At 70.6% G+C, this 55720-nt stretch carries 53 protein-coding genes and 1 pseudogene (2 of these 54 cut by a window edge); 17 read left to right on the forward strand and 37 right to left on the reverse strand.

Translation table 11 applies throughout. The annotated features are described in order from the left end of the window. From ACFVYE_RS12685 to ACFVYE_RS12695, 3 genes are all read right to left on the reverse strand, one after another. On the reverse strand, positions 1–3256 hold the 5' portion of the coding sequence (locus ACFVYE_RS12685; RefSeq protein WP_389605392.1) for a DNA repair ATPase. 1718 nt of this gene lie to the left of the window's left edge; only the first 3256 of its 4974 coding nucleotides appear in the window; its start codon is at positions 3254–3256; the stop codon falls past the left edge of the window. Between the two features lie 114 nt (positions 3257–3370). Next, entirely contained in the window at positions 3371–5485 is a 2115-nt protein-coding gene (locus ACFVYE_RS12690) for a flotillin family protein (protein WP_389605394.1), read from the reverse strand. A 113-nt stretch (positions 5486–5598) separates the two neighbouring features. Next, on the reverse strand, positions 5599–6282 hold the full coding sequence (locus tag ACFVYE_RS12695; RefSeq protein ID WP_389605396.1) for a hypothetical protein: 684 nt from the start codon (positions 6280–6282) through the stop codon (positions 5599–5601). A 260-nt stretch (positions 6283–6542) separates the two neighbouring features. Here ACFVYE_RS12695 and ACFVYE_RS12700 point away from each other — a divergent pair, with 260 nt between their 5' ends. Beyond that, positions 6543–7613, forward strand: coding sequence for a PucR family transcriptional regulator (locus ACFVYE_RS12700; RefSeq protein ID WP_389605398.1), 1071 nt, complete (start codon positions 6543–6545; stop codon positions 7611–7613). Between the two features lie 75 nt (positions 7614–7688). Here ACFVYE_RS12700 and ACFVYE_RS12705 read toward each other — a convergent pair whose 3' ends face one another. Beyond that, positions 7689–8078 (reverse strand): SAV_915 family protein, encoded by a 390-nt coding sequence (locus ACFVYE_RS12705; RefSeq protein ID WP_383959410.1) that lies wholly within the window; start codon positions 8076–8078, stop codon positions 7689–7691. Positions 8079–8377: 299 nt separating this feature from the next. Then, positions 8378–8833, reverse strand: coding sequence for a tellurite resistance TerB family protein (locus tag ACFVYE_RS12710; RefSeq protein WP_383959408.1), 456 nt, complete (start codon positions 8831–8833; stop codon positions 8378–8380). A 163-nt stretch (positions 8834–8996) separates the two neighbouring features. Between ACFVYE_RS12710 and ACFVYE_RS12715 the strand changes: the two genes are divergently transcribed. From ACFVYE_RS12715 to ACFVYE_RS12725, 3 genes are all read left to right on the forward strand, one after another. Continuing rightward, on the forward strand, positions 8997–9494 hold the full coding sequence (locus ACFVYE_RS12715) for a BlaI/MecI/CopY family transcriptional regulator (protein WP_389605401.1): 498 nt from the start codon (positions 8997–8999) through the stop codon (positions 9492–9494). A gap of 7 nt (positions 9495–9501) precedes the next feature. Beyond that, positions 9502–10458, forward strand: a complete 957-nt coding sequence (locus tag ACFVYE_RS12720) for a M56 family metallopeptidase (protein ID WP_389605403.1) — start codon at positions 9502–9504, stop codon at positions 10456–10458. 188 nt (positions 10459–10646) lie between these two features. Next, entirely contained in the window at positions 10647–11201 is a 555-nt protein-coding gene (locus ACFVYE_RS12725; RefSeq protein ID WP_383959402.1) for a MarR family winged helix-turn-helix transcriptional regulator, read from the forward strand. Positions 11202–11203: 2 nt separating this feature from the next. Here ACFVYE_RS12725 and ACFVYE_RS12730 read toward each other — a convergent pair whose 3' ends face one another. Next, the gene (locus ACFVYE_RS12730; protein ID WP_389605406.1) at positions 11204–12451 is read right to left on the reverse strand and encodes a cation:proton antiporter; all 1248 of its coding nucleotides are present in this window, start codon (positions 12449–12451) and stop codon (positions 11204–11206) included. Between the two features lie 2 nt (positions 12452–12453). Beyond that, positions 12454–12924, reverse strand: coding sequence for a cation:proton antiporter regulatory subunit (locus tag ACFVYE_RS12735; RefSeq protein WP_073789085.1), 471 nt, complete (start codon positions 12922–12924; stop codon positions 12454–12456). Positions 12925–13118: 194 nt separating this feature from the next. Here ACFVYE_RS12735 and ACFVYE_RS12740 point away from each other — a divergent pair, with 194 nt between their 5' ends. Next, complete coding sequence (locus ACFVYE_RS12740) at positions 13119–13514, forward strand: nitroreductase/quinone reductase family protein (protein ID WP_383959398.1); 396 nt, start codon at positions 13119–13121, stop codon at positions 13512–13514. Positions 13515–13592: 78 nt separating this feature from the next. Here the strand turns inward: ACFVYE_RS12740 and ACFVYE_RS12745 are convergent, their stop codons facing one another. From ACFVYE_RS12745 to ACFVYE_RS12755, 3 genes are all read right to left on the reverse strand, one after another. Further along, positions 13593–15050 (reverse strand): flotillin family protein, encoded by a 1458-nt coding sequence (locus ACFVYE_RS12745; protein ID WP_383959396.1) that lies wholly within the window; start codon positions 15048–15050, stop codon positions 13593–13595. A 71-nt stretch (positions 15051–15121) separates the two neighbouring features. After that, a complete protein-coding gene (locus ACFVYE_RS12750) occupies positions 15122–15631 on the reverse strand; it encodes a hypothetical protein (RefSeq protein WP_383959394.1) in 510 nt (169 codons plus the stop codon). A gap of 121 nt (positions 15632–15752) precedes the next feature. Next, on the reverse strand, positions 15753–16238 hold the full coding sequence (locus ACFVYE_RS12755; protein WP_383959392.1) for a peroxiredoxin: 486 nt from the start codon (positions 16236–16238) through the stop codon (positions 15753–15755). Between the two features lie 98 nt (positions 16239–16336). On the opposite strand from ACFVYE_RS12755, the gene ACFVYE_RS12760 reads away from it, so the two are divergent. Continuing rightward, a complete protein-coding gene (locus tag ACFVYE_RS12760; protein ID WP_383959390.1) occupies positions 16337–17104 on the forward strand; it encodes a serine aminopeptidase domain-containing protein in 768 nt (255 codons plus the stop codon). On the opposite strand, the gene ACFVYE_RS12765 is transcribed toward ACFVYE_RS12760, so the two are convergent. After that, a complete protein-coding gene (locus tag ACFVYE_RS12765; protein WP_383959388.1) occupies positions 17056–17517 on the reverse strand; it encodes a GNAT family N-acetyltransferase in 462 nt (153 codons plus the stop codon). The genes ACFVYE_RS12760 and ACFVYE_RS12765 overlap by 49 nt on opposite strands. Positions 17518–17603: 86 nt before the next feature. Here ACFVYE_RS12765 and ACFVYE_RS12770 point away from each other — a divergent pair, with 86 nt between their 5' ends. Next, on the forward strand, positions 17604–17876 hold the full coding sequence (locus ACFVYE_RS12770; protein ID WP_327274261.1) for a DUF1876 domain-containing protein: 273 nt from the start codon (positions 17604–17606) through the stop codon (positions 17874–17876). On the opposite strand, the gene ACFVYE_RS12775 is transcribed toward ACFVYE_RS12770, so the two are convergent. Beyond that, a complete protein-coding gene (locus ACFVYE_RS12775; protein ID WP_383959386.1) occupies positions 17869–18531 on the reverse strand; it encodes a TetR/AcrR family transcriptional regulator in 663 nt (220 codons plus the stop codon). The two genes, ACFVYE_RS12770 and ACFVYE_RS12775, sit on opposite strands and share 8 nt — an antisense overlap. A gap of 69 nt (positions 18532–18600) precedes the next feature. Here ACFVYE_RS12775 and ACFVYE_RS12780 point away from each other — a divergent pair, with 69 nt between their 5' ends. Together ACFVYE_RS12780 and ACFVYE_RS12785 are read left to right on the forward strand one after the other, a co-directional pair. Then, positions 18601–20052, forward strand: a complete 1452-nt coding sequence (locus tag ACFVYE_RS12780) for an MFS transporter (RefSeq protein WP_383959385.1) — start codon at positions 18601–18603, stop codon at positions 20050–20052. Positions 20053–20180: 128 nt separating this feature from the next. Continuing rightward, positions 20181–21887, forward strand: a complete 1707-nt coding sequence (locus tag ACFVYE_RS12785; RefSeq protein ID WP_383959383.1) for a SpoIIE family protein phosphatase — start codon at positions 20181–20183, stop codon at positions 21885–21887. A gap of 29 nt (positions 21888–21916) precedes the next feature. On the opposite strand, the gene ACFVYE_RS12790 is transcribed toward ACFVYE_RS12785, so the two are convergent. The 5 genes from ACFVYE_RS12790 to ACFVYE_RS12810 form a co-directional block, all read right to left on the reverse strand. Further along, complete coding sequence (locus tag ACFVYE_RS12790) at positions 21917–22765, reverse strand: GNAT family N-acetyltransferase (protein ID WP_389605411.1); 849 nt, start codon at positions 22763–22765, stop codon at positions 21917–21919. A gap of 163 nt (positions 22766–22928) precedes the next feature. Beyond that, the gene (locus ACFVYE_RS12795; protein WP_389605413.1) at positions 22929–23543 is read right to left on the reverse strand and encodes a hypothetical protein; all 615 of its coding nucleotides are present in this window, start codon (positions 23541–23543) and stop codon (positions 22929–22931) included. Further along, positions 23540–24838, reverse strand: a complete 1299-nt coding sequence (locus ACFVYE_RS12800; protein WP_389605415.1) for an MAB_1171c family putative transporter — start codon at positions 24836–24838, stop codon at positions 23540–23542. The genes ACFVYE_RS12795 and ACFVYE_RS12800 overlap by 4 nt, the downstream gene beginning before the upstream one ends. 43 nt (positions 24839–24881) lie before the next feature. Then, positions 24882–25505: a toxin gene (locus tag ACFVYE_RS12805; RefSeq protein ID WP_383959375.1), complete on the reverse strand. Its 624-nt coding sequence runs from the start codon at positions 25503–25505 to the stop codon at positions 24882–24884. A gap of 6 nt (positions 25506–25511) precedes the next feature. Next, positions 25512–25973, reverse strand: coding sequence for a hypothetical protein (locus ACFVYE_RS12810; RefSeq protein ID WP_383959373.1), 462 nt, complete (start codon positions 25971–25973; stop codon positions 25512–25514). A 670-nt stretch (positions 25974–26643) separates the two neighbouring features. Between ACFVYE_RS12810 and ACFVYE_RS12815 the strand changes: the two genes are divergently transcribed. The 3 genes from ACFVYE_RS12815 to ACFVYE_RS12825 all read left to right on the forward strand — a co-directional run bounded on the left by ACFVYE_RS12815 (position 26644) and on the right by ACFVYE_RS12825 (position 29363). Beyond that, positions 26644–26991: a MerR family transcriptional regulator gene (locus tag ACFVYE_RS12815; protein ID WP_382949584.1), complete on the forward strand. Its 348-nt coding sequence runs from the start codon at positions 26644–26646 to the stop codon at positions 26989–26991. A 384-nt stretch (positions 26992–27375) separates the two neighbouring features. Beyond that, positions 27376–27579: a cold-shock protein gene (locus ACFVYE_RS12820; protein WP_073727988.1), complete on the forward strand. Its 204-nt coding sequence runs from the start codon at positions 27376–27378 to the stop codon at positions 27577–27579. Between the two features lie 221 nt (positions 27580–27800). After that, on the forward strand, positions 27801–29363 hold the full coding sequence (locus ACFVYE_RS12825) for a DEAD/DEAH box helicase (RefSeq protein ID WP_383959370.1): 1563 nt from the start codon (positions 27801–27803) through the stop codon (positions 29361–29363). 18 nt (positions 29364–29381) lie between these two features. On the opposite strand, the gene ACFVYE_RS12830 is transcribed toward ACFVYE_RS12825, so the two are convergent. The 6 genes from ACFVYE_RS12830 to ACFVYE_RS12855 form a co-directional block, all read right to left on the reverse strand. Next, positions 29382–31280: a LamG-like jellyroll fold domain-containing protein gene (locus tag ACFVYE_RS12830; protein WP_389605418.1), complete on the reverse strand. Its 1899-nt coding sequence runs from the start codon at positions 31278–31280 to the stop codon at positions 29382–29384. A 186-nt stretch (positions 31281–31466) separates the two neighbouring features. Continuing rightward, on the reverse strand, positions 31467–32231 hold the full coding sequence (locus ACFVYE_RS12835) for an SDR family oxidoreductase (protein WP_389605420.1): 765 nt from the start codon (positions 32229–32231) through the stop codon (positions 31467–31469). 374 nt (positions 32232–32605) lie between these two features. Continuing rightward, the gene (gene crcB, locus ACFVYE_RS12840; protein ID WP_383959364.1) at positions 32606–32980 is read right to left on the reverse strand and encodes a fluoride efflux transporter CrcB; all 375 of its coding nucleotides are present in this window, start codon (positions 32978–32980) and stop codon (positions 32606–32608) included. Then, complete coding sequence (locus ACFVYE_RS12845; RefSeq protein ID WP_389605422.1) at positions 32977–33333, reverse strand: DUF190 domain-containing protein; 357 nt, start codon at positions 33331–33333, stop codon at positions 32977–32979. Before ACFVYE_RS12845 ends, crcB begins: the two co-directional genes overlap by 4 nt. Continuing rightward, positions 33330–33740, reverse strand: coding sequence for a fluoride efflux transporter FluC (locus ACFVYE_RS12850; RefSeq protein WP_383959360.1), 411 nt, complete (start codon positions 33738–33740; stop codon positions 33330–33332). The genes ACFVYE_RS12845 and ACFVYE_RS12850 overlap by 4 nt, the downstream gene beginning before the upstream one ends. A gap of 176 nt (positions 33741–33916) precedes the next feature. Beyond that, entirely contained in the window at positions 33917–34372 is a 456-nt protein-coding gene (locus ACFVYE_RS12855; RefSeq protein WP_389605424.1) for a carboxymuconolactone decarboxylase family protein, read from the reverse strand. Positions 34373–34680: 308 nt separating this feature from the next. On the opposite strand from ACFVYE_RS12855, the gene ACFVYE_RS12860 reads away from it, so the two are divergent. Further along, on the forward strand, positions 34681–35424 hold the full coding sequence (locus ACFVYE_RS12860) for a polyprenol monophosphomannose synthase (protein WP_389605426.1): 744 nt from the start codon (positions 34681–34683) through the stop codon (positions 35422–35424). A 90-nt stretch (positions 35425–35514) separates the two neighbouring features. Next, entirely contained in the window at positions 35515–37047 is a 1533-nt protein-coding gene (locus tag ACFVYE_RS12865; RefSeq protein WP_389605428.1) for an alpha/beta hydrolase, read from the forward strand. 151 nt (positions 37048–37198) lie between these two features. Here ACFVYE_RS12865 and ACFVYE_RS12870 read toward each other — a convergent pair. Next, positions 37199–37825, reverse strand: a pseudogene (locus ACFVYE_RS12870) (phosphoribosyltransferase); the annotation flags it as partial. Positions 37826–37944: 119 nt separating this feature from the next. Here ACFVYE_RS12870 and ACFVYE_RS12875 point away from each other — a divergent pair. After that, positions 37945–38772 carry an HAD-IIA family hydrolase gene (locus ACFVYE_RS12875; RefSeq protein ID WP_389605430.1) on the forward strand — a complete coding sequence of 276 codons (828 nt, stop codon included), beginning with the start codon at positions 37945–37947 and terminating at the stop codon, positions 38770–38772. 162 nt (positions 38773–38934) lie between these two features. Here the strand turns inward: ACFVYE_RS12875 and ACFVYE_RS12880 are convergent, their stop codons facing one another. The 13 genes from ACFVYE_RS12880 to ACFVYE_RS12940 all read right to left on the reverse strand — a co-directional run bounded on the left by ACFVYE_RS12880 (position 38935) and on the right by ACFVYE_RS12940 (position 53567). Further along, a complete protein-coding gene (locus ACFVYE_RS12880) occupies positions 38935–39732 on the reverse strand; it encodes a VOC family protein (protein ID WP_389605432.1) in 798 nt (265 codons plus the stop codon). Positions 39733–40150: 418 nt separating this feature from the next. Further along, positions 40151–40837: a response regulator gene (locus ACFVYE_RS12885; RefSeq protein WP_383959348.1), complete on the reverse strand. Its 687-nt coding sequence runs from the start codon at positions 40835–40837 to the stop codon at positions 40151–40153. Further along, entirely contained in the window at positions 40834–42069 is a 1236-nt protein-coding gene (locus ACFVYE_RS12890) for a sensor histidine kinase (protein WP_389605434.1), read from the reverse strand. The genes ACFVYE_RS12885 and ACFVYE_RS12890 overlap by 4 nt, the downstream gene beginning before the upstream one ends. Positions 42070–42210: 141 nt before the next feature. Further along, positions 42211–44427 carry an MMPL family transporter gene (locus ACFVYE_RS12895; protein ID WP_389605437.1) on the reverse strand — a complete coding sequence of 739 codons (2217 nt, stop codon included), beginning with the start codon at positions 44425–44427 and terminating at the stop codon, positions 42211–42213. A 663-nt stretch (positions 44428–45090) separates the two neighbouring features. Further along, the gene (locus tag ACFVYE_RS12900) at positions 45091–45555 is read right to left on the reverse strand and encodes a CAP domain-containing protein (RefSeq protein WP_383959342.1); all 465 of its coding nucleotides are present in this window, start codon (positions 45553–45555) and stop codon (positions 45091–45093) included. Positions 45556–45981: 426 nt separating this feature from the next. Next, a complete protein-coding gene (locus tag ACFVYE_RS12905) occupies positions 45982–46605 on the reverse strand; it encodes a CAP domain-containing protein (RefSeq protein ID WP_389605439.1) in 624 nt (207 codons plus the stop codon). 634 nt (positions 46606–47239) lie between these two features. After that, on the reverse strand, positions 47240–48049 hold the full coding sequence (locus ACFVYE_RS12910; protein ID WP_383959338.1) for an enoyl-CoA hydratase/isomerase family protein: 810 nt from the start codon (positions 48047–48049) through the stop codon (positions 47240–47242). After that, positions 48046–49176 (reverse strand): cytochrome P450, encoded by a 1131-nt coding sequence (locus ACFVYE_RS12915; protein WP_389605503.1) that lies wholly within the window; start codon positions 49174–49176, stop codon positions 48046–48048. The genes ACFVYE_RS12910 and ACFVYE_RS12915 overlap by 4 nt, the downstream gene beginning before the upstream one ends. Positions 49177–49506: 330 nt before the next feature. Next, positions 49507–50895: a cytochrome P450 gene (locus ACFVYE_RS12920; RefSeq protein ID WP_383959336.1), complete on the reverse strand. Its 1389-nt coding sequence runs from the start codon at positions 50893–50895 to the stop codon at positions 49507–49509. 93 nt (positions 50896–50988) lie between these two features. Continuing rightward, positions 50989–51579 carry an ATP/GTP-binding protein gene (locus tag ACFVYE_RS12925; protein ID WP_383959334.1) on the reverse strand — a complete coding sequence of 197 codons (591 nt, stop codon included), beginning with the start codon at positions 51577–51579 and terminating at the stop codon, positions 50989–50991. Continuing rightward, the gene (locus ACFVYE_RS12930; protein ID WP_383959332.1) at positions 51554–51928 is read right to left on the reverse strand and encodes a DUF742 domain-containing protein; all 375 of its coding nucleotides are present in this window, start codon (positions 51926–51928) and stop codon (positions 51554–51556) included. The genes ACFVYE_RS12925 and ACFVYE_RS12930 overlap by 26 nt, the downstream gene beginning before the upstream one ends. Continuing rightward, complete coding sequence (locus tag ACFVYE_RS12935) at positions 51925–52329, reverse strand: roadblock/LC7 domain-containing protein (protein ID WP_383959330.1); 405 nt, start codon at positions 52327–52329, stop codon at positions 51925–51927. Before ACFVYE_RS12935 ends, ACFVYE_RS12930 begins: the two co-directional genes overlap by 4 nt. Next, complete coding sequence (locus ACFVYE_RS12940) at positions 52326–53567, reverse strand: ATP-binding protein (RefSeq protein WP_383959328.1); 1242 nt, start codon at positions 53565–53567, stop codon at positions 52326–52328. Before ACFVYE_RS12940 ends, ACFVYE_RS12935 begins: the two co-directional genes overlap by 4 nt. Positions 53568–54445: 878 nt before the next feature. Between ACFVYE_RS12940 and ACFVYE_RS12945 the strand changes: the two genes are divergently transcribed. Both ACFVYE_RS12945 and ACFVYE_RS12950 read left to right on the forward strand, forming a co-directional pair. Then, complete coding sequence (locus ACFVYE_RS12945; RefSeq protein WP_383959326.1) at positions 54446–55447, forward strand: GlxA family transcriptional regulator; 1002 nt, start codon at positions 54446–54448, stop codon at positions 55445–55447. A 109-nt stretch (positions 55448–55556) separates the two neighbouring features. Then, a protein-coding gene (locus ACFVYE_RS12950; RefSeq protein WP_389605443.1) for an MBL fold metallo-hydrolase crosses the window boundary here: on the forward strand, positions 55557–55720 show its start. It continues 589 nt past the right edge of the window; only the first 164 of its 753 coding nucleotides appear in the window; its start codon is at positions 55557–55559; its stop codon lies off the right edge, out of view.

Below are 55720 nucleotides of genomic sequence, written 5' to 3' on the forward strand. Positions count from 1 at the left end.
GGGCGGTGGCGCTCGTGACGAATCCGGCCGGGCCGCTCGTCAGCTCCTCGAAGAGATACGCGGCGACGGCCCGGGAATCGTCGCCCGGGATGACGTCCGACCACTCCTCCTGAAGGCCGGTGATGGCCGGGGCGAGGCCGAACGTCTCACGGGCGCGGGCCAGCGAGAGGGCCCGCCGGGTCCAGGAGGCGCGCCGGGGCTCGTCCGTCCCGTACGCCCAGAACAGCTGTGCCGCCGCTCGTACGGCGGGCGGGCAGCGCAGCAGTCCGGCCCCGGCGTGCAGCCTCAGCAGGGTGGTGAGGATGGCGGTGGCGTCCTCGTCGTGGACCCCGCGCTGGTAGCCCTCGTCGTACGCGGACGCCGCCGACTCCCGCACCAGTGATGTCAGTTCGGCAGGGTTCAGGGCGCCGAGGGTGTCGGCGCCCTGCTCGTCCAGGAGCCGGGCGGCCAGATGCTCGGCGCGGTAGACGTGCGGGGACTCCGAGGGCAGCGTCTGGTCCCAGTGCGGGCGGGCCGCCTCGAAGGCCGGGTCGGTGACCGGCGCCCGGTAGTCCGTGCCGGTGAGGGCGAACGCGAGCCGGTCCCCGTGCGGGACGAGCGTCAGGTCGAAGGGCTGGGTGTTCACGGCGAACCGGTGCCGGCCGAGACGGATCGTCGCGCCGCCGTCCGCGTACAGCTCACTGCGGTCGCGCAGGGCCCGCCCGGCCTCCTGACGGGCGGCCAGCAGCTGCCCGTCCAGCTCCTCGGCGCGCACCGGGTCGCCGAGTTCCCGCAGCTCGTCCGCGGTGCGGCGGACCTTGGCGACCATCGGGTCGGAGGCGAAGTAGGTGTGGACGGCGTCCAGGTCGGGCAGGGCGGCCAGCCGGCGGGACACCGTGTCCAGGACCCGGGCCGCCGAACCCGCCAGCCGCTCCGTACGCCGGGCGCGGGCGTCCTGCAACGTCTGCTTACGGGCCGAGAACGCCTCGTACACTTCTGTCCGCCGCCCGGCCAGCTCGGCGAGGAAGTCGTCGAACTCCGCGAACCGCGACTCGAGGTTCTCCAGCTGGAGGAGCAGCCTGGCCAGTTGCTCATCGCAGGCGTCCGGGGTGTCCGCGGCGGCCAGCGCCCCCGTGACGGCCTGCCCGAGCAGTGCGAACTCGGCGGCGAACTCGGCGCGGCCCTCGTGGTCCAGGAGCTCGCGGCGGCGCGCGTCGAGGGTGGCGCGGACCCGGTTCACCCCGCCGAGGACCTCCGCGATCCGCTCCAGGACCGACGTACGGACCGTCGCGTCACCGATGTCGAGCCCGGCGACGACATCCGTGACGGTGCTCAGGCCGGCCGTCATCTCCGTCAGCCGGTCGCCGAGCGCCGAGGCATCCACGACGGTGGTGAGCGCGGACGCCTCGGCGGCCAGGCGCGAGATATCCTCGTGGTAGCCGGCGAACGCGTCGTCCCGGCCGAGGAATGCGACGGCGCGCCGGTCGGCCGAGTCGATGTCGGCGGCGGTGTCGGCGGTCAGCGCGGCGATCCGCTCGGTGTCGGCGTACCGCATCTCGGCGAGCGTCGCCAAATGGCCCTGGGCGCGGCGTAGTTCGGTGAGCCGGGCGACCCAGGCGGCGGCCGAGCGGGGGGCCTCGCCACGGATGCGGCGGACGAGTGCGGTGAGCCGTTCGGCCGTCTCGGTGAGCGCCTCGGCGGCCTGCCGGGTCAGCTCCTGCACCGTGTCGAACTCGGTGAGGACCTGCCGGGCGGTGGTGAGCAGCTCCGCCAACGGGGCGGCCAGGTCGCCGAGTTCGGTGTCGGCCAGCCAGTGGTATCGGTCGGTGGCGCGGGTGCAGTCCGCGACCAGTTGCGCGTACACGGCGGCGGTCGTTGTCGTCTCGGCGGCGCTGTGCGCGAGTGCGAGACAGTCGGAGATGCCGCGTACCAGATCGGCGTTGCCGATCCGGGCGAGCGGACCGGTCCCGGCGGGCCGGGAGGCGGCGTAGGTGTCGGAGACGTACGGGGTCTGCCAGCGCTGCAACGGGTGGACCCGGGCCGGTTCGTCGCCCGTGGCGCCACCTCGCAGGAGGACGAGCGTGCCGTCGTCGAGCAGGGCGTGGCCGCGGCCCTGGAGGGGAGTGGCGACCTCCTGCCGGATCAGGTTGTAGGGCAGGAGCAGGCTGCGGCCGTCGTCGGGGGAGCGGAAGACATACAGGACGTCCTCGCCGTTCGGCGAGCGGACCGCGCGCTCGAAGACCGGGTCGGTGAGCGGTTCGGCGATGTCGAAGGTCTTGGCGGTGCCGGTGGTGAGGTAGTAGCCGCCGGGGAAGATGATCCCCTGGTCCTCCGGGAGCCGGTGGCAGGCGGGCCCGATGAGGTCCAGACGCAGGACCGTGCCGAGGAGTGTGTTGTAGACCAGATGCCGCCAGGACTCCTCGTTGTACGGGCGGACGCGGAGCAGGACCAGCGGGCCGATCGCGGCATGCTCGACATCCGCGTCGGCGAGTGACTGGAGGGGTTCGGTGACCGGTTCCTCGTAGATTCCGTCGGGGGTGTCGGTGTCGTTGACCGTCTTGACGGTGAGGGTGCCGCCGAGTGTGTCGACGAAGAGGACGGCGTCCGTGCCGACGCCGTCGCTGTCCTTGCCCACGGCGATGTGCGGGTGCCGGCCGAGGACGTGGGCCTCGCGGCCCGCGACGGTCCAGGTGAAGTCGTGCGACGGCGGGAAGACGTGATCGCGGTCGCCGCGCGCGTCGAGGAACGCGCCGGGTGAACCGTCCGGGGCGAGCGCCCAGCGCAGCACGCGGATGCCGTCGGCACTCTCGCCGGTACGGAAGACGGCGAGCAGCCTGCCGTCCACGCGGCGCAGCCGCAGGAGGCGGGCGTCGCGGTAGTAACGGTGCAGGGCGGTGAATTCGCGTACGAAGGCCTCGTCTTCGAGCAGACCGCCTCCGCCGTGGGGTGTCTCCACCAACTCGGGTCCGTACAGGGCGAGTACGTCGCCGACCCCGGCGGCTTTTGCCGCTCCCGGGCCCCGTTCGAACCCGAACAGCAGCCGGCCGCCGACGGCGACCAGGTCGCGGGGTACGGATGGCTGCTCGGTCCGGATCTGCTCGGTGCCGGTGAGCCGGAGCTCGGTCGACCCGAACTCCTTCGTGCGCCGCGTGTTGAGCACCTCGGCGCGGCTCGCGAGATCGGCGGCCCGGGCGGTCAGCCTGCGGCGCAGCACGTCGTACGTCCCCGCGTCCACGGGGCCGCCGGCGGGCGGTGCGGTCGTGGTGTCGGTTTCCATACGTACGGCTCTCCCTACGAGGTGTGTGGTGCGGCTGCGTCCCGCTGCCGGGCCGGGTCCTCGGCCGCCGGACGGGCGTGATCCGTCCTGCCCGTCCGGCGATCGAGGTTCGCGCTATGCGACCGGCGACCCGTTGTGCGAAGCGGGTACGTCGAACGCCCCCACCACCGCGGACACCGGCATATCCGCAAGGCCCAACTCCCTTGCCGCAGCCAGCAGCTGCTGCACCTGCCCCGGCGCAACCCCCGTCCCCGGCGCCCGCATCATGCGCATCAGCAGCGCCGACACCGTCAGGTTCTGCACGTCCCCCGTCGACACCGACCCCAGCACCCGCGTCAGATCGTCCGTGAACGACGACGTGCCGTTCAGCCACGGCCCCGCAAGCGCCTTCGCCGTGTCCGAGTTCTCGACGAACCCGTCGAAGCTCTTGCCCATCGAGATGGACGAGACGAGCCGGTCGAAGAAGACCGACTCCCCGCCGACGATGTCGATGTCGGCGTTCTCCAGACCGGTCGCCAGTACCGTCGCCTGCGCCTCGGCGACCTGCCGCTGCACATCGAGCCCGGCCAGCCGGATCTCCTTCTCCGCGGCGAGCCGCAGCCGGTACTCCTCGTGCCCGCGCGACGCGTCGTCCAGCGCCGCCATCGCGGCCGCCTTCTCGGTGAGCCCCGCCGCCTCGGCCTTCAGCTTCTCGCCGATCATCGCCGCGTCGGCCGTCGCCTGGGCCTGCGTGCCCTCCGCTGCCGCGAGCGCCTTGAGCCTGGACCCCTCCGCCTCGGCCTTGAGACGGGCGGACGCGGCCTCGGCCTCGGCGAGACCGGTCTTCTCGATGACGTCGGCCTCCGCGTCACGTACCTGGACCTCGGCGAGTCCGGGCGCCGCGGACTCCGCCTGGATGCCCTCGGCCAGCCGCAGCTTCGCCTGGGCGTCCAGGTCCGCGGTCTTCAGCCGGGCCTCGGCGAGCGTCAACTGCTCGGCGGCCAGGTGGGTGGCCGCCGCTTCCGCGGCCTCCGCGGCCTTGATGTCCTTGACCAGCTTCTCCTGGGCCTCCGCCTCGGCGGCGATGACGACCGACCTGCGGGTGCGCTCCGACTCCTCGACGGCCCGCAGCGTCTTGATGGACTCCTCCTGCTCGGCGACCGTACGGTCCACGGCGATCCGCTCCCGGATCACATCGGCGACCTCGCGGCGCTCGGTCTCGACCTCCTTCGTCGCGGCGATCCGGTTGAGTTCGGTCTGCCGCTCGCGTCCGATGACCTCGATCAGCCGGTCCTTCTCGATGCGCTCGTTCTCCACGGCGATGACACGCTCACGGTTCTTCTGCGCGACGGCGATCTCCCGGGCCTGGTTCTCGCGCTGGATGCCGAGCTGCTCCTCGGTACGGATGAACGCGGTCTGGGCGCCGAGCCGTTCCTCCTCCTGGACCCGGGCGGTCGCTGCCTCCTCACGGGCCCGCAACGTCTCGACCTCGCGGCGCTGCTTGATCTCGGCCTCGGCCTGCCGGCGCTCCAGCTCCAGAATGGTCTCGCGGGCGTCGACGTTCTGCCGGGTGATCTCCTTCTGCTCGGTGCGCTGGTACTCGTTGGTGCGTACGTGCTCGATCGCCGTCAGCTCGGTGATCTTGCGGATGCCCTGTGCGTCGAGGATGTTGGCGCCGTCGAGCTGGGACATCGGCGTCTGTTCCAGGTGGTCGATGGCCGCGTCGTCGAGGTGGTAGCCGTTCAGGTCCGTGCCGATGACCCGGATGATCCGGTCCCGGAACTCCTCGCGCTTGGTGTACAGATCGACGAAGTCCAGCTGCTTGCCCACGGTCTTGAGCGCCTCGGCGAACTTCGCGGCGAAGAAGTCCTGGATCGCGACCTTGTCGCTGGCGCGCTCGGTACCGATGGACTGGGCGACCTTGATGACGTCCTCGACGGTCTTGTTGACACGTACGAAGAAGTTGATGTGGATGTCGGCACGGATGTTGTCCTGGCAGATCAGGCCCTCGCGCCCGGTGCGCCGGATCTCGATGGTCTTCACCGAGATGTCCATGTACTCGGCCTTGTGCAGCACCGGCAGGACGACGGCCCCGGTGAAGGTGACATCGACCTTCTTGGTCTTGGAGATGATCAGTGCCTTGCCCTGTTCCACCTTGCGGAAGAGCCGGCTGATGACGAGAAGCAGGGCGACGGCGATGAGCAGGACAACGGCTACGAGCACACCGAAGCCCAGGGTGATGGCATCCATGACAGTCCTTGGCGGCTGGTGAGGAAGGTGGAGAGGTCAGAGGTTTTGCCCGGATGGCCGGACGGCCGGACGGCAGGGCGGATTCGGCGATGCGGTGGCGACGGGCGGGACGGTCAGCCGGAGCGACGCGGAGTCCGGCGCGCACCCGGGCGGGTACCCGGACTCCGGTTCGTGCGCGGCTTCGGTGGTCCCGGGTCCAGCGCCTTGTCGTACGGCGAGACCCAGAAGAACTCGCCCTCGTCGTCGTACGCGTACAGAAGCCCCGCACTGCCCGAGGTGAGAACCGCGTCATTCGCCGGGCCGAGCAGCCTGACCTGGACGATCGCGGTGGAACCGTCGGCCGCCGCGACCTCGGCCTGGCCGAAGTCGGAGCTGACGGAACCGGTACGGATCGTGCAGACCCGGCCGAGGAAGTCCTGGCGCGACGGAGGGGGTTCGTCCGGGAAACGCCGGCGCACCAGACGCACCAGCACCCGCATCACGGCCCAGGCGATCAGCAGCGCCCCGGCGAACACCGCACAGGCGAGCCACGCGCGGGTGATGCCGGTGACACCGCTGCGGTGCAGCAGGACCGTACCGGCCAGGCTCGTGAACCAGCCGACGACGACCATCACGGACACCGAGACGGTGACCGGCACCCCGCCGATCCCGGCCATGCCGGTGTCGAGGTCCCCGTCGAAGGAATGGTGGTCGGCCGCACCGGCCAGCACGAGGAGCCAGAAGAAGACGACGACGGCCAGGGCGGCGCCGAACAGGACGGCGGGAAAGGCGGTCGCCGCGCTCAGGAACTCCTGCATCCGTCCGCCCCCTGTTCCTTGCGGGCGGTCCGGTGGTGACCCCGGTGCTGCGGTACCGCACAGAGCGGTGCCGCAGCAGCCGGGTCTTCCCCCGTATCCCCCGTGTTCCCCCGGTTGGTGCTGATCGATCGTGTCACTCGGGGCCGTGCAACGCACTGCCGGAGTCCGGCAATCTTTGTACGTCCTTGGTGCCGGGCACCGGCACCGGCCGGTATGCGTTGGGTGAGTGTCAATGTCGCGTCAGGAATTGAGGAGTGCGCGTGCCGGAGCCGGAGATTCCCGACGAGTATCTGGGGGACTATGCCCGCATTCTGGTCGATGTAGCCGCCACCGGCCGCCGGCTGACCCGGGACGAGCTGGACACCCGCCGGCTCCTGGGCCGGGAGGCGGCCGAGGCCGGATTCCAGTTGCGCGCCCTGGTCGGCCTCCATCTCGCGGCGACCCGCACCGTCTGGCCGCGAGCAGCCTTTGCCGATGAGGCGTCCTCCGACTCCGTGCTGGCCGCGGTCGAGCAGGCCGTCGATGCCTTCGCCGCGGGCTTCGAGCGGGCCCAGCGGCTCACCGTTCGGCGCGAGGAGGCGGCGCGCCGCGAGTTCATCGACGATCTGCTGTACGGGCGCAGCGATCTGGGCAGGCTCGCCGAGCGGGCCACCCGGTTCGGGCTGCGCCTCTCGCGCGCCCACGCGGTCGCGGTGGCGACGGGCCCGGAGGCGTACACGGAGACCGACTCCGTGCCGCGAACGGTCGAGGCGGCGCTGCTCGGGCGCTTCGGCGGCCGGAAGATCCTGATCACGACGAAGGACGGTCGGCTGGTCTGTATCGCCCCCGGCGGCCAGCCCGATGTCCTGCGGTATTTCGCCAAGCAGTCGCACGCGGCGACGGACGGCGGCCGGGTCGCCGTCGGCCGCCCGCACCGGGGCCCCGGGGGCGTCGTGCAGTCGTACGACGAGGCGCTCGACGCACTCGATCTCGCGGAACGGATGGATCTGGACGATCCGGTGCTGTACGCCGCCGACCTGCTGGTCTATCCGGTGCTGACCCGGGACCGGCAGGCGATGGCCGATCTGGTGCGCAGTCAGCTGGGCCCGCTCAAGGAGGCGCGCGGTGGCGCGGAACCTCTCCTGAAGACGCTCACCGCCTACTTCGACGCGGGCTGTGTGTCCGCCGAGACGGCCCGTCGGCTGTCGCTGAGTGTGCGGGCGCTCACATACCGGCTGGAGCGGATACATCAGCTGACCGGTTCCGATCCGTCCGACCCGATGCACCGCTACACCCTGCAGACGGCGGTCATCGGCGCCCGGCTGCTGGACTGGCCGGCCAAGGAGCTGTGACCCGGTCCGCACCGATGCCCCACCTGCGGGGCCCGTGACCTCATCCGCGGGGTCCGTGGCCTTCCCGCCCCGTCGTCAACGCCCGCACCGGGTGGCGGCGGTGGGCCCGGACCTCGGATACGGGCTGCGTCGACGGGCCCCGGCCGCAGGGGTGGCGGACCGTCCGGGGGCCTGCGCGGTCAGCTGGGGATCGACGGTGAGGGCGGTGACACCGAGCGGCATGCCGAGCGCGCGCAGGGCCGGTTCGGAGAGCCTGATCCAGGGCTGACCGTCGCCCAGGGTGGCGGCGAGCCGGTGCGCGGAGGTGAAACCGACGGCTGTGCGGTCGCCCAGCGGCGTACAGAAGAACCGTGCCGTCCATCCGTTGGGGCAACCGGCCGGTCCCGGCCGGACGGGGACGAACAGGGGTCCGGCCGGGCCGGGTTCAAGAGGTTCGGGGTCGTCCGTTCCGCTGCGGTCGGACATGGTGTGCCTCCTCGACGGGCCCGGGTGCATGTGTGCTGCATCCATCACGTTATGCCCGTACGTGAGGGGAGACGGTACGGCCCTGACGCGCACTTGACGCGAGACCCCGCACCCGTGACGCGATGCTGATGCGTGCCACGGGGAGCGGGGTCTCGGAAGGGAGTGGCCGGAGGTGTGCATCGGGGGGAGTGGCACACCCCCGGCCTGCCGGGCGCGGGCCGGTGGTCGGTCGGTCCGCGGTCGATCCGGCGCTATGGGGGTGGGACCGGGCGTATCCGGTCCGTCGAGCAGCGGGAGGCTCAGAGGTCGAACTCGTGCGGCGGGAGGTCGAGTGCGAAGCACGCCTCCCGGACGACGGCCTGCTCCGTCTTGTCGAAGTCGCCGTCGGCGCCGCCGATGACGATGCCGATCTGGATGACGGCACGAGCCTCGGCAGGCTTCTTCTTCGCCTTGCCGATCTCCTGGAGCACGCTGACCTTGCCGAAGGCGAAGTCGGCGGTGAGCTTGTTCACGTAGTCGTTGAAGCGGCGCTGCAGATCGTCCGCCGGGAAGTTCTGCAGAACTTCGTTGGAGGCGATCAGCGAGGCGACACGCTGGCGCTCGGACGGGTCGATGGAACCGTCGGCCGCCGCGACCAGGGCGCACATGGCCATGCTCGCGTCACGGAACGCGCCGCTCTTCAGGTCGTTCTTCTTCGCTTCCAGCTGCGACTGCATCGACGAAGCGGATTCCTTGATCCGATCCCACAGTGCCATGACGTCTCCATACGTTGTGTTGCGTTGTGTTGCCGGAATGAATTCCAACTCTACAGACGTGTAGAAGTTAGCAGGACGGGCGCCCGCTGTGTCCCGGAAACATCGGTAAGTAGGATGCTGCGACGCCGCGGCCGACGCGGTATCGCAGAAGGGCGGACCCCAGATGGACTCGGCCAGGCCCGGCCGCCACCCGGACAACGAGCCGCCCCACGAGGAAGTGCCCGACGCCGTGAGCCCCGGTCCCGTGAGCCCCGACGGCCGGCGGCTCCGCAGACGCGGGCAGGGCGAACTGGAGGCCCAGGTCCTCGCCGTACTGCACTCGGCGAACGGCCCCGCGACGGCCGGCTGGGTGCAGGAACACCTCGACGGCGACCTCGCGTACACCACCGTCATCACGATCCTTTCCCGCCTCTACGCGAAGAACGCCGTGACCAGGTCCCGCGAGGGCCGCTCCTACGCCTGGACGTCCGCCTCCGACGAGGCCGGTCTCGCGGCCCTGCGGATGCGCCGCGTACTTGACGGCGAGCGGGACCGGGACGCCGTGCTCGCCCGCTTCATCTCGGCCCTGTCCCCCGGTGACGAGGAACGGCTGCGCGCGCTCCTGGCCCGCGCGGCTGCCCCGGACGACCCGGACAACCCCCCTGACACGGAAGGCCGATAGCGGTCCGATGGGTGTCTTCGTCTGTCTGCCGCTCGTGCTGCCGCTGACCGCACTGCCGATCGCGCGCCTCGCCGAACAGCATCTGCACCCCCGCAGCGCGACCAGGCTGCTCGCCGTCGTCGGCACGCTGCTCGCTCTGTGCAGCACGCTGTGTCTGGGCCTGCTGGTGGTGGTCGGCACGGCCCAGCTCCCGGGCAATCCACTGCCGGACAGCTGGTCGGACCCCCAGGTGCGGGACGCGGTGCCGTACGAGGTGAACGCGGGCATCGCCGCGATCGGCGTGCTGGCAGCGGTGATCGGGGCGTGCGGGTGGACGGTGTACCGCCATGTGCGGTTGCGCATCCGTGCCGGCCGCGCCCTGTCCGCCGCGCCTTCCGTCATCTCGGACGATGTCGCCGTGCTCCCGGACCCGGAGCCGTACGCCTATGCGTTGCCCGGCAATCCGGGCCGGGTCGTCGTCTCGACCGCGATGACCCGGTGTCTGGACGCCCGTGAGCGCCGGGCCCTGATCGCCCATGAGCGGGCCCATCTGGCCGCCCGGCACCACCGCTATCTGCTGGCCGCCCAACTCGCGGCGCGCGCCAACCCGTTCCTGCTGCCGTTGCGCACGGCGGTGGCGTTCAGCACCGAACGATGGGCGGACGAGGAGGCCGCACGTGCGGTCGGCGACCGGCGTGTGGTGGCGGTCGCGGTCGGCAAGGCGGCGCTCTTCACGCACCGGGCCCCGGACGCCTCGGTCGGCTTCGCCGCCTTCGCGAGCGCCGCTTCGGCGGCGGGCCCCATACCGCGCCGGGTGGCGGCGCTGCTCGCCCCGGTTCCGCAGGCCCGGCTGTGGCCCCCGTCGTCCGCCCATGCCGCCCTGGCGGCACTTGTCGCGACGGCGGGCACGGCGGTCTCGGCGCTTTCGTCGCTCAACGCGGCGGTGACGCTGGTGCGGATCCTGCGCGCGGCGACCCCGCTATGAGCCGTACGAAGGGGACCGGCTCGCCGTCGCGCCGGCCGGTCGAGGGGGGCGGGCGGTGCGGCTCGGAGGGACCGGAAGGCTGATATGTCACCATGCAAACGTTGCACAGTCCAAATGTTTGTGCCGGCGCCCGGCGCGCGGGTCGCGGACCGATTCGAGTACCAGCGGCCGGCACGGTACAAAGAGGCATGGCCGCGCACGAACAGACACGTGAGGACCGATCCCCGGACCGGGGCGGGGACGATGACGTCGACGAGGTGACGCGCGCCGTACTGACGGCTTCCAGGCTGCTCGTCGCCGTCTCCGCACGTTCACTTGCGGCGATGGAGGACAGGGTGACGCTGCCCCAGTTCCGGCTCCTTGTCGTGCTGTCCACGAACAGGAACGCCAAACTGGTGACGCTCGCCGAACGGCTCGGGGTGAACCCGTCGACCGCGATGCGCATGCTGGACCGGTTGATCGCCGCCGGTCTCGCGGAGCGGGAGGTGAACCCCGCCAACCGCCGCGAGACGGTGCTGCGGGTGACCTCCGAGGGCCGCGGGCTGGTCGAGGACGTCACGGCGGGCCGCCGCCGGGAGATCGCCGCGATCGTCGAACGCCTCGCCCCGGAACAGCGCACCGCCCTGATCGACGCGCTGACCGCGTTCGCCGTGGCGGGCGGCGAACCGCCCGTGCCGGGAGACGGCTCGGACGGGTACCCGCTGGGCTGGACGTCCGACCTCCCCGCCCACCACGACGTCTGACCTCAGTCGGCGGAGGAGACGAATTCCTCCTGCGCGGCGGGCGCCGGGCGGCCTGCGGGAACTTCACCGGCCCGTGTCCCGTCCTTGCCGTTCCGGTCCCGCCACGCCTGGATCCGGGCCACGGCCGGCTGGGTCCAGCGGGCGGTGAGCGGTCCGACGATGACGAGGATGAGGACGTACGCGGTGGCGATGGGCCCGATACGGGGCTCGGTCGCCACGGCCAGGCCTGCGATGACGATGGAGAACTCGCCGCGTGCGACGAGCGTTCCGCCGGCCCGCCACCGCCCGCGCGAACGGATCCCGGCCCGCCGGGCCGCGTACCACCCGGTGCCGATCTTGGTGAGGACGGTGACGACGGCCAGCAGCGCCGCCGGAAGCAGTACCGGCGGAATCTCGGCCGGATCGGTGGAGAGTCCGAAGAACACGAAGAAGACGGCGGCGAACAGATCCCGCAGCGGCGTCAGCAGCTTGCGCGCTCCCTCGGCGACCTCGCCCGAGAGCGCGATACCGACCAGGAACGCCCCGACGGCCGCGGAGACCTGCAACTCCTGTGCCACGCCGGCCACCAGGACGGTCAGCCCGAGCACGACCAGGAGCAGCATCTCCGGATTGTCGGAGGACACGGCCCGGCTGATCAGCCGCCCGTGCCGCAGTGCCAGATAGAGCACGAACCCGACGGTGCCGAGCGCGATGAGCAGCGCGATGCTGCCCCCGGCGAAGCCCACGCCCGCGAGCATCGCGGTGAGCAGCGGCAGATAGACGGCCATCGACAGGTCCTCGATGACCAGAACACCGAGGATGACGGGGGTCTCCCGGTTCCCCAGCCGCCCCAGATCGGTGAGCACCTTCGCGATGACCCCGGACGACGAGATCCAGGTGACACCGGCCAGTGCGACGGCCCCCACGGGCCCCCATCCGAGCAGCAGCGCCGCCACCGCCCCCGGGGTCGCGTTGAGTACGAAGTCCACGGCGCCGGACGGATATTGCGTCTTGAGACTCGTCACCAGCTCCGAGGCGCTGTACTCGAGACCGAGCAGGAGCAGCAGCAGAATGACGCCGATCTCGGCGCCGACGGCGGTGAATTCCTCACTGGCTCCGAGCGGCAGCAGCCCGCCCTCCCCGAAGGCGAGCCCCGCCAGCAGATAGAGCGGGATCGGCGAGAGCCCTATCCGCCCGGCGAGCCGCCCGATGATTCCGAGACCCAGGATGACGGAGCCGAGCTCCACCAGCAGCGCGGTCGTGTCGTGCACGGTCAGCCCTCCGCAATGATCTCGGAGAGCGCGTCGACGCCCTCACGCGTACCCACGACAACGAGCGTGTCCCCGATGGCCAGCCGGAAGTCCGGCCCGGGCGACGGATGCGCACTGTGCGTCCGCAGCACGGCCACGATCGAGGCCCCCGTCCGCGTCCGCGCCCGGGTGTCCCCGAGCAGCCGCCCGCCGTACGGAGAACGCGTCCCGAGCGGTATGTGCTCGGTGACGAGATCGATGCCCTCGGTCCGTACCGCGTCGATCGGCGCGGCGTCGATGAGGTGCGCGAGACCGGTGGCCTCCTGCGGTGTCAGGGGTACCGAGAGCCGGCACGAATCAGGATCGTCCTGGTCGTAGAAGCCGATGAACCGCCGCCCGTCGTGGTGGACGACGACGGAAATGTGCTGTCCCGACTCGGTCGTGTAGTCGTACTGCACACCGACTCCGGGCAGCGTGGTGCGGTGGGTTCCCATGGCTTCCTCCCGAGAGGTACGGCGGTTCATTGACGCACTTGGCAATCTCTTTAGCTGCGCATTACCTTATCCGGAGGCTCCCGCCGCCTCCGGCGTACGGGCGCGGGGCGGGGCCCACGGCTAAGCTCGCCCGGGCCGGAAGACGGCCTCGGCCGCCTTCCGGGCGACCGCAGCAACCGGCGGAAGGGCCGAGAATGTCGCGCAGCCGAGAGCTCAAATTCCGGGCGGTCACGTCGTTCCAGCGGCATGTGGTCAACCCGCTCGCCAGACAGTCGCGGTCGCAGACCCTCCTGGAGACGACGGGCCGCACCTCCGGCCTCCCGCGCCGCACCCCGGTCGGCGGCAGCCGTGTCGGCCAGGAGTTCTGGCTGGTCTCGGAGTACGGCGAGAAGTCGCAGTACGTACGCAACATCCAGGCCGACCCCCGGGTCCGGGTCCGCATCAAGGGCCAGTGGCACACCGGCACCGCCCACCCCCTGCCCGAGGACGACGCCCGCGCCCGGCTCAAGAGGCTGCCGCGCTACAACAGCGCCGTGGTGCGGGCCCTGGGCACGAACCTGCTGACGGTGCGGGTGGATCTGACGGACTGACGCCGGGCTCCACCGGTCCGGACATGCGCGTGCCCGGCCGGTGCGGTGCCGGCCGGGCACGGGCGGGGTGCGGCCGGATCAGTCGGTGATCTCGATCTTCCCGTTGGCGGATGCGGCGGGGGCCGAGTCCGGTGCCCGGTCGGGCAGATCGGCCGAAGCCGCGGCAGCCGCACCGCCCTTGAGGTTCTTCAGCAGGGCCGCCAGGTCGACTCCCGTGGTGGAGCTGAGGAGTTCCATGCCCTGGGCGACGTTGTCCGCGACCGTACGCGACAGTTGGCTCGCGCCGTCCGTCGAGATCACGGTCATCTTGTCGATGGCGCTCAGCGGCTCCGACGCCTTGGCGACGACGTGTGGCAGCACCTCGACCAGCATCTGGAGCACTGCCGCGTCGCCGTACCGGGCGAAGGCGTCCGCCTTCTTCTGCATGGCCTCGGCCTCGGCCGCGCCCTTTGCCGCGATGGCCGCGGCTTCCGCCTCGCCCTCGATGCGCACGGCGTCGGCGAGGGCCGAGCGGTGCAGCTTCTCGCCCTGACCGGTCAGCCGGGAGCGCTCGGCGTCCGCCTCGGCCTCCTTGACCTGGGCGATCCGGCGGGCCTCGGCCTCCTGCTCGGCCTGGTAACGGGCGGCGTCGGCGGGCTTGCGGACCTTGGTGTCGAGTTCGCGGTCGGTCAGTGCGGCCTGGCGCTGGGCGACCTTCTCCTGCTCCGCGAGGACTTCCTGCTGACGGGCCGCCTCGGCGAGCGGGCCCGCCGCGTTGGCCTTGGCCGCGGCGGCTTCCGTCTCGGCCTTGATCTCGGCCTGCTTGAGGTAGAAGGTCCGCTCGGCGATCGCGATCTCCTCGGCGGCCTTGAGCCGGGCCTGCTCGGAGGCGCGCCTGGCGATCGCCTCTGCGATGTCCGCCTCCTGCTTGGCGCGAGCGGCCTCGGGGCGGCCGAGGTCTTCGAGGTAGGAGCCCTCGGTGGTGATGTCCTGGATCTGGAAGGCGTCCAGGATCAGGCCCTGCCCGGAGAGGCTGGCCTCGGCCTCCTCCGCGACCTGGCCGGCGAAAGCGGCACGGTCGCGGATGATGTCCTCGACCGACATCCGGCCCACGATGGCGCGCAGTGCGCCGGAGAGCACCTCCTGGGTGAAGCCGACGATGCCGTCCTGCTGCTGCAGGAATCGCTGTGCCGCGGCCCGGATGGCTTCCTCGCTGCCGCCGACCTTGACGATCGCGACGCCTTCGAGGTGGGACTTCACACCGCGCAGGGTGACGGCTCCGCGGACGGCCACCGGGATGTGCCGGCTGGACAGGTCCAGGGTGAACTTCTGCTGGACGAACGGGACGACGAAGACTCCGCCGCCGACGACGACCTTCTGGCCGCTGTTGTCGATGCTGGTGCGGCCGGTCACCGGGTCGGTCGACTTCTTGCCGCGGCGTCCCGTGATGATGAACGCCTCGCTGGGCCCGGCGACCTTGTAGCGGGTGATGACGACGAGGGCGAGCAGTACCAGGAGTACGACGATTCCTATGACTGCGGTCACGACTGGGCTCATAAGGGTGTCCCCCCTGCCTCCCTGCGGGGACGGCAGCTTGATTTCGGGCGGTGTATCGGCTCGGGCTGTGGTCAGCGCTCGACGGGGCGGACCGCGACCGAGGTGGTCGACAGTGCGGCCTCCACCCAGATCTCGGTGCCGCGTTCGACCGGCACCGGGCTCTTCGCCGCCAGCTTCAGGGTCTGGCCGGCGAGTTGCAGCAGGACCTCGCCGTAACCGTCGGCCGGGATGGCCGTGACGACCGACCCGGACGTGCCGACGAGATCGTCGCCGCGCGGTGCGACGCTGGTCTGGTCCCGCATCAGGGCCCGGCTGAACTTCCAGGTCAGCCAGGCCGCGACGATCCCGGCCAGCACTCCGGCGGCGGTTGCGGCGACCGTGCCGGCACCGGTGGTGCCGAGCACGATCGCGCCGCCGAAGCCGAGCATCGAGAGGAATCCGGCGATGACGGGGAGGGACAGGAGGCCGTCGAAGAGGCCGTCCAGTACGCCTCCGAGGAGACCTTCGAGGATGCCGTCGAAGATCAGGGACAGGGCGAGCAGAACGATTCCCGCAATGCCGAGACCGAGGAACAAGGTCACGTGATCACCCTCCCTGGTCCACGAAATCCCCCGAACATGTCTCCCCCGAACATTTCCGTCGAACTGGCTGGATGATCCCATACACACCCGGCAACGAATACTGCCGGGTTCCGGCAATCTTTTACGCTTCTTTGATGCCGGACAGATGTTCGGTCAGTGTGTCCAGTGACTGGAACGTGGCTCCGAGCAGGGCGACATGCTTCCAGCGCAGTACGCCGTCCGGCCCGATGAGGAAGACCGCGCGGCGCACCCCGATCCCGGGCGCCGCGACGCCGTACGCCCGGGCGATCTCCCGTCCGGTGTCCGCGAGCAGCGGCATCCGCAGCCCGTGGGTGCGGGCGAACGACTCATGGCTGTCCACACCCTGTGGACTGATTCCCCAGACCTCCGCGTCGAGCTCGTCGAAGGTCTCCATGCCCGAGGAGTACGAGCAGAGCTGCTTGGTGCACACGGCCGTGTTGTCGCCCGGGTAGAACGCGAGGACCACGGCACGGCCGCGTGCGGCGGAGAGGGTGTAGTCGCGGCGCTGATACGTCTCGCCGGTGAGCGCACCGCCCGGCAGTGTGAAGTCCGGGGCTGTACTGCCGAGTTGTGGTGACGATCCCATGCCGTTTCCTCCGTGGTCCGGTGCTGCGGAAGTTTTCCGGTTCGTGTTCCGTACAGCATGCTCGTCAGCGGGTCCGGCTCCCGCACCAGGAGGCACGTATGACAGAACCGTCGTTCGCCGTCCGCCCGTCCGCGGCCGTGTACTTGCTGCACGGCGGTGCGGAAACGGGCCTGGGCCCGCCCCCGCCCGGCCCGTTGAACCTGCCCGCCGTGCGGATGCGCCCGTTCGCGCGGGCCATCGCCGCGGCGACGGGCGACGGCGCAACGGACGTTCTCGTACGCAGCGCCCGCTACACGCACCGCGGCTGGAACGGCTCCCGCGAGGACCCCTTCCACGACGTCGTACGCGCCCTCGACGCCCTGCACCGCGAGGCCGGCGAGATCCCGGTGGTTCTGGTCGGTCACTCGATGGGCGCCCGCGCGGCCCTCCGCGCCGCCGGTCATCCGCTGGTACGCGGGGTGGTCGGCCTCGCCCCGTGGTGTCCGGCCGACGATCCGGTCACCCAGCTCGGCGGCCGCGATGTCGTCCTGCTGCACAGCACCCGCGACCGCATCACGAGCCCCCGGGCATCCCAGTCCTTCACCGGCCGCGCCCGCCGCGCCGGTGCCCGCGCCTGTCTGGTCGCGATCCGGCGCAGCGACCACGCGATGCTCCGGCGCGCCCGGACCTGGCACGCGCTGACGACACGGATCGCCACCGGCCTGCTGGGTCTGGCCCCGCTCCCCGAGTCGGTCGCGACTGCACTCCGGCTCCCGTCGGACGCTCCGGCGACGCACGGAACCCTCGACCTCGACCGGCTGGACCTCGACCGGCCGGACTACGCCTGGACCGGGCGCGGCTCCGGGCCGTCCATCGGGAATCGGTAGACCGTCGACTCCCTCGCCCGGAAGCCCAGACGCTCGTACAGCCGGTTCGCGGCGGTGCGGTCCGGCCGGGAGGTGAGGTCGACGGTCCGCGCACCCGCCTCCCGGGCCAGCGCCAGTGCCTCCTGCGTCAGCAGGGCCGCGATTCCCTGCCCGCGTGCCTCGGCGTCGACGACGACGTCTTCGATACGGGCACGCAGCCCGGTCGGCACGGGAAGCAGAAGCAGCGTCAGCGTTCCGACGACACTGCCCGCGGCACGGGCGACGAGCACCGTGTTCGTCTCGCACCGCACCAGCCGATCGACCGCCTGATGATCCAGTGGCCGGGCGGTCGAGGACAGTTGGGGCAACAGCCGGCCGAAGGCGGCCACGATCTCCCCGGTCGCTTCGTGGACGATCTCTACCTCAACGCTCATGCTGCGGAGCCTATAGCGGGTGGTGGGGGTGGTGCCGTGGTGCAGCGGCGGGGGAACGGGCGCACCCTGGTAGGGAGGTGATCGTCATGACGAAGACGACTGTCGGGTGGCATGTGGACATGGAATTCGAGGAGGACTCCCACCGCACCCGTGCGGCTGCCCTGGTGCGGCTTCCGGACGGGAACGAGGTGCGGGCCCATGGATATGCGAGCCGTCACCCCTCCGACAAGGAACAGCCGAGGGTCGGCGAGGAGATCGCGGGAGCCAGAGCACTCAATGAGCTGGCGATGAAGATGCTGACGAAGGCGCACGACGAGATCGACGAGGCGTCCGGCCGGACATCGCACCCGCTCACCTGAGGCCCCCGCCTGCGAGCCGCCGGCCCCCGGGGGCGTAGTGGCCCAGGAACATGTCGACGCCGCTCGTGATCAGACGGTCCGTGGTGGCGTCGTCGATGGCTGTTCCGTACGAGCTGAAGACCATGTGAGGGAAGACCAGCAGCGCGTACAGCTGAATGATCGCCGTTTCGAGGTCGGGGATGTCCAGTCGGCCCCGCTCCGCCAGGCTGCTCAGGGCGTCGGCCACGGCCGGGTGGTGACCCGCGGGGCCGTGGTGCTGCCATGCCCCGGCGAGTTCCGGGAAGCGGTGCAGTTCGGCAGCTACGAGGTTGCGCAGGGCGATGACGTCGGCGTTGCCGCGTACGGCGGACACCCAGGCGCGGGCCGTGTCGAGGAGGGCCGCGCGGAGATCGGCGGCGTCGGGGAGATCGGCGAGCGCCTTGGTGGACGGGCCGCCGAGGGGCTCGTCGAGTGCGCCCGCGATGACGGCGGTGAACAGCGCCTCTTTGCTGCCGAAGTGGTTGTAGACGGTCACTTTCGACACGCCTGCCTCGGCGGCGATGGCGTCCATGCCGACGCCGAAACCCTCACGCAGGAAGGCCTCGCGGGCGGCCTTGACGATGGCCTGCCGCTTGGCCTCGGCGCGGGGACCGGCGGGCGGCGGTTTCGCGTTCATGGAGAGATGCTAACAGCGACCTGAACTGAACAGTTGAGTTCAAGTGAACTGAGCCGTACAGTTCAGTTCATGACTCAGGACGCCCTGCATCCGGCCCATCCCGCCGACCGTGCCCACGACCGTCCACCCGCTGATCCACGGCGGTGGATGATGCTCGCGCTCATCTGTGTCGCGCAGTTCATGCTCGTGCTCGACGTGACCGTCGTGAACGTTGCGCTGCCCGACATGTCCGTCGACCTGGACCTCGGCCGTACCGCGCTGACCTGGGTCGTCACCGCGTACACGCTGTGCTTCGCCGGACTGATGCTGCTCGGCGGACGGCTCGCGGACGTGCTGGGGGCCCGGCGCACCCTGCTTGCCGGGCTGGTCGTCTTCACCGCCGCCTCGCTGGTCTGTGGGCTGGCCGGCAGCGGGGCGACGCTGATCGGGGGACGTGTCGCCCAGGGTGTGGGGGCGGCGCTGCTGTCGCCCGCGGCGCTGTCGCTCGTCACTACGTCGTTCCATGGCAAGGAACGCAACAAGGCGCTGGGCGTGTGGGCCGCGATCGGCGGCACCGGATCGGCGATCGGCGTGCTGGTCGGGGGTGCGCTGACGAGCGGGCCCGGGTGGCAGTGGGTGTTCTACGTCAATGTGCCGGTCGGGATCGCGCTGTTGGCGGCGGTGCCTGCGTTCGTCCCCCCGAGGCCGGAGCGGCCGTCGGCCGCGCGGCTGGACGTGACCGGGGCGCTCCTCGTCACGGCCGGCACCGGATCGCTGATCTACGGGCTGGTCACGGCGGGGGACTCCGGGTGGGGTGCGGCCGGGACACTGGTTCCGGTCGTGGGCGCGGCGGCGTTGTACGCGGCGTTCGCGGCGGTCGAGCGGGTGGCCCGGCAGCCGTTGATGGACCTGCGGATGTTCACCCGGCGGCCGGTTCTCGCGGGGGCGTTCCTGATGCTGTTCGCCACCGCGTTGCTGATTGCGTTCTTCTTCCTCGGGTCGGTCTTCCTGCAGCACGGGCGCGGGTTCGGGCCGATGCGCACCGGGCTGGTGTTCCTGCCGGTGGCCGTGGCGGTCGGGATCGGTGCGCACATCGGGTCCCGGCTGGTCGGGACGGTCGGCAGCCGGGTGACGGCGGTGGGCGGAATGGTGATCGCGGCCGGGGGCTGTCTGCCGCTGACCCGGGTGGGTGCGGACAGCAGTGTGTACGGGGGGCTGCTGCCCGGTCTCGCGGTGGCCGCGTTCGGGCTCGGAGCGGTCTTCGTCACGGCCACGGCCACCGCGCTGGGGATGGTCGCGCACGAGGAGGCGGGGCTGGCCTCGGGGGTCGTCAACACGTTCCACGAGGTGGGCGGGTCGGTCGGGGTGGCGGTCGTGTCCACGGTGGCCGCGGCGGGCATCGAGGGGGCGGCGGGCTCGGTGAGCGGGTTCGCGGACGCGTTCACGGTGTGCGCGGCGGCGGCGGGGGCGTGCGCGGTCGTCGCCGGGCTGCTGGTGCCCCGGGGGAAGCCGGAGGGGACCGGAGGGCCGCACGTGCACTGAGGGGGAAACCCGGGCCCGCTCGGCGAATGAGGACATGACGGGCCCGGCTGCGGATGCGCGGTGGGGGCGGGCGGCCGACGATTGAAGGCCGGGCAGCGGGACGTCCGTGTCCGCCCCAGGAGGTTGACGTGCAGGCCGATGCGTACGCCGACAGCGCGGTGCCGTTCGACCCCACGGCCCTGGCGGCCCTGGTGGACGGCACCATGGCCGGTGTGGGCGTGCTCGACACGCGGCTGCGCTATCTGTACGTCAACCCGGCGCTCGAACGGCTCAACGGCATTCCGGCCGCCGAACACCTCGGACGCACCGTCTCCGAGGTCCTTCCGGGAGTCGACGCGGGCGAGGACATGATGCGAGCCGTGCTCGCCGACGGGAAGTCCCGCGAGATCACGTCCAGCGGAGTCACCGCCGCGGCGGCGGGCTCGGTCCGGCGGTACTGGCACGGGGCGTACCACCGGCTGGAGGTCGGCGGGCGGATCGTGGGCGTGGCCGGGATCGTGCTGGAGGTCATGGCCTCGGACAGGGGACGGCGCGAGCTGGAACAGGCCCGGCGGCATCTGACCATGCTCGACACCGCGGCCGCCCGGATCGGCACCACGCTCGACATGGACACCACCTGTGCGGAACTCGTCGACCTCGTCGTGCCGGGGCTGGCGGACCTCGCCACGGTCGAGGTGTTCCCGCCCGACATCGCCGCCCCGGTGCGCCCGGCACCCCACGGTGTGCTGCGGCTGCGCAGGGCGGCACTGACGGCGGTGGCCGGGCTGCGCGACGAGCTGCCGGGATTCGGACTGACCGGTGAGTACGTCGACTACCAGGAGGGCGCGGCCGTACAGCGCTGTCTGACGGCCAACCAGCCGGTCGTGGAGAACCACACGACCGACGAACAGCTCACCCGCTCCGCCCCCGCCCCCGAACGGGTCGCCGCCTACCGTGCCCTGGGGATGCATTCGGCGGTCGTCGTGCCCCTCGTCGTACGCGGCCGTCCGCTCGGCGTCCTCGGCCTCATCCGGGCGGGGGACTCACCGGTCTTCACGGACGAGGACGTGGTGGTCGCCCGGGAACTCGCCGGCCGTGCCGCCGTCGATCTCGACCACGCCCGCCGGTATTCCCACGAGCACACCATCGCCCTGGAGCTGCAGCGCTCCCTGCTGTCCGAGCCGCGCCCGCCGCACCCGCACATCGAGATCGCCACCCGCTATCTGCCGGCCGACCGGAGCGTGATGGTCGGTGGCGACTGGTTCGACGTCATCCCGCTGCGGGACGGGCGGCATCTGAAGGCGATGGGCGATGTGATGGGCCACGGGGTGGAGGCGGCGGTCGCCATGAGCCACTACCGCTCGCTGCTGCGGATGTTCGCCGACGACGATCTGCCGCCGCACCGCATCCTGGAACAGCTGGACCGGATGGTCGAACGGTCCGGGCTGGACCGGGCGGCGACCTGCCTGCTGGCCGTCGTCGACCGGTCCGGCGGGGCGTGCGATGTGGCGAGCGCCGGGCATCTGCCGCCGGTGCTCATCGACCCGGGGCAGGCGGGAACCAGGGTGTGCGACGAGGTACCGGTGGGCCCGCCGCTGGGCACCGGCCTCGGCGGGTACCGCACGACGCCGGTGAAGGTCGGGCCGGGCACGGTGCTGTTCATGTACACCGACGGTCTGGTGGAGCGGCGCGGCGAGGACATAGACATCTCGATCGACCGTCTCAGGGAACTGACCCTGCCCGTCGGCGGGAGCCTGGAGGACCTGCTGGACAGGGTCCTCGAACGGTTCGGACCGGGTACGGAGGACGACATAGCGGTACTGGCCTCGCGCACCCGCACCCGAGCCGCCTCCTGATCCGGGCAGCCGACGGAAGGGACGACAGGTCAGCCCAGCTCCAGGCTGGTGATGCCGAACAGTCCGGTGTGGTCGACGTCCGGAGTCGGGCCCGTGTACATGCGGGCGGTCTCGAACGACGGGGTGAGGCCCAGCTGTTCCGCGAGGTGCACGGCGACCGGGTTGATGTCGGGTACGTCGATCGCCACCGGGGTGCCGGGGTCGGTGGCCGCGAGAGCGCCGACCAGGGCGCCCGCCACCTCGGGCGACTCCGCGTACACGGGTCCGATGCGGGACGACGTGCGGCAGGGGCGCATCACGGCGAGGCCCCGCAGCTCCCCGTCGCGGACGGCGGCGAGCGAGGTGCGTGCGGGCCCGGCGATCCACGATGCGAGGAAGCTGTCGCGGTCGGCGGGGAAGAAGCGGCGGTCGTAGGACGCCAGTTGACCGAAGGGAAGGGTGCGGGCATCGACGAGAGCGATGCCGGGCGGGGCGGTCGGGGCGGCGGGGGGCAGGCCCTCGTATCGCATATTCGTCCATACGGAATGAAAGCCGGATTTACGGTAGTTGGGTTGCTGGTCCACCACGCCGTCCAGCCCGACGTTGCGCCCGTCCAGCCGTGCCATGCCGGCCCGCCACAGCTGGATGCCGTAGCCCCGGCCGCGCAGCTCGGGACGGGTGAGGTAGAAGCCGAGGAACCCGAAGCCGGAGCCGTAGCGGACCACGGAGACGCAGGAGACCGGTTCGCCGTCGAGCCGGCCGATCAGGAAGCCGCGCGGGTCGGCGGCGAAGAAGGCGTGGCGGTCGGTCAGCCCGGGATTCCAGCCCTCCGCGTGGGCCCATTCGGTCAGCATCGTGAGGTCGTCGGCGCTTGCGGTGGTGATCTCGAAGTTCGGCACGGGGCACCTGTACCCCGCGGGCGTTCGGTTCAACGGTGGTTTTCCGTCACCACCCGGTCCACGGGAGGCAAGGGCGACGACGGCGGTCCGGGGCGGTTGCCCACGGGGGCGAGGGTTCCGTCCTCAAGTGCCGGACGGGGTCTGCCCGGCGGACCGGCGCGGGTCAGACGAACAGGAACGCGCCCGCTGTCGTGGCCCCCAGCGACGCCCCGGCGACGGTCTGCGCCACCGAGTGGTACCCAAGAGCGACACGCGACCAGCACACGGCGACCGTCATCGCGTACATGAGCAGCCACCACGGCGAGTGGACCGGGGCGAGCAGTGCGACGACGGCCGAGGCGACCGCGGCGTCCACCGAGATCTTCCAGACCGTGTTGACGGCCAGGAGGATCACGGTCATCGCCCAGAGGGCGAGCATCGCCGCGAGGATGCCGGTGGGGGCGTGGCCGAGGACCATCACCACCGAACCGGCGCCTATGGAACCGAGGATGACGAAGAAGATCGGGGCCCGCTTGGTGCGGTCGACGACATGGCGGTCGCCCCAGGTGCCGCGCCCCCGCTCCCATTCGATGTACCCGGCAGGAACAATCCCGGCACACAGGGCACCGAGGAACCCCCAGAGCAGACCGGTCCAGTGACCGGCGGCGGCCAGGCCGATGCCGAGCATGCCGACCAGCAGGACGTTGCGGGGCTGGAAGACATCGGTGACGGTACGCGCGACGCCGATGCTCGGCGATGCGGGGGCGTCGATGGTGCCGGTGGTGCCGGTGGGGGTCATGCCGTCTTCTCCGGTGAGGTTGTGCGGGCAGGCTCGGTGGCGTCGGTGGATGCTGCGGACATGGCGTGGTCCAGCACCCGTTCCGCCCGGTCCTCCTCGACCGTCCGGTACGCGGCGGCCACCCGGACCAGCCATGCCACCTCGCCGTCCTGGTCGGTGGCGTGCTGGGACTCGACCGTCGCGGCGGTCGAGGCGGGCGCTCCGGTGCTCCTGGCCCGCAGCGCCGCCTTGATCCAGTACGCGTCGGCGAGTGGTCCGGCCTTCCCCCGGTCCGGGGTGCCGTCCGCGGCGGCGGCCTTGGCGGCCTGCAGCAGGGTGTCGGGGACGTAGTGGCGCAGCTTCTCGACGGCGTCCGCGATATCGGCGGCCCAGCGGTCGATGCGCAGGTCCGCGGGGGTGTCGAAGCGGGTCAGCTCGCGGGCCAGCGAGGCCGGGGGGTCGAAGGGCTGGTCGGGAAAGGCCGTCATCAACTCGTACCAGAGACCGTGCAGTTTGACCTGGGCCCGCCAGAGTTTCGCGCGTCGCCGTCCCTTGCTGAGTGCGGGGATGGAGGCACCCACCGCGAAGAAGGCGAACAGCACCACCTGGGCGGCCTCGGTGACCTCGTCGAACTGCAGGGCGAAGGCCGTGCTCGGCCGGTCGACGACGCTGACCCACAGGAACAGGGTCCGGCTGACGGTGTATCCGACCCCGATGACCATGGCGATGGTCATCATTCCGAGGCCCACGCGCAGATGACGGAGCCCGGCACCGGCGGTGGCCAGCGCCCACTGGTACGCGCAGACGGCGGACGCGGCGCCCAGGTAGAGGTAGAACACGCTCATGTACAGCGTGGCGCCCCACTGTCCCGCGTGGTCGGCGACGAAGCGGTCCGAGGGCACGGAACGGTCGACGACGGTGAAGAACAGCGCCGTCAGCAGGACCAGCGTGGCGATCGACGCCTTGGCCGCCACCTGCTGGATGGCGCGGGCGAACCGTACGTGGCGCGGGACGGTTCCGGCGTCGGGGTACTGGCCGTAGATCGCGACGATGTAGCTGAGGATCGCCAGGATCGCGATCGTCGCCGTGTAGTGCTTGATCAGGACGGCGAGGTCGGTGACGGCGCTGTCGTTGAGCGTGATGCGTATGGCCCGGGTCTTGGTCCACAGGGCGGCGGCGAAGCCTGCGTAGCAGCCCCACAGGGCGCGGCGACGCTTGTCTTCCTCATCGCCCCACAGGGCGGCCGGCATACGCCAGAGAGCGACGGCCGTCATCAGGGCCGCTATGAGATAACCGGCGAGGTCGAGCGGGGTCACGGCGAAATCCTCGGGGTGGGGGGAGGTGGGGGACGGTCCGGTGTCAGGTACGGCGGAACAGGCCGCGGCGGCGGGTGGCGACGGGGCGGGAGAGGGAGTTCGCCAGGCGCCCCACCATGTCGTCGCTCGTCACGTCCCGGGCCATGCGGGGAATGAGCGACGCGCCGAACTCGGCCATGCGTTCGTCGTGGGTGTCGTACTGCGCCCGGGCCTGCACGGTGCCGTTCCCCGAGCGGAGCGCGTCGGCGATCGTGGCGGCCACCGGTGGGGGAACGGCGGTGGCGGGCGGTTGCGGCGGGGGTTCGGTTCCGAGGACCCGGGCGATCAGCGAGGTGTCGAAGACCGGCAGCAACTGCCTGAGCTGCTGCGGGTCGAGTGAGGTGCCGTGGTCGAACCACTCGTGGCACAGCTCGTGCAGGATGACGTGCTGGGTCTGGTACGCGGTCGGGCGGCGCCGGTAGAGCACAAAGCTGGTCCCGCCGGTCTTCAGTCGCAGACCGCAGGCGGCGTTGACGCGGGCCAGCCGATCGGGCATCTCGTGCAGCACGATGGTGCGGCCACGGGCCGCCTCCATGTTCGCCACGAGTGCGTCGATGGAGAAGGGGGCGGGGATGGGCAGGTCGGCCAGCCCGGCCTCGCACTCCTTGCGTAGTTCGCGCAGGGACATGGAGACCTACTTCTCCGGCTCGCCGTGGGCGGCGGCGCCGTCGTCGCCCGTCCGCCGGCCCCTGGCGTCCTCCAGCAGGGAGAGCGCGAACTGCAGCAGCTCCGGCGGGAGACCGTCCTCGTCGAGGCCGCGCCCGGCAAGTCCGCTTATCTCCCCTGTACGTCGTTTCGCGAGAAACTGCAGACCGGCGACGACATCATCGACGACCTCGGACTCCTCCTTGAAGAACCGCCAGTCCACGCCGAAGCCCAGACCGAGCGCCTTGAGGATGTCCTCGGACGGCTGGGTGACCTTTCCGGCAAGGATGTTGGAGAAGTAGCTGTGCGAGAGGGATCCGCCGCGCTCCTTGACCAGGTCGGCGAAGACCCGCCCCGAGATCTTCTGACCGGGGAACGTCTTCTCGACCATGTACTCGACCTTCTGCTGCAACGTCCGCAGCTCCGGCGCGCGTTCCTCGCCGCTGTCCATCCGGCCCCCACGTATCCGCCCCGTCCGACCGGTGCCGCACGGTCTTCGATTTCGGTCAACGGGCTCGTACTGTAACGAACCCTGACGTGGCGTCCTCGATGTGGGAGGCGGTTCGGGACGCTGCACGGGAGCGGGCTTGCGCAAACACTCTACGTCACTGTTAACTCGAAAAAACACGGGTAGGGGACCACGAGGGGAGTCTCCTGCCCGTGAGGCCGTTCGCGGGCAAAAGGGGCATGGCCCGCATATGGGTGTAGCCCTTCACGACGGGGGATGCGTGAAGGGCTACACGTGCATTATGACTGCTGGTCAGGTTGTCATCAACTGACCGACCGGTCAGTGGGCGTTGGGGGTGCCGGGCCACGACGCCGGACCTGCCTCGCGCCGCACCTTCCCGGCGCCGGTCCTGCCTCGCGCCGCACCTTCCCGGCGCCGGTCCTGCCCCGAGGCGAACCTGCGTCGTGCCGGATCGACCGGATGGCGCGGGGTGTGCCGGAGGGGCGCGTCCGCGGGGTGCGCCGGCGGGGAGCCGGTCGGTCGCACGGCTTCGGGGCAGCTTATTTCCCCGCCCGGACCAGGGAAATCTGTCGCGGCTATGATAGAAGCGATGGCTCGCACAATGAGATTTTCTCTTTCGGTCAACGAAGTCAGCGATACGCGGCAGGTGCAAATGCCCACAGGAACCCCTCCGCACGCCACCGACCGGCTCGATGACGACGACTACCCCGCCTACACCATGGGCCGCGCCGCGGAGATGATCGGCGCAACGCCCGCTTTCCTCCGGGCGATCGGTGAGGCCCGTCTGATCACCCCTCTGCGGTCCGAGGGCGGCCACCGTCGCTACTCCCGCTACCAGCTGCGAATCGCGGCCAGGGCCCGTGAACTCGTCGACGGCGGCACGCCGATCGAGGCGGCCTGCCGCATCGTGATCCTGGAGGACCAGCTCGAAGAGGCCCTGCGGCTCAACGCGGAACTGCGTCGGCCGGCGACGGAATCCGGCGGGGCGGCGGGAACCTGAGGAGCGGACCCGGGCGTGCGCCCCGGCTTCCGTGGCTCCGGGGGCGGGCGGATGTGGCTCCGGGGGCGGGCGAAAACGTGGCGCCGGGGACGGGTGAATATCTATTGCCGTCGGCACAGAATTCCATGCAATGCGCGACAAGGGTTTATGGAGTATGCGGTGGAGTGTAATTACCTGCCGCGCCCGGACGCTTCCACCGTGCTACTGTGGATGCAGTTGCAGTTGTGGTTCCCAAAGACTCCAAGTGCTCTCTTCGGCTTCATGTGTCGATGAGCGCACTTTTGTATTTTCCGGCGCTTCGTTCCGGATGGGGTAATCATCGCGGCGACGTGGGATTCGCACAGTGCGAATCCCCGGGCACTGCCCCAGAAGGAGATAAAAAACATGGCTACTGGCACCGTCAAGTGGTTCAACGCGGAAAAGGGCTTTGGCTTCATCGAGCAGGACGGCGGCGGCGCTGACGTCTTCGCCCACTACTCGAACATCGCCTCCAGCGGCTTCCGCGAGCTGCAGGAAGGCCAGAAGGTGAACTTCGACGTCACGCAGGGCCAGAAGGGCCCGCAGGCGGAGAACATCACCCCTGCCTGATCCCGCTGCTCCCGGCGCCGACGCGCTGTGACGCATTTGCGCAGCTGGGGCCCGCACCTTCGGGTGCGGGCCCCAGCTCGTTGTTTTTCCCACGTCCGGTGCGGCTCATTCTTCGCAGCCGGGCTCGGTACACGTATGTCAACGGCCCGTTCTTGCGATTCCTGCGCTGCTCGTCGCTCAGTGAATTCCTCGATACGCGCCATATCGAGGAAGGGTTCTGTATGAACCGCGATCGCACAGCTCGCTCGAACGACCGATACTCCCGCACACGCTCCGGCGGATCCACCGCTTCCGGCGGCGGATTCCGCTCGCAGTCCCCGGGCCGCCAGGGCGGACAGGGCGCCGGTCGTTACGGCGCGCCCGACCGGCGCTCCGGTGGCTATGGCCGCAGGCCCGCGGCCAAGCAGGGCGAGTTCGCGCTGCCGAAGACCATCACCCCGGCGCTGCCCGCCGCGGCGGCCTTCGCGGACCTGGACATGCCCGCGCCCCTCCTGGCGGCGCTCGCCGCCGAGGGCGTCACCACGCCGTTCCCGATCCAGGGGGCCACCCTGCCGAACTCCCTCGCGGGGCGCGATGTGCTGGGCCGCGGCCGGACCGGTTCCGGCAAGACGCTCGCATTCGGCCTGGCACTGCTGGCCCGTACCGCGGGCAACCGGGCCGACGCCCGACGCCCGCTGGCCCTCGTTCTCGTCCCCACCCGGGAGCTGGCCCAGCAGGTCACCGACGCGCTCACCCCGTACGCCCGCTCGCTCAAGCTGCGCATGGCCACCGTCGTCGGCGGCATGTCGATCGGCCGGCAGGCCAGTGCACTGCGCGGCGGGGCCGAGGTCGTCGTCGCCACGCCGGGCCGGCTCAAGGACCTCATCGAGCGCGGCGACTGCCGGCTGGACCGGGTCGCCATCACCGTCCTCGACGAGGCCGACCAGATGGCCGACATGGGCTTCATGCCGCAGGTCACCGAACTGCTCGACCAGGTGCTGCCGGAGGGCCAGCGGATGCTGTTCTCGGCGACCCTGGACCGCAACGTCGACCTGCTGGTCCGCCGCTATCTGCACGACCCGGTGGTCCACTCGGTCGACCCGGCGGCCGGCGCCGTGACGACGATGGAGCACCACGTGCTCTACGTGCAGGGTGCAGACAAGTACGCCACCACGACCGAGATCGCGGCCCGCGACGGCCGGGTGATCATGTTCCTGGACACCAAGCACGCAGTGGACAAGCTCACCGACCATCTGCTCAACAGTGGGGTGCGGGCCGCCGCGCTGCACGGGGGCAAGTCCCAGCCGCAGCGCACCCGCACCCTGGCCCGGTTCAAGACCGGGCACGTCACGGTGCTGGTCGCCACGAACGTCGCGGCGCGCGGCATCCACATCGACAACCTCGACCTGGTCGTCAACGTCGACCCGCCGAGCGACCACAAGGACTACCTGCACCGCGGCGGCCGCACCGCCCGAGCCGGTGAGTCCGGCAGCGTCGTCACGCTGGTGCTGCCGGGCCAGCGCCGTGAGATGACCCGTCTGATGGCCGACGCCGGGATCATCCCGAAGATCGCCCAGGTCCGCTCCGGCGAGGCAGAGCTGAGCCGGATCACCGGAGCGCAGACGCCCTCGGGGGTGCCCGTCACCATCACCGCACCGCTGACCGAGCAGCCCAGGAGCGGTGGCGCGTCGTCCCGGGGCCGGCGTAGCCGTCCCGTCCGGTCCGGGCAGTCGCGCCGCTCGGACCTGCCCACGTCGCAGGCGCGCGCCGCCGCCAAGCAGCGCCGTACCAACCGGGCGGCGTGAGCCCGGGGGCTGCGGCCCTCAGGCGATCATGAAGTCCCGCACGGGCAGGGCGCGTTCGACGATCCTGATGTCGCCGAGCCAGCCGTGCATCAACTGGTCGAGCCTGCCTCCGTACTCGTAGGCGCCGAGCAGCCAGGGCAGGCCCAGGGTGGCGAGACCGGTGGTGCGGGTGGCGGGGTTGCGGGCGACCGCGCAGCCGTCGACGTACATCGTCGTGTGCTTCCCGTCGTTGACGACCGCCACATGCCACCACCGCTCACGCAGCAGCTCATGGCTCCAGTTGGTGACGGCCCCCGGCTGGTTCAGCGGCGCCGCCGCCCACTGGAGCCCGGGGCCGTCCGATACGGAGAGGGTGGCGACGGGCTCCTCCGGGTCGCCGGAGGTCTTGCCGGCCGCCCCGAGCGTGCCGCGGCGGCCGAGCACGGCGCCCCAGGCGTTGCGTCCGGCGTCCCAGTCCGCGGGGAGGCGGAGGAAGGCCTCGATGGTGTAACCGGACCTGAACGTCTTGGTGTTGAGCGGTGCGTTGTTCTCCGTGCGCAGATACGCGCCCCGCAGCGGCGGCTTCGAGCCGTCGAAGTAGAGGCTGCCGTGACCGGGCTGGTCGGGGTGGTGGGCGGTGGACCAGCGCAGCGCGTCGGGCGCACTGCCGGGGACGGCTTCGCGCACCAGGTCGTTGTGGTGCCCGGACAGGTCGGGGACGCGCAGGCCGGCGTCGGCCGCGGAACCGTCCTGGTGCGAAGGGGAGTCGAAGCGCCAGTAGGCGACGGTGCCCGGTATCAGCAGCTGCTTCGCCGGGCGGGGGCCGCGCACGGGCACGGGCGCGAAGCCCGCGAAACGCTTCTCGAAGTCGATGGGGACGGCGAAGCAGTCCTGCGGACCGGTCAGTTCGATCTCGCCGCGCTCCAGGTCGTTGAGCCTCTCGCCCGCGCGGCCGAGGATCCACGGGGAGATCGTCTCCACGTCGATGGTGTTCCTGGCCAGGTCGAAGCGGTAGAGGCGGATCATGGCGCTGCCGCCGTAGTAGCGGTTCTGGTAGTTGGTGATGTGCAGATGGACATCGTTGCCCGCGGTGTTCTTGCGGGTGGTGCGCCCGGCGGGCCAGTAGTGGCCGTTGAGGGTGAGGAAGATCTGGTCGTGCCCGGCTATCAGCTCGTCCCACAGATGCTTTCCGTGGTCGGAGAGTTCGGCCTCGTCGCCGTCCGCGTCCGCGTACACCAGCTCGTGGGTGGTGAGGACGACCGGTGTGTCCGGGTGCTGGGCGATGACGTCCTTCGCCCAGGCGAGCCCGGCCGCCGACGGCCGCCAGTCGAGCGCCAGCACCAGCCATTCGCGCCCGGCGGCGCGGAACAGGTGGTACGTGTTGTAGCCGTCCGGGGTCGCCCCGCCGAACGTCGGCAGGCGCCGCATCCGTTGCGGGCCGAAGGTGTCCAGGTACGGGGTGCGGCCGCGCTGGTCGTCGGTGGACGACTTGATGTCGTGATTGCCCGCGACGACGCTGTAGCCGACCCGCCGCCGGTCGAGCAGGCCGAACGCCTCGCCGATCGCCGCGAATTCGGCTGTCTGTCCGCTCTCGGTGAGGTCGCCCAGATGGGACAGGAAGACGATGTTCTCGTCGCGCCCGTGATCGAGTACGTATCGCAACGACGCCTCGATGGGCGCCTTGTCGATGCTCGCCCCGTCGAAGAGGTACTGGGTGTCCGGCATGACGACGAGCGTGAATCTCGGGTTCTCGGGGTCGGGCCGCCAGCCGGCCGTGACGGCACCGGTGTTCTGCTGGGGAAGGGCCGCGGCGGGCGTGGCGGACGCGAGCCCCGTGGCTGCGGTGGCGGCCCCGGTGAGCGCGGTTGCCCGCAGGAACGTACGACGGCTCGCGCCGGGCACAAGAGGTCCGTCGGGCTGGTGGAGGGGACTGCACATGGATGTCTCCGCGGGGGACGAACGTCGGGGTGATCGTCTGCAAGCTAGCCGCGGGGCGGGGGAGGAACCGGTCCGTAAGGGCGACAGCCGGGCGAAGACTCCATGAATTGCACAGCGCCGGGCGCGCGGGACGGCGGGAGGCTGCCTGTGGCCCCGGTCCACGGCCCTGACCCGTCGTGCCCCGGCCTATCGTCCGCCCGCGACCCGCAGCACCGCCCCGGTCACATACGACGCCTCGCCCGACAACAGCCACGCGATGGCGGACGCGATCTCCGGGGCCGCTCCCGGGCGGCCGAGCGGGATGCCGGCCGCGGCCGCGGCCGCGCGGCCGGGGTCGCCCGCGGTGGCGTGCATCTCGGTGTCGATCATGCCGGGGGCGACCGCGTTGACCCGGATGCCGCCGGGCCCCAGTTCCTTGGACAGCCCGATCGTCAGGGCGTCCGTCGCCGCCTTCGTGGCGGCGTAGTGGACGAAGTCCCCGGGGCTGCCGAGGGTGGCAGCGGCCGAGGAGACATTGACGATCGCGCCGTACCCACTGGCCGCCATGTCCTGCGCGGCCCGGCGGCAGCACAGCAGAAAGCCGAGGAGATTCACGTCCAGGACCCGGCGCAGCGTCTCGGTGGAGGTGTCCACGAGACGGCCGAGAGGGCCTGTCACTCCCGCGTTGTTGACCAGTCCGGTGACGGGACCGAGCTGCGCGGCAGCCGTGTCGAAGAGCCGTTCCACATCGGCCTCCACGGCGGTGTCCACCCGCACCGTGACACAGCGCGCCCCTGCGGCCCGCACAGCCGCCGCGGTCCGCTCGGCGGCCTCGGCGTTGCTCACGAAGCCCAGGGCGAGGTCATGCCCGTCGGATGCCAGACGGACACAGGTTGCGGCACCGATCCCGCGACTGCCACCGGTGACGACGGTGACGGGGCGCGACGACGGAGTGGTGCTGCTGACTGCCACTGGAGGAACCTCGCGTTCTCTGGCCATGCCGGTCACGTCGTTCTCGGATTGTACGGAGAACGCCTCCCCCCCGGACGCCCTTTGGATCAAGGCCTCCGGTCGGGTGATGCCCGGCCCTACGCGTGCATCCCGGGCGCCTGCTGTTGGAGTGGCGCCGGGCTGGCCGTTGGCGTGGTGTGCGGTCCGGGAGGGGCCGGGTGCCTAGGGTCGGCGGCTGACGGACCGCTGTCGGCGTGGAACGGGTTGAATCGCCCGGCGTCGGTGACGGCTCCTCCTCAACGGCGTTCCCCTGCCGTCGCCTCGCATTGCGGTGGCAGGGGACGCCGACCGTCTCCACGACGCTCTGCGCCGGCACGGCTGCCTCGCGGCACCCCCTACGACCACAGCGCCCCGGCAGCCGAAACGCCGGCGAACACCGCGCCCAGCCCCGCCACCACGCCGGCCACCACATTGACCGCCGCGTAGAACTTCGCCCCGTCCTCGGCCAGCCGCAGCGTCTCGTAACTGAAGGTCGAGTACGTGGTGAGCGCCCCGCACAGGCCCGTACCGATCAGCAGTTGCAGGTGGGAGGAGGCGGCACCTGCCGCGACCGCGCCGGTCAGCAGGCCCAGGATCAGCGATCCGGTCACGTTCACCGCGAAGGTGCCCCACGGGAAGACGGTGTCGTGCCGGGACTGCACCGCGCGGTCGGTCAGATACCGCAGGGGTGCCCCGACCGCCGCACCGACGATCACCAGCAGCCAGTTCACCGGTTCCGCTCCCGGTCGTCGCCGTAGTGGACGACCTCGCAGCTGTCCAGGACGACCAGACCGCCGTCCGCCACCAGCTCTTCGACGAGCGGCAGGAACGCACGGATCCGCTCCTCCACGTCCACGATCACGACCGCCACCGGCAGGTCCTCGCTCAGTGAGAGCAGCCGCTGGGTGTGGATCATCGACGAGGCGCCGAACCCCTCGATCCCGCGGAACACACTCGCGCCCGACAGCCCCGCCTTGTGCGCCCGGTGCACGATCTCCGTGTACACCGGCTTGTGGTGCCACCCGTCGGACTCGCCGACGAAGACCGTCAGGCGCAGTGACCGTTCCGTGTTCGGCGTCGTCATGACTGCCTCCACGCCAGCACGCGGCGGGTCGCCCACACCGCACTCCACACCGCCGCGAGGGCCGCGCACGGTGTCAGTCCCAGATACGCCAGGCCGGTACGGGCCCGGCCGCCGTCCACGAGGCGCTCAAAGTCCACCGCGTATGTGGAGAACGTGGTGAACCCGCCCAGCACGCCCGTACCGAAGAACGGCCGCACCAGCCGGTGCGCCGCCCACACCTCGCTGATCACCACCATGAACACGCCGATCACCGCGCAGCCGACGACATTCACGATCAGCGTCGTCCAGGGGAAGCCGCCGGGGGCGGTGGGCCAGAGCAGCGCGGCCCCGTAGCGGGCGCACGCTCCGAGTGCACCGCCGAGCGCCACCACCGCGACGACGGAACCTTGGGGATTCCGGGCTCCCATGCGCACGTGTCTCCTGCCTGCTACACGCACCAGGCTATCGCCGCCGCCCCGAAGGAGCGTGTCGGGCCCGTCACCCGCCGCTCAGTACCGAAAAGGGAGACCCGCCCGGAAGCCGTCCGGCCGACGGCCCCGGGCCCTCGGCTCCCCGGTCCGGGACCCGAGGGCCGGACGCGGGCCTACCAGGTCCTGCCCGGGGGCTGCTTGGTGGTGACGTTGATGCGGTTGAAGAGGTTCGTCAGACCGATGGAGAGGACCAGGGCCGAGAGCTCCTTCTCGGTGAAGTGACCGGCGGCCGCGTTCCAGATGTCGTCCGGCACCGGGTCGGAGCGGTCGCTGAGCCGGGTGGAGGCCTCCGCGAGCGCGAGCGCGGCCCGCTCCGCGTCCGTGAAGTAGGGCGCCTCCCGCCAGGCCGACACCGCGAAGAGCCGCTCGTCGCTCTCACCTGCCTTCCTGGCGTTGCGTACGTGTCCTTCGACGCAGAAGGTGCAGCCGTTGATCTGGCTCACCCGCAGACCGACGAGTTCGAGCGTCGTCTCCGCCGGACCGCCCTTGTTGATGGCCTTGACGAGGCCCAGCAGGGGCGGCAACGCCTCGGGAATGATCTCGGCCGGGTTCTGCATACGTGCCTGCATGTGATGACTCTCCTTCGATATCCGTCGCGGCCGCGTTCCCGCCGCGCCTTCACTGCACTGACGGATGCCGGAGGGAAAGTGTGACGAGCGACTTGGGAATCCGGCGCCACCCGCAGTTCTCGTGGTGAATTCGAGGTGCTTTGTTCGGCCGATACAGAGCAGAATGAAGCATTCCGCTTTCCGGCCGGTCAGGGTGCCCGGATGCTAGGCTCGCGCGATCCTGCGCGGGGAACGAACCGGGGAACGAACCGGAGAACATCCGGGGATGGCGCAGGGGGACGCAAAGCACCTCAAGGGGGCACGAGGAAATGGCCGTGGAGAAGACCTCGCCGAAGATTGTGGTGGTCGTGCCCACCTACAACGAGCGGACGAACCTGCCGGTCCTCGTGAATCTCCTGATGGATCTGGGCCTGCCCGACCTGCATATTCTCGTGGTGGACGACAATTCTCCGGACGGCACGGGCGAGGTCGCGGACAAGCTCTCGGCCGACACGGCCAAAACGGTCGGCGTGCTGCACCGCAAGGAGAAGAACGGGCTGGGACGCGCCTATGTGGCGGGCATGACCCGGGCACTCGCAGAGGGTGCGGACGTGGTGGTCCAGATGGACGCCGACCTCTCCCACCCCGCGTCGAGACTCCCGGTCATGATCGGGACACTGCTCGCCGGGGATGCCGCCGTGGTGATCGGCTCCCGCTATGTGGCGGGCGGTTCGCTCGCCACGGAGTGGCCCTGGTACCGCAAGGCACTGTCCGCATGGGCGAATTTCTATGTGAACGCGATCCTGCGGTTGCGGGTGAAGGATGCCACCGCCGGATTCAAGGCATGGCGGGCATCGACGCTGAAGGCGATCGATGTGTCCTCGGTCCGCAGCAACGGCTATTCGTTCCAGGTGGAGATGAACTACCGCACGGTCAAACGCCATTTGAGGATCGTCGAGGTACCGATCCGGTTCGAGGAGCGGGTCGAGGGCGAATCGAAGCTCGGCCTGAGCGTGCAGATCGAGTCCGCCCTCGCACCCTGGAAACTGCTGTTCGGCAGGGACACACACTGATTTCGGTCGGGGAGTCCGGGGGATAACCCCACCCGGTGCCGTCATGCCTCCCGGATGGGACGGGAGCCTCGGCTCAACAAGGCTTGCAGCATGACGACTTACCGCAGATCTGCCGCGTTCATCGCCCTGTCCGTCACAGCCGCCGCCACCGCTCTGACCGGAGCCGTCACCCCGCCGGCCCACGCCGACGGTGCCGTCGGGACCGCCGCTCCCCCCACCGCCTCCGTCCCCGCGCTCGACTGGCAGCCGTGTGCCAAGGACGGCGGCCCCGCCGCGCAGGAGTGCGCCGAGCTGCCCGTACCGCTCGACTACCGGAGACCGGACGGCCCGCAGCTCGGCCTCGCGGTGACCCGGGTGCGCAGCGACCGCCCCTCGGCCAGGCGCGGGACGCTGCTGGTGATCGCCGGTGGCCCCGGCTCGTCAGGGGTGCAGCGGGTGACGCAGAAGGGGGAGCGGCTGCAGCGGGAGACGGCGGGGCAGTACGACATAGTGAGCCTCGACCCGCGCGGCATCGGCGGAAGCACGAAGGCGAGCTGCGGGCTCGACCCGCAGGACCGGGAGCTGGTGAATCTGCGGTCCTGGCCCGCGCCCGACGGCTCGATCACCGAGAACGTGCAGCGGTCGCGGCGCGTCGCCGAGGCGTGCGCCCGCAACGGCGGAGCACGGCTGCGGAGCTTCACCACGGCCAACGAGGTACGGGACATCGACCGCTTCCGGCAGGCGCTGGGCGAGAAGAAACTGTCGGCCTGGGGGAGCTCGTACGGCACCTATGTGGGCGCCGTGTACGCCCAGAAGTACCCGCAGCACACGGACCGTTGGGTGCTGGACAGCAGCGGCGACCCCGACCCGTCGCGCGTCGCGCAGGGCTGGCTGGCGAACATGGCGGTGGGCGCGGACGACCGGTTCCCCGACTTCGCACGCTGGGCCGCGGACCCGGCCCGGGACGCGGAGGGGCTGCGGCTGGCGCAACGGGCCGAGGACGTACGGCCGTTGATCCTGGCACTGGCGGCGCGACTGGACCGTGAGCCGAAGAAGACCACCACGGCGGGCGTCCCGCTGACCGGCAACCGGCTGCGCCAGGCGCTCCAGAACGCTCTGTACAGCGACGGCGCCTTCGCCCAACTGGCCGGGCTCGTCCAGGCGGCCCGGGACGCCTCCGTGAAGCCCGTCCTGCCCGCAGAGCTGGCCCAGCCGCTGCCGGACCCGGACGCGGCGGTCACGATCGGTGTGATCTGCAACGATGTGAGCTGGTCCGGCACGGTCCCGTCGTACGGGCGCGCCGTCGCCGCGGACCGCCTGAAGCACCCGCTGACCGCCGGGATGCCGGTGAACGTCACACCGTGTGCCTTCTGGCAGCACGCGCCCGTGGAGCGGCCGGCCAGGATCACGGACGAGGGGCCGTCCAACATCCTGATGATCCAGGGCCTCCGCGACCCGGCGACCCCGTACGCCGGCGCACTGAAGATGCGCGAGGCCCTCGGCGACCGGGCCCGCCTGGTCGCGGTCGACCACGGCGGGCACGGCATCTACCTGGGCAACGGCAATGCCTGCGGCGACCGCGCGGTCACCACGTTCCTGACGACGGGGGCGCGGCCGGAGCAGGACACGTACTGCGCGGACTGAGCGGACTGCGCGGGGGCGGAGCCCGATGCGGGGCGGCTCCGCGCAGTCGCGGAGGCTCTTCGCCGCGCCTGCTGCACGGACGGGGGCGCCCGGGGCCGATACCGGCCGTCGCCGCTCAGTCGCTGCCGGGCGGCACCTGTCCGGTGTACCGGGCCTGTGTCAGCAGGGAGACGACCTCCTCGTCGGAGGTCTGCGAGAAGTCCCGGTACCACTCGCCGACGGCGTAGAACAGGCGCGGCGTGGACAGACACACCACCTCGTCCGCGCATTGCCGCAGCCGGGCGACCGCGTCCGGCGGCGCCACCGGTACGGCCGCCAGCAGACGCGCCGGGTTCTGCGCCCGTACCACCTGGCAGGCGGCCTCGGCCGTGGCGCCGGTCGCCACGCCGTCGTCCACGACGATGACGGTCCGGCCTTCGAGCGGCGTCCGCGGTCTGCCCGCGCGGTAGGTCTGCGCCCGGCGTACGAGCTCCGCCGCCTCGACCCGCTCGACCGCCGCGAGATCCTGCTTCCCGGCCCAGAGGTGGTTGACGACGTCCTCGTTGATGACCCGCACCCCGCCCTCGCCGATGGCGCCGAACGCCACTTCCTCGTGGTGCGGTACGCCGAGTTTGCGGACCACGATCACATCGAGCTGGGCGCCGAGCATCTGAGCCACCTGGAAGGCCACCGGGACTCCGCCGCGGGGCAGGCCCAGCACGACGGGGTTCTCCCGCTCCAGATGCCGGAGCGCCTCGGCCAGCTGCTGTCCCGCGTCCTCACGATCGGCGAACAGCACGGTTGTCCACCCCCAACCAGGGGAGAGTGAGGGACCACGTGGGTACGGCCCCCACCTGGTTCCCTACTTCGAAACAACTCCATGTGCGGCGGCCGCGCAACTCGGGCAGGGTCGGTTGCATGGGACGAATCGGAGCGGTCCTGATCGACATCGACGGTGTGCTCACGGTGTCCTGGAAGGCGCTGCCCGGCACCGTGGCGGCCATGGAACGGCTGCGCGAGGCGGGTCTCCCGCTGGCGCTGGTCACCAACACCACCTCCCGGACCCGCGCCTCGATCGCCGGGAAACTGGTGGGCGAGGGCTTCCCCGTCTCCGCCGACGACATTCTCACCGCCCCCGCCGTAACCGCCGCTCACCTGCGGGAACACCATCCGGGAGCCCGCTGCCTGCTGATCAACACCGGCGACGTCCGGGCCGATCTGACGGGCGTGACACTCGTCGACGAGGGCGAGGAGGAGTCCGGTTCGGCTGATGGCGGGGCGCCGGATGTCGTCGTTCTCGGCGGGGCCGGGGACGCCTTCACCTACGCGGCGCTCAACCGCGCCTTCCGCCATGTGCAGCGCGGCGCCCGGCTCGTCGCCATGCACCGGAACATGTACTGGCGCACGGCCGCCGGGCTCGACCTCGACACCGGGGCCTTCCTCCTGGGGCTGGAGCGAGCCGCCCGAGTCGAGGCGGAGATCACCGGCAAACCCGCCGGATCGTTCTTTGCCACGGCCCTGGCACACCTCGGCGCCACCGCGCCCCACGCCCTGATGGTCGGCGACGACATCGAGTCCGACGTCCTGGCCGCCCAGCGCGCCGGGCTCACCGGTGTACTCGTCAGGACCGGCAAGTATCTCCCCGAGGCGCACCGGGCGGCCGACGGCACCCCGGACCATGTGATCGACTCCTTCGCCGATCTCCCCGCTCTGCTGGAGCAAGAGGCAGGAGTTCCCCGTATTTAAGGGAAAATTCGGTGTTTGCCGGAGAAATCCTGTAGGGAGAACGGCAGCTGCCGGACATGAGCAGTAACAGGGTGTGCGGATCCGCCGCGTTCGCGACATCCGGTCCGGTGGTGCCGCGCGCCGGGGGGTGAGCCGCGGCGGGGACGCACGGTCCCGGAACGGTCAGGACACCGGGGACGTCTTGGGCACCTCGCCCTCGGTCGTGCTGACGTCGATCACGGAGAACGCCGCGCCCTGGGGGTCCGTCAGCGCGGCGAAGCGGCCGAAGGGCATGGTCATCGGACCGAACCGCAGGATCGCGCCGTGCTCGGTCGCCTTCGCCACAGCCGCGTCGCAGTCCGCGACGGTGAAGTACACATTCATGTGCGGCGGCACCTCGGGCGGGAATTCGTCGCCCATCTTCATCCGCCCCATGACCGTCCTGTCGCCGAGGTTGAACATCCTGAAGTCGACGGCGTCGTCCTCCATCTTCACCATGCTGTACGGGAAGACGGCGGAGAAGAAGGCGTCCGACCTCTCGGGCTCCCGGGTGAAGACCTCGGCCCAGCAGAACGCGCCGGGCACGCCCTGGGCCTCGAAGCCCTCATGGGTGCCCGCCTGCCAGACGCCGAAGGCGACACCGCTGGGGTCGCGGGCCAGCAGCATCGTGCCGAAATCGCCCACCTCCATCGGGTCCATCAGAGTCTCGCCGCCGTTCTCGCGGATCTTCGAGGCGGTGGCGGCGGCGTCCGGTGAGGCGAGGTACAGACACCAGGCCGACGGCCCCTCCTGGCCGGGCATCGGGGGCACGACGGCGGCGACCGCCTTGCCGTCGGCGTATGCCTGCGTGTAGTCGCCGAACTCGGACGAGGTCTCGCCGAACGTCCAGCCCAGCACATCACCGTAGAAGGTCTTCGCTCTGTCGAGGTCGGGGAACATCGCGTCGGCCCAGCACGGTGTGCCCTCCGGTTGTACAGCCATGACGTCGACTCCTTCGTGCTCGGTGGGTTGTCCGGTGTTTCACGCTAGCCAGCCGACCACCCGCCCGCGCGCTGGAAACGAGGCCCCTGACCCCGGTGGCGTACCTCGTACGCACGTGCGCCGCACACGCCGACCGGGGCCATGACCGTGACGTCAGCGGTCCAGGACCGGACCCGCGGTGTCGAGCGCCGCACCGGCGTGATCGGCGAGGGGCACCGCCACGAGACGCGTCTGCGACGACGGGACGGCTCCGGGAAGTGGCCGGAGCATGAACCGGCCGGAGCAGTGGCCGCTCGCCGAGGCGCGGAGCTCGGTCTCGCTTCCGGCCGGCCGTCGCGGTCGATGTCCCGGCGACGGCCGGCCGGAGGGCGGGGGCGGGATCCGGGCGGGACGACGCCCTGGATCGGCCCCCGCCTCCTCAGCGCCCGTCCCCCGGCTGCGGCGGGTCCACGCGCACCAGGCCCGACTGGTAGGCGATGGCGACCAGTTGGGCCCGGTGCCTGGCTCCCAGCTTGGTCATCGCCCGCCCGACATGGGTACGCACGGTCAGCGGGCTGACATGCATCCGCTCGGCGATCTCGTCGTTCGACAGGCCCTCGGCGGCCTGCGCCATGACCTCGCGCTCGCGGGCGGTCAGGACGTCCAGGGACTCCGGCGCGGCGATCCTGCCCTCCGGACGGGCGAGGTAGCGGGTGACGAGGGCCCGGGTCGCGGTGGGAGACAGGAGGGTGTCGCCCGCGGCCACCGCGCGAATCGCTTCCAGGAGTTCCTCGGGGCCGACGCCCTTGCCTAGGAAGCCGCTGGCGCCCGCACGCAGGGCCCGGGCCACGTACTCGTCGATCTCGAACGTGGTGAGGATGAGGACGCGGGTCTCCCGCAGCGCCTCGTCGCGGCAGATCTCCTCGGTCGCCGCCAGCCCGTCGAGGCCCGGCATCCGGATGTCCATCAGGACCACGTCCGGCGTGGTGGCGCGGGCCTGCTCCACTGCCGCCCGGCCGTCCGCCGCGACGCCGACGACCTCCATGTCGTCGTTGGAGTCGATCAGCAGCCGGAAGGTCCCGGCCAGCAGCGCCTGGTCATCGGCCAGCAATACCCGGATGGTCACCCTGCGATCCTCTCGTCATTGTCCGATGGTCCTGGCGATGATTCGGGTTCCGCTGTTTCCAGGGGAAGTTCCGTGGTCACTTCGAAGCCGCCGCTCGCCCGGTGCCCGGCGGCCAGCCGGCCGCCGACGGACAGAGCCCTTTCACGCATGCCGATGAGCCCGTACCCCGGTGCGCCGCCCGCGGCCTGCGGCGCGTGTCCCTCGTCGGTGATGGAGAGCGTGAGCAGGCGGCGCGAGTAGCCGAGCCGGACCGAAGCCGCCGCGGAGCCCGCGTGCTTGGTGACGTTGGTCAGCGCCTCCTGCACGATCCGGTACGCGGTCAGGTCCGTGCCCGGTGACAGCGGCCGCTCCGTACCCTCCACCGACACCGAGACGACGAGGCCCGTCTGTTCGAACGAAGCGATCAGGTCCGGTAGTTGGGCCAGCCCCGGGGAGGGCTCCAGGGGTGTCTCGGGGTCGCCCTCGCTGCGCAGCAGCCCCACGGTCGACTTGAGTTCGCGCAGTGCGGAGGAGGTGGTTCCGGCGAGCTGGTCCATCATCTGCTGCGCCTGCTCGGGCCGGCTGCGCATGAGGTAGGCGGCGGTGGCCGCCTGCGCGTGGGCGAGGGTGATGTGGTGAGCGACGATGTCATGGAGCTCGCGGGCTATCCGGGTCCGCTCCTCGCTCACCCGTCGGCGCGCCTCCTCCTCGCGGGTACGTTCCGCCAGTTCGGCCCGCGCCTCCACGGCGGCGACATGGCCGCGCCGGCTCCGTACCGACTCACCGACCGCCCCCGCCAGCAGGACACAGGACAGGACACCGATCTGGTCGGGGCGCAGCAACGCGCCCTTGCCCCAGACGATGGAGACGATCGCAATGGCGACGGTCGCTCCGGCCGTGTACACCGTGGTCGTGCGGAGGTCCGTACGCAGGGCCAGGAGGTAGAGGGCGACCAGAGCGGCGCCCGCGACGCTCGGGCTGGGGTCGAAGCCGATTCTGTTGCCCATGACGCCGAGGACGCCGCCGCACACCGTCGTCACCACCACCACCGTGCGCGGGTATCTGCGCTGCCACAGCAGCAGGACGGCGGAGGGCACCGCGGCGGCCAGGGAGAAGGCGAGCATCGGGGAGCGGACGATCCGGGCGCCGGTCAGGGTGCTGGAGAAGACCACGCAGGCCCACAGCAGCACGGCCACCATCACATCGACGGTACGGGGGTGGCGCCGGGCCCACTGCCGCCAGTCGGTGAACATGCGCTCTCTCTTCCTCGGGTCCGATCATGGTCGCCGACACGACACATCTGTCGCACTTGTCCGGCGATCCCGGGAGGCCGCCCGCGGTGCCACGAGCGGCCTTTCTGCCTGCACTCCTGTCTCACCCCATGTGCGTACCGGTCATACGCGTACAGGTTCGGGTTCCGCCTCCGGCGCGGCCGTCGGCCCGCCGTGGCTCAGCTTCTCGCCCTCGACATCCACCTGCGGCACGACCTTCCCCAGCCACCGGGGCAGCCACCACGCCCGGTCGCCGAGGAGGGCGAGAACGGCCGGGACGATCGTCATCCGGACGACGAACGCGTCGAAGAAGACGGCCGAGGCAAGGCCGACCCCCATCATCTTGATCATCGCCTCGCTCATCCCGATGAACCCGGCGAACACCGCGATCATGATGACCGCCGCGGCCACGACGACCCGCGCGCTGTGCCGGAACCCGGTGACGATCGCCTCGCCGGGCCGCTCCCCGTGGACGTACGCCTCCCGCATCCGGGTCACGAGGAAGACCTCGTAGTCCATGGCCAGGCCGAAGACCACGCCGATCAGGAAGATCGGCATCATGCTCATCACGGGCCCGGTCTGCTCGATGCCGAGGGTGTCGGCGAGCCAGCCCCACTGGAAGACCGCGACGATCGTGCCGAAGGCCGCCGCCACGGACAGCAGGAAGCCGAGGGCCGCCTTGAGCGGGACAAGCAGGGAGCGGAAGACGACCATCAGGAGCAGAAAGGCCAGGCCGACGACGAGCGCGAGGTAGGGGACCAGCGCGTCGGTGACCTTCTGCGACACGTCGATGTTCACCGCGGTCGTGCCGGTGACGAGCATCGACGCACCGGTCCGGGATTCGAGGCCGTGTGCCTCCTCGCGGATGGTGTGGACGAGGTCCGTGGTGGCCTTAGAACTCGGGCCGGTGGCGGGCACGGCGGTGAGCAGCGCGGTGTCACCGGCCTTGTTGAAAGTGGGGGGCGTCACGGCCACGACGCCGTCGGTGGCGGAGAGTTCCTTGGCGGCCTGCGCCGCTGCCGCCTTCGGGTCGTCCGAGCCCTTGGCGTCGATGACCACGGTGAGCGGCCCGTTGAAGCCGGGGCCGAAGCCGTCGGCCAGGGCGTCGTAGGCGCGGCGCTTGGTGGTCGAGGTGGGCTGCGACTCGTCGCCCGGCATGCCGAGCTGGAGATCGAGCACCGGTACGGAGATCAGGCCGAGGCCGAGGATGCCGAGCACGAGGACCGCGAGGGGCCGACGGATCACGAAGCGGGCCCAGCGGGTGCCCGTATTGGGCTCGGCGTTCTTGGAATCCGGGCCGCCCCTGGCGCGCTGCCTGCCCCTGGCGCTGCGCTCGGTGCGAGGCAGGACGGCCTTCCGGAAGAAGCCGAGCAGTGCGGGCAGCAGGGTCATCGCGACCAGGACGGCGATCACGACGGTGCTCGCCGCGGCGAGGCCCATCCTGGTGAGGACGGGAATGCCGACCACGGACAGGCCTGCCAGGGCGATGACGACGGTGAGGCCGGCGAAGACGACGGCGGAACCTGCCGTTCCCACGGCCCGTGCCACGGCTTCCTCGGCGCTGTGGCCCTCCGCGCGTTCCGTCCGGTAGCGCGAGACGATGAACAGGGCGTAGTCGATGCCGACCGCGAGCCCCAGCATCAGGGCGAGCGTGGTGGTCGTCGTGGACATTCCGATGGCGACGATCGAGGTCACGCCGACGCCGATGCCGACGATCGCGGTGAGCAGTGGGAGGCCCGTCGCGGCGAGCGACCCGAAGGTGATGAGCAGGACGACCGCGGCTGCGGCGACGCCGATGAGTTCGGTCGTGCCGCCGAGCTCGGCCTCCGGCTGGAGGGCCGAGCCGCCGAGCTCCACGGTCAGGCCGGCGTTCCGCCCGTCCTTCGCGGCGTCCTCCAGGGCCTTGGTGGTGGCGTCGGTGAGGTCGGTGCTCTGCGCCTCGTACGAGATGGTGGAGTACGCGGTCGTGCCGTCCTTGCTGACGGCTCCGGCCATGTCGAACGGGTTGAGGGCGCCCTTGACCTGCGAGCCGCCCGCCACGTTTGCGACGATCCTCTCGACTGCCGCCTTGTTCGCGCCTGCGGTGACCTTCTGGCCCTTGGGCGCGACGAAGACGATACGGGCGTCGGCGCCGTTGGAGTTCCCGCCGGGGAAGCGCTGATCCAGCAGGTCGAACGCCTTCTGCGACTGGGTACCCGGCATCGAGAACCCGTCCTCCGGGGCAGCCGGCGCCTTGGCCGCGGCGAACGCGCAGGCGGTCAGGACCGCCACCCACAGGAGGGCGACGAGCCGCCGTCTCCGGAAGGAAAAGCGGCCTAGCCGGTAAAGGAAGGTAGCCACGAAGGGGCGCTCCAGTCTGGGTCGGGCAACAGGTCGGCGGCGCGAGTGCCGCGCTCCGGCCGTGCCTGGGCCGCGCCGGGGCACGGCGGGGCCGGAGGATTGCCTCAATCCTTCGTGAACAGGGGCGTCATCGTCGTCGTCCGCCTGCATGCAGTCGTACGTACTGTCGATGCAGTACGTGAGGTGTGCGCCGTACCTCTTGAACAGGACGTTCCGGGTGTGTCGCACCACCCCAGGGCCCCCACCCCCCTTTGCTCGTGTCTGCGGTCGAGCTCTTCGACGTCGTAACCGGACAGCCGGATGCCGATGGTGCCGGGCTGCCGGTCCCGGTTGCCCCGGCGTGGCAGTCCGGCCGGACCGATCACGTCCGCATCACCGGTGCAGTCGACGAGCCGCGGGCGGACACCGGTTCGAGACCGTCCCTGCCGCACAGCTTGAGCTCCCATGCCTCACCCCGCCGCCGTAGAAGGGCGGCTGCGAGCGGGCCGTGTGCGGGGGCGAGGGGACCTGCTTCGCGGCGAAGGACCTCGGCTTCGACCGGTACTCGACCGGGCGGACGGGAAGGCGGCGAAAGGATCGCTTCCCCCGCCGCCGCCCGTGCCTCGCTCGGCCGAGACCGAGAGGGGGGTGGTGTCGAGAGGGGTGTCTGCTGAGCGGGGGCGCCTAGCCGGCCGCTTGCCTGTCGGGCTGTCCGAAGTCCTGGGTCCAGTAGTTGCCGGGCTGTGCGAGGCCTACGCCGATCTCCTTGAACGAGCAGTCGAGGATGTTGCGCTTGTGGCCGGGGCTGTTCATCCAGCCCGCCATGACGCTCTCGGGGGTGGTGTAGCCGTAGGCGACGTTCTCGCCGTACGCGCTCCGGTCGTATCCGGCGTGCATGATCCGGTCGCCCGGGGCCGAGCCGTCGGAGCCGGTGTGGGACATGTTCCGGTGGGAAGCCATGTCCGCGCTGTGCTTCCGGGCGGCCTTCGTGAGTTTCGCGTTCAACGTCAGCGGCGAGCAACCGACCGCGCTGCGCGCGCTGTTGACGAGCTTCAGCAGGCGGGCGGTTTCCTTCGCATGAGAGCCGAAGACGGCCGAGGCGGCGGCGGAGGGCACACCCGCGGCCTCCGCGGTTTCCGCGACGCCCATGGTTCCCATGGTTCCCACGGCTCCCAGAGCGACGACAGCAAGGGCCATCCGTCGGCGGGACCTCTTCGCGTGGTGCTTCCTCATGTGTGTGACCTCACTCGATACTCGATGTTCGCGTGGGAACGGCTTCAAGAGGGTGCTGCGGGAAGCGTCCGACTCGTGAACGGCCCGCACGTAGCCCGGCCTCCGGTGTTCTTGCCGCCTCCGGCGGTCCGCACCTGGTCCACGCTGCGACGAGCAAACCCGCATCGGAACGTTCCCTGTTGTCAGTGACAGATGTCAGACATTTCCCCATAAGTGAAGACTTTTGTCCGCTTGGTGCATCGCAGACTCGCAGGAGTGAGGTCGAGAATTCCGGACGCGTCCGGGCCCGCTTCACCGCAGTTGCGGTGAAGCGGGCTGATTATCGGGCCATTCGCGAAGGTCTTATCGGGCCGTTCCGAAGTCCTGGGTCCAGTAGTTGCCGGGCTGTGCGAGGCCTACGCCGATCTCCTTGAACGAGCAGTCGAGGATGTTGCGCTTGTGGCCGGGGCTGTCCATCCAGCCCGCCATGACGCTCTCGGGGGTGGAGTAGCCGTAGGCGACGTTCTCGCCGTACGCACTCCACTGGTAACCGGCGCGCGTGATCCGGTCGCCCGGGGCCGAGCCGTCGGAGCCGGTGTGGGACATGTTCCGGTGGGAAGCCATGTCCGCGCTGTGGTCCTGGGCGGCCTTCGTCAGCTTTGCGTTCATGGTCAGCGGCGAGCAACCGGCCTTGGAGCGCTCGCTGTTGACGAGCGTCAATATGCGGGCGGCGGCACCGGACGCCGGAGCGGCGGGCTCCGGTGCGCTCGTGGATGCGGCGGGCTTCGGTGTGCTCGTGGATGCGGCGGGCTTCGATGCGCTCCAATGTGCGGTGCGGTGTGCGGTGTGGGTCTGCCACGCCTCCGCAGCCGGCTTCTCGTGGGGGTCGAAGCAGGCCATGGCGGCAGAGGGCACACCCACGGCTCCCACGGCGACGACAGCGACGGCGATCTTCCGGTAGGACGTCTTCCTGCGGTGCTTCCTCATGCGTGTGACCTCGCTCGATAGTCGCGGAGCAGCTCCGGCCGGCTCCGCGCGCTCCCGCGCCCTGGCTCGCAGGCGCCTTGCGGTCGTCATTCTTGGAACGGCATTCGGGGCGGGGCAACAAGCGGAAGTACTACCTCCGCCCGTAGATACGGACGGCGCTTGAAACGGGCGCACGAGCGTGCTGGCGACGGCTGTCGCGCTTCGGAAAGGCACTGTTGCGGCGTCAGAAGCCGTCCCGTCGCCCGTCGAACGGGCGAGAAGGACGAGCGGACCGCATGCCGACGGAGCCTGCACGCGCATATCTGAACCAAGACGGACAAACAGCACCATGCGGTCGAGGCGGCATCTACTAACCAGTGCCCTGAGCCACGAAAAGCTCTGTGTCCGATGTCACTGGCAGGCTGTGCAACCATCCGCCCCGGTCCACTCCCGCGGTCATGGATGACGGCGCGTGACCTTGGTGGGCGGTGGTGTCGGTGGAGGTGCGGGAGTCGCACTCGTACGCCGTCCTCGTCGAGGCCACGGCGGCTCCGGTGCCGGCCCGCCGCGTCCACAACCATCACGCCCCCGGGGATCTTCGCGGCGGTCTTGAACAAGGCGGAAGGGGCGTGGTCGGGGCTCGTGAGCACCGGGCCTAGCGCATCGCCCCGGTTCCCCCGGCGTCGCGGGTCCGGCGGGTCGCGGCCGCGACGGTGGCCATCAGCTCCGCGTCCAGGACGGACGGATCGGCCAGCCGCGTCGGGGCGGCGTACGAGTTGAGCAGTGCCTTTGTGACGCGCAGGGCGGCCTCGGGGCGGCGCACGATGGGCTTGGTCCACGCTGTGACCGCCTCGTCGAGGGCGTCCGCGGGCACGATGCGCTGGAGGACCGACAGTTCGTACGCCTCGGCGGCGTCGAAGGCGCGTCCGGTCAGGATGAGTTCGCGGGCACGGGCGGCGCCGACCTCATGGATCAGTCGGGGCAGCACGCCGCCCCAGGCGGTGGGCAGCCCGAGCGCCAGCTCCGGCAGCCGGAATCCGGCGGTGTCGGCGCCGACGCGCAGATCGCAGGCGAGGGCCAGTGCCAGTCCCGCGCCGATCGCCTTGCCCTGGATCCTGGCGATGGTGACCGCCTGGCTGGTGGAGATCGCCTCGCAGACGCGGCGGGCCTTGTCGCCCGCGATCCGGATGCCCCGCCCGGTGGGGTCCTGGTCGAGCCAGTCGGCGAACTCGTTCCGGTCCCCGCCCAGGCAGAAGTCGTCCCCGGCACCGCTGAGCACCAGCACCCGGACGTCGGGGTCCGGTACGGCCAGAACCGTCAGCAGATCGTCCAGCATCGCCTCGGTGACCGCGTTGCCGGTGTCGGGGCAGTTCAGCTCCACGCGCAGGACGGGGCCCTCGCGCACGGTGCGTACCGTGCTCGGCCGCCGGTACGGGGACAGGTAGTCGGGGAGCGAGAGCTTCATATCGCGACGCCCATCGAGGTCACACGCCTGAAGACCAGACGGGACGCGTAACCGGGCCCCGTGACGGCGCGCAGGGTGGGGAAACGCTTCAGGAGCTGGGTCAGGAGCGTACGTGCCTCAAGGCGGGCGAGGGCCGCGCCCAGGCAGTAGTGCACACCGCCCCCGAAGGTGAGGTGGGTGCCGGTGCGCTCGATGTCGAAGGAATCCGGGTCCTCGTTGCGCCGGGGGTCGTGGTTGGCGGCCCCGTACATGACGTGGACCATGCTGTCCTTCGCGATCGGCACGCCCGCCAGGACCGTGTCGTCGGCGGCGACCCGGGTGTTGATGTGGATGGGCGGGTCGTACCGGAGGGCCTCGTCGACGGCGGCGTCGATGTATCCGGGGTGCTCCGCGAGCCACGCCCACCGGCCGGGCTCCCTCAGCAGCAGCCCCACCATGGTCGACAGCAGCGTCGCGGTGGTCTCCAGAGAGGCGATGGTGACGAACATGGTGAGACGGTAGAGGATCTCGTCCGCCGCCTCGCGGTCGGGTTCCATGGCGTCCCAGGCGTGTATCCAGCCGGTCAGGACATCGTTGCCGGGGTTCGCACGGCGCTCTTTCACCAGGTCGGTGAAGTACGCGCGCAGATGAACGGTCGCCTCGGCGGACACGGTGAGCTCGCTCTTGGTGGGCAGCAGCTCCTGGGCGTGCACCTGGTTGTGGGTGATCTCCAGGATGTGGGAGTAGTCCTCGGGCGGGATCCCCAGCCAGGAGCCGATGGTGCTGATCGGGAGCTGCTCGCTGACCGTACTGACGAAGTCGGTCTCGCCCCGGCGCAGTTTGTCGGCCAGCTCGTCGAGAAGCCGGGTGACGTGCTCCTCGACCTGAGGGGTCAGCCGCTGGATGGTGGAGCGGTCGAAGAGGTTGCCGAGGCTGCGGCGCTGGCATGTGTGCTCGGGCGCGTTGAGGCGCGAGAGTGTCTTGGTCATCTCCTGCGTGGCGAGTGCGTCCCAGCGCTCGGTGTCCGCCTGGCGTTCCTGCCAGGCGAAATCCGGTGCCAGCCAGTTGCGGCCGCGCAGCACCTCGCTGCATGTGTCGAAGCCGGTGACGAAGTACGCGTTCCAGGGAGCGCGTACGACGTCACCCATGGATCTCAGCTCGCCCAGGAGAGCGTAGGGATCAGCCTGCCCCTCCGGCGATTTGAGACGCCGCAGGAGGGAGATGAGGGCACGGCGGTCGACGGTGGTGGGCCTGTCTGTGCCACATATTGCGCTCACGCAGAGTTCCTTGTCCTGGGCTCATGGTTATGGCCAGAACCTACCCCTCCGCATGTATATGCCATGCGTAGTTCTTTGTTGCCCGTGTCACAGGCAAATGTCTTGTTGACCCCTTGCTATCTGCGGAACAGTCCCTACTTCAGACCTGCATGACGCGCGGTCATGCGTACAAGTCGTCAGAACCTTTGCACCGGCCCTCCGTCACACGCGGAAGACGTCCAGGAAGGAACTCCACCAGCCCTTCGTCTTCTTCTGCGGCTCCATGTGGTCGTAGCGCGCGGCGGGAGCCTCGTCGGAGGCGGCGATCCGGGACGGAACGGGCGACTGCGCGGCCGTCGCCGCATGGCGCGCGGCGCTCGGGCTGAACCGGACCGGCAGGGACACCAGCGCCCGGTGGAACGGACCCGGCCGCCATTCGACCGCCGAGGCCGGCACGGCGAGAGTGAGGTCCGGCACCGTGTTGAGGATCTTCTCGATCGCGGTGAGGGCGATGAGCTGTGCGGGGGACTTCGCCGGGCAGACATGGGGGCCGGCCCCCCAGGCCAGATGGGCGCCCTTGCTCAGGGTCTGGCGGGCATCGGTGAGCGCGGGATCGCTGTTCGCGGCGGCGAAACTGATCAGTACGGGGGTGCCCGCCTTCAGCGTCACTCCGCCGAGGTCGACGTCCTGGACCGGGTAGTGCGTCGCGTAGTTGGCGATCGGCGGGTTGTTCCACAGCACGTCGTCGAGGGCGTCCTCGACCAGCATCCCCGTCCCTCGCCGCTGCGGACTCCCGGTGTCGTCGGACAGCATGAGAAGCAGTGCGTTGGCGATGAGATTGCGTTCCGGCTCGACGCCCGCGCCCATCAGCATGACGAGCTGGTCCTTGAGCTCCTCGTCCCGCAGGCCCGCCGGGTGCTGGATGAGCCAGGACGTGATGTCCTCGCCGGGCTGCCGCCGCTTGAGGGCGACGAGCTCCATCAGGCACTCCGTCAGCTCGGCGTTGGCCCGCAGTACGTCCTCGCCGTCGAAGATCGCGGACATGCCACGGGTCAGCCGGTCGCCGATGTCACCGGGGCAGCCGAAGAGCTGGTTGAAGAGCAGCAGCGGCAGAAGCTTGGCGTAGTCGCCCAGCAGGTCGGCGCTGCCGCGTTCGATGAACTGGTCGATGAGGTAGTCGGCGATGCGCTCGACATCCCGGCTGAGCCGGGTGGTGTTGAGGCGGCCGAGGCTCTCGGTGACCGCCTTGCGCAGGCGAAGATGCTCGGTGCCGTCCGTGAACAGGCAGTTGGGCCGGTACGCCATCATGGGCAGCACCGGACTGTCGAGCGGTACGCGGCCCTCCCGCAGCGCCGCCCACCGCCGTGAGTCACGGGCGAAGAAGGAGGGGTTCTGCAGGACCCGGAGCGCGGCCTCGTGCTGCACGACCAGGGTGGCCTCCACCCCGGGAGCCAGCTCGATCGGAGCGGCGAGCCCGTGCGCCCGGAACTCGTTGTACACACGCTGCGGATCGGACGCGAACTCCGGCCCGTAGAGCGACGTCTGCCGCGCACCGTGCATCGGGCACCCGGTGGGGGCGCTGTGCGGGGTGGCTCCCGGCTGAGAGTCCATGTGTGATTCCTCGGTGTGATCGCGGGCCTCGCAGGGCCCGGACGGTGGACGGAAAACGGGGCTGGGCCCCCGTGCCGGCGTACGGAGCAGAGGTCAGGCCACCCGCACGAGAAGGTGCTGGACCAGAGTGATCAGGGCCTGCGCGGACGACTTCTCGTCCCGGGCGTCGCAGTAGACGACCGGGGTGTCCGGCAGCAGATCGAGAGCCTCGCGCAACTCCTCCTCGGCATGCCGGGAGTACGGGTCGAAGCTGTTGACCGCGACCGCGTACTCCAGCCCGTACGTCTCGACGAGGTCGATCACCGGGAAGGTGTCGGCGAGACGGGCCGGGTCGACGAGAAGGAGTGCGCCCAGCGAGCCCCGCGCCATGTCCTCCCACAGCTCGACGAAGCGCTGCTGGCCCGGCGTACCGAACAGGTACAGCACCAGCTCGTCGCTGAGCGTCAGACGGCCGAAGTCCAGCGCGACCGTCGTCGTCACCTTGTCGGGCGCGCCCCGCAGATCGTCGATGTGGGCACTGGCCTGCGTCATCCTCTCCTCGGTACGCAGCGGAGTGATCTCGGAGAGGGTGCCGATGAGCGTCGTCTTGCCCACGGCGAAGTGTCCGACGACGAGGATCTTCGCCGCACGCTGTACCGCGTCCGGCACATAGATGTTCTCAGCCGAACCGGACGTGTAGTCCATGCAACACCTCTTCGAGGATCTTCCTGTCAACGAGCTGAGCCGGCGGTGGCGCCTTGCGGCGCATCAGATGACCCTGATCCGCTAAGTCGTTCAGCAGCAGCCGTGCCACTCCGACGGGCAGCTCCAGATGGCCCGCGACCTCGGCCACCGACAGATAGCCGCCGGAGCACAGCTCCCAGATCGCCCGGACCTCGGGGCTCGGGTTCGGGGGCTGCTGCCGGTCGGGTGCGATGGTGACCAGAGTGACGAGGGAGAGGCCCTCCGCATCGGGCAGACCGCGCCCGCCGGTGATGACGTAGGACCGGACGAACCCGCTGCTGACCGCCTGCTCCTCGCCCGGCGTCGTCATGCTTCGCTTCCGGCGCTCTGGCGGGGAGGTGTGGTCATCGCCTTCCCCAGTGCGGCGACCTGTTGCTGCATACGGAAGGACATGGCCTCCATGTCCACGTCGGCCGCGGCTGCCGCCGCCAGATAGGCGCCGGTACCGGCAGCGATCAGGAAGATCCAGCCGTGCTCGTACTCGAGGAGCGTCTGGTGCCAGCGGCCGGGGGTCTGGGCCCCGATGAAGGGGGCGACGGCCCGGCTCAGCGACTGCATGGAACTCATCGCCGCCGCCACGGTCTCCGCATCGTCCCGGCCGATCTCACTGGAGTTGGCCAGCAGCAGACCGTCGGCGGAGACGAGGATCGCGTGCCGTGCGCCGGGTACCTGGAGCACATCGTTGAGTACCCAGGTCAGATCGGGGTTCACTGGAACTCGGGTCCTTCCGTCGTCGTCGTGTCACGCCCGGACCGTGTTCCGCGCTGGAACGCGCCCAGGCGGGAAGCGGTCTCCTCGTTGCTGCGCACCGGCCCGGGCTCGGCCGACGGCACCACTGACACCGGGCTCTTGCGACGACGCTTGGGCAGGCCACCGGCGGTGGTGGAAGACACCGTCGGCTGCGGGGCGGGGGCCGACTGTGCGGCCGGAGGGAACAGGGGAGTCGGAGGCGGCGTGGGTGCCTGGCGGCGGGGGAGCGCCGACACACCCGCATCGCGGCCACCGGTGGCCGCGGGGGCCGCAAGGGGCGCCGGGGGTGCCGGCGCATCGCCGGTGAGAAGCTCGTCGGGCAGGAGAACCACCGCGCGTACGCCTCCATAGGGGGATACGGAGTCCACCGAGACCTTGAACCCGTAGCGGGCGGCCAGCATGCCGGAGACAGCGAACCCGAATTGTGGGGGAATACCCAGACTGGAGACGCTGATCGCGGCCTGAGGCGCGAGGAGAGCCGCCGCGCGGTCCTTCTCCTCCTGGCCCATGCCGAGACCGGCGTCGTCGACGATGAGGCAGACGCCCTTCGGGACGGCCTGGATGTTGATCTCCACCGGAGCGCCGGGCGCGGAGTAGTTGGTGGCGTTGGCCAGCAGCTCGGCGAGGACCACCGCCACCGGTTCCACGGCCTTGCTGACGACGGAGAAGTTGACCTGCCCGTTGACCCGGACCCGGTCGAACTGCCGGATGCGGCCCTGGGCACTGCGGGCCACGTCGAAGACGGAGGCGACCGTCTCCCTGCGCCCGAGCCAGCCGCCGCACAGCACCGCGATGCCCTGCGCGCGGCGCCCGAACTGGCTGTTGGCGTGGTCGATGGCCATCAGGTCGGCGAGCATGTTGGGGTCGTCGCCGTACTTCTTCTGGGCGTTCTCGATGACCACCTGCTGCTCGTCCGCGAGACCCTGAAGGGTGCGCACGGCCGCCTTGAGGACGGCCTTGGTCTCCTCCTCGGCGTCCTTGCGGACCTCGGCCAGCTCGGCTGCCTGACGATGCAGCAGACCGGTGTGGGCGAGGTGGAGTTCATCCCGCTGCCGTTGCAGCGTGTCGCGTTCCCCCCGGAGGTCGGCGTTCTGTCTGCGCAGTCCGATGTTGGTCTTGCGAGCCCGCAGGACGGCACCCACAGCGACCAGTGCTACGACAACCAGTGCCCAGAAGAGAGGGCCCTGTGTAAATGTCATGAGACTCACTTCAAGTGCCATGGCTATGGAAAAACGGCTTGACGCTCCCTCATGTGCGGTACGCCCCGGGCTCGTTGAGCCACGGATTGCCGCCGCGCAGGGAAGGCCCCTCCGAAAGTGGGGCCGAGGAATTCATCCCTCCCGGAATGCCCCCATATGCCATCAGCCCACTGGAAGTAAGATGATCTTAGCATCGGCCTCTCAGGTAAATGTCAAGACCAACACGCCAGTTGCACTCTTGACGCTGAATGTTCACATCCACGGGTGGAGTCGCCGCCCCCCACCGCCCTGCCGCCACCCTGACCTGCGGCGAAGAGATATGACGGATATTCAGGGTCGTACGGGGATCTGGCGGTGCCCGGAGGGCTGCGGCAGCTCTTTCACGGAGTCCACGAGCGCGCGTACGGGCGGCGACCGGGGCCGCTCGCCCGTACGCGAGCAGCGCGAGCCTTCTGCTGTGACGGGGGCGATCGGTACGAGAACGAGATCTTCCGGGACCGGCGGCCGTGAGGCCTCCGGCGGGACCGATACCCCACGTCGGCCGCCCTGGCCGTCTCGGCCCCCGGCCAGGTCCGCCGGCCCCTCCACGGTCCACCTGGACCTGGCCGGGCGGCCGACTGCTGGAGAGGGCCCGGTTCGTCGCCGGGACGTACGCGCTGCCGCGAAAGCCCCTCGGCGCACTTCCGTCGACAGCCGGTGTCGCGCTGTGCGGGCCGGACTCCGAGAGCTACGGACGAAACGGTGTCACGCGGTTCGTGCACCACCGCCGGAAGGCATGCGGGCTGCCTGGGCGGCCTTGCCCGACAGTCTTGCTCGATGGCCGAATATTACAGAGATCCGTCATTGCGGACATTGCGGCCGTGAGTGAGTGTTGAGACATGAGCAATTCCCCTCCGGTCCCGCATCTGGTCGTGATCCCGGTGTTCCCAGGAGTCAACGCGCTCGACGTGACCGGACCGGCCGAGATCTTCGCGCTGGCCGGCCGGATGCTGCCCGAGGGGCGGGCACCGTACGACGTACGGGTGGTCGGGGAGCGGCGCGGTGACGTGGCGACCTTCTCGGGCGTACGGCTCTGCGTCGACGGGACATTTGCCGGTGAACGCGAGAGGCCGGACACCGTGCTGGTGCCCGGTCGGGTGGACATCGGTCCGCAGGGCCCGGTGCCGCGGGTCGACGAGGCCGTGGTCGCGTGGCTCCGTGAGGTCGGGCCGGAGGCCGGCCGGGTCGCTTCGGTGTGTGCGGGGGCACATGTGACGGCGGCCGCCGGCCTGCTCGACGGCCATCGCGTCACGACGCACTGGGCGACCGCCGCACGCCTTGCCGCGGAGTACCCGGAGATCGAGGTCGAGGCCGACCCGATCTTCGTACGCTCGGGGCGGATGTGGACCAGCGCAGGACTCACCTCGTCGATGGATCTCGCACTCGCCCTGGTCGCGGACGACCACGGGGACCGGGTCGCACTGGAAGTGGCCCGGATCATGGTCATGTATCTGCAACGACCCGGCGGTCAGAGCCAGTTCAGCGTGCCGCTCGCCCAGCAGGCGGGCGGCCGGGACGATGTGCGGAGCCTGCGCCTGTGGATCGGTGCGCATCTGGACTCCGATCTGTCGGTGCCCGCGCTGGCTTCCCGGATGGAGATGAGCGAGCGCCACTTCGCGCGGACCTTCCACGCCGAGACCGGCAGCACGCCCGGTGCGTTCGTCGAGGAGATGCGGCTGGAGGCCGCGCGCAGACTTCTGGAGCGAACGGACCGGGTGCTGGACGACGTGGCGCGAGCCTGCGGTTTCGGTTCCGTGGAGACCCTGCATCGGGTCTTCCGCGATCGCCTCGGCACAACACCGGCCGCCTACCGGCGCCGTTTCCGGACCGCCGCGCACTGACCGCCACGAATCCGACCGCCGAACACCATCGGCGCCGCAGCACGCGGCGTCGAGCACTCCCGCATGCCGCGACACGCGGCGACACCGAGCTCACACAGAAGGATCTGTCATGAAGATCACCGTCACCCACATAGGCACCGCGACCGTCCTGCTGGAGATCGGCGGCCTGCGCCTGCTGACCGACCCGGCATTCGACCCCGCACCCGCCGTGTACCGGCACGACCCGGTCACTCTGCGCAGCACCAGTGGCCCCGCGATCCGCGCGTCCGAGCT

Origin of the sequence: Streptomyces sp. NPDC058239 (genome assembly GCF_042882185.1) — a bacterium.
Taxonomy (GTDB): Bacteria; Actinomycetota; Actinomycetes; order Streptomycetales; family Streptomycetaceae; genus Streptomyces.

Excerpts from the sequence above, each read along its gene's own strand:
- ACFVYE_RS12690 (WP_389605394.1), bottom strand. The coding sequence starts at position 5,485 with ATGGATGCCATCACCCTGGGCTTCGGTGTGCTCGTAGCCGTTGTCCTG.
- ACFVYE_RS12695 (WP_389605396.1), bottom strand. The coding sequence starts at position 6,282 with ATGCAGGAGTTCCTGAGCGCGGCGACCGCCTTTCCCGCCGTCCTGTTC.
- ACFVYE_RS12705 (WP_383959410.1), bottom strand. The coding sequence starts at position 8,078 with ATGTCCGACCGCAGCGGAACGGACGACCCCGAACCTCTTGAACCCGGC.
- ACFVYE_RS12710 (WP_383959408.1), bottom strand. The coding sequence starts at position 8,833 with ATGGCACTGTGGGATCGGATCAAGGAATCCGCTTCGTCGATGCAGTCG.
- ACFVYE_RS12715 (WP_389605401.1), top strand. The coding sequence starts at position 8,997 with ATGGACTCGGCCAGGCCCGGCCGCCACCCGGACAACGAGCCGCCCCAC.
- ACFVYE_RS12720 (WP_389605403.1), top strand. The coding sequence starts at position 9,502 with ATGGGTGTCTTCGTCTGTCTGCCGCTCGTGCTGCCGCTGACCGCACTG.
- ACFVYE_RS12725 (WP_383959402.1), top strand. The coding sequence starts at position 10,647 with ATGGCCGCGCACGAACAGACACGTGAGGACCGATCCCCGGACCGGGGC.
- ACFVYE_RS12735 (WP_073789085.1), bottom strand. The coding sequence starts at position 12,924 with ATGGGAACCCACCGCACCACGCTGCCCGGAGTCGGTGTGCAGTACGAC.
- ACFVYE_RS12740 (WP_383959398.1), top strand. The coding sequence starts at position 13,119 with ATGTCGCGCAGCCGAGAGCTCAAATTCCGGGCGGTCACGTCGTTCCAG.
- ACFVYE_RS12745 (WP_383959396.1), bottom strand. The coding sequence starts at position 15,050 with ATGAGCCCAGTCGTGACCGCAGTCATAGGAATCGTCGTACTCCTGGTA.
- ACFVYE_RS12755 (WP_383959392.1), bottom strand. The coding sequence starts at position 16,238 with ATGGGATCGTCACCACAACTCGGCAGTACAGCCCCGGACTTCACACTG.
- ACFVYE_RS12760 (WP_383959390.1), top strand. The coding sequence starts at position 16,337 with ATGACAGAACCGTCGTTCGCCGTCCGCCCGTCCGCGGCCGTGTACTTG.
- ACFVYE_RS12765 (WP_383959388.1), bottom strand. The coding sequence starts at position 17,517 with ATGAGCGTTGAGGTAGAGATCGTCCACGAAGCGACCGGGGAGATCGTG.
- ACFVYE_RS12770 (WP_327274261.1), top strand. The coding sequence starts at position 17,604 with ATGACGAAGACGACTGTCGGGTGGCATGTGGACATGGAATTCGAGGAG.
- ACFVYE_RS12775 (WP_383959386.1), bottom strand. The coding sequence starts at position 18,531 with ATGAACGCGAAACCGCCGCCCGCCGGTCCCCGCGCCGAGGCCAAGCGG.
- ACFVYE_RS12780 (WP_383959385.1), top strand. The coding sequence starts at position 18,601 with ATGACTCAGGACGCCCTGCATCCGGCCCATCCCGCCGACCGTGCCCAC.
- ACFVYE_RS12795 (WP_389605413.1), bottom strand. The coding sequence starts at position 23,543 with ATGACCCCCACCGGCACCACCGGCACCATCGACGCCCCCGCATCGCCG.
- ACFVYE_RS12805 (WP_383959375.1), bottom strand. The coding sequence starts at position 25,505 with ATGTCCCTGCGCGAACTACGCAAGGAGTGCGAGGCCGGGCTGGCCGAC.
- ACFVYE_RS12810 (WP_383959373.1), bottom strand. The coding sequence starts at position 25,973 with ATGGACAGCGGCGAGGAACGCGCGCCGGAGCTGCGGACGTTGCAGCAG.
- ACFVYE_RS12815 (WP_382949584.1), top strand. The coding sequence starts at position 26,644 with ATGCCCACAGGAACCCCTCCGCACGCCACCGACCGGCTCGATGACGAC.
- ACFVYE_RS12820 (WP_073727988.1), top strand. The coding sequence starts at position 27,376 with ATGGCTACTGGCACCGTCAAGTGGTTCAACGCGGAAAAGGGCTTTGGC.
- ACFVYE_RS12825 (WP_383959370.1), top strand. The coding sequence starts at position 27,801 with ATGAACCGCGATCGCACAGCTCGCTCGAACGACCGATACTCCCGCACA.
- ACFVYE_RS12830 (WP_389605418.1), bottom strand. The coding sequence starts at position 31,280 with ATGTGCAGTCCCCTCCACCAGCCCGACGGACCTCTTGTGCCCGGCGCG.
- ACFVYE_RS12845 (WP_389605422.1), bottom strand. The coding sequence starts at position 33,333 with ATGACGACGCCGAACACGGAACGGTCACTGCGCCTGACGGTCTTCGTC.
- ACFVYE_RS12850 (WP_383959360.1), bottom strand. The coding sequence starts at position 33,740 with ATGGGAGCCCGGAATCCCCAAGGTTCCGTCGTCGCGGTGGTGGCGCTC.
- ACFVYE_RS12855 (WP_389605424.1), bottom strand. The coding sequence starts at position 34,372 with ATGCAGGCACGTATGCAGAACCCGGCCGAGATCATTCCCGAGGCGTTG.
- ACFVYE_RS12860 (WP_389605426.1), top strand. The coding sequence starts at position 34,681 with ATGGCCGTGGAGAAGACCTCGCCGAAGATTGTGGTGGTCGTGCCCACC.
- ACFVYE_RS12865 (WP_389605428.1), top strand. The coding sequence starts at position 35,515 with ATGACGACTTACCGCAGATCTGCCGCGTTCATCGCCCTGTCCGTCACA.
- ACFVYE_RS12875 (WP_389605430.1), top strand. The coding sequence starts at position 37,945 with ATGGGACGAATCGGAGCGGTCCTGATCGACATCGACGGTGTGCTCACG.
- ACFVYE_RS12880 (WP_389605432.1), bottom strand. The coding sequence starts at position 39,732 with ATGGCTGTACAACCGGAGGGCACACCGTGCTGGGCCGACGCGATGTTC.
- ACFVYE_RS12890 (WP_389605434.1), bottom strand. The coding sequence starts at position 42,069 with ATGTTCACCGACTGGCGGCAGTGGGCCCGGCGCCACCCCCGTACCGTC.
- ACFVYE_RS12900 (WP_383959342.1), bottom strand. The coding sequence starts at position 45,555 with ATGGGCGTCGCGGAAACCGCGGAGGCCGCGGGTGTGCCCTCCGCCGCC.
- ACFVYE_RS12905 (WP_389605439.1), bottom strand. The coding sequence starts at position 46,605 with ATGAGGAAGCACCGCAGGAAGACGTCCTACCGGAAGATCGCCGTCGCT.
- ACFVYE_RS12910 (WP_383959338.1), bottom strand. The coding sequence starts at position 48,049 with ATGAAGCTCTCGCTCCCCGACTACCTGTCCCCGTACCGGCGGCCGAGC.
- ACFVYE_RS12915 (WP_389605503.1), bottom strand. The coding sequence starts at position 49,176 with ATGGGTGACGTCGTACGCGCTCCCTGGAACGCGTACTTCGTCACCGGC.
- ACFVYE_RS12920 (WP_383959336.1), bottom strand. The coding sequence starts at position 50,895 with ATGGACTCTCAGCCGGGAGCCACCCCGCACAGCGCCCCCACCGGGTGC.
- ACFVYE_RS12925 (WP_383959334.1), bottom strand. The coding sequence starts at position 51,579 with ATGGACTACACGTCCGGTTCGGCTGAGAACATCTATGTGCCGGACGCG.
- ACFVYE_RS12930 (WP_383959332.1), bottom strand. The coding sequence starts at position 51,928 with ATGACGACGCCGGGCGAGGAGCAGGCGGTCAGCAGCGGGTTCGTCCGG.
- ACFVYE_RS12940 (WP_383959328.1), bottom strand. The coding sequence starts at position 53,567 with ATGACATTTACACAGGGCCCTCTCTTCTGGGCACTGGTTGTCGTAGCA.
- ACFVYE_RS12945 (WP_383959326.1), top strand. The coding sequence starts at position 54,446 with ATGAGCAATTCCCCTCCGGTCCCGCATCTGGTCGTGATCCCGGTGTTC.